We start from the raw sequence: 52,666 nt of genomic DNA, 5'->3' as shown, positions 1-52,666 counted from the left end.
CGCGGTGATCAAGGCGGGCGCGGCCACCGAGGTCGAGCTCAAGGAGCGCAAGCACCGCATCGAGGACGCGGTCCGCAACGCCAAGGCCGCCGTCGAGGAGGGCATCGTCGCCGGTGGTGGCGTGGCCCTGCTGCAGGCCGGGGCCGGGCTGTTCGAGGGCCTCGGGCTCGAGGGCGACGAGGCCACCGGTGCCAACATCGTCAAGGTGGCGCTGGAGGCCCCGCTCAAGCAGATCGCGGTCAACGCCGGCCTCGAGGGCGGCGTCGTGGTGGAGAAGGTCCGCGGCCTGAACGCCGGCGAGGGCCTCGACGCCGCGACCGGGGAGTACAAGGACCTGATCAAGGCCGGCATCATCGACCCGGCCAAGGTCACCCGCTCCGCGCTGCAGAACGCCGCCTCGATCGCGGCGCTGTTCCTGACCACCGAGGCGGTCATCGCCGACAAGCCGGAGAAGGAGAAGGCTCCGGCCGGCGACCCGTCCGGCGGCATGGGCGGCATGGACTTCTGAGTCCGACCACCTGGCAGTCGCACGTCCTGCAGGGGCGGCACCCGCACCGGGTGCCGCCCCTGCGGCGTTCCCGGGCCGGTCAGCCGTACCGTGCGGCGGTGGCCGCGGCGCGCTCGGCCGTGGCGGCCCTCAGTTCGGGCGGGCCCAGCACCTCGGCGTCGGGTCCCAACGCCCAGACCATGGCGAGCGCGTGGTCGAGCCCGCCGAAGTCGAGCTCGATCCGCAGCCACCCCGGCCCGTCCGGGCGCTCGGCGCGCACCTGGAGGGCGCGGTCGACCAACCTCGCGCGCACGGCCTCGCGCACCCGCACGTCGGCGACGAGGCCCGGGAACCCCGCGGAGAAGCGGGCGCGCCGCTCCTCCCACACCCGCTCCAGGTCGACACCGGTGGGACGCTCGGCGGGCTCGGGCAGCTCCTGCACCTCGCGCATGCGGGAGACGCGGTAGGTGCGGTCGGCGCCGTCGCGGGTGGCCAGCAGGTACCACTTGCCCTGCGCGCTGACGAGGCCGATCGGGTCGACCGTGCGCCACCGCGGCTCGGCGTCGCCGGCCGCGTACCGGATGCGCACCTTGTGCCCGGCGAAGACGGCCCGCCGCAGGTCGTCCAGCACCGCGCAGTCCTCGCCGCCCGCGGTGCGGCGCGGGATCATGCCGTCGGGCCGCACCAGGATCCGGCCGGCCGCCTCGGTGGTGGCGTCGCGCTGGGGCTCGGGCAGCGCCGCCACGACCTTGCGCATCGCGGACGCGAGGGCGGGCGCCATCCCCGGGGCCGACGCCGTGGTGCGCGAGCCGGCGACGACGAGGGCGAGCGCCTCCTCCGAGGTGAGGCCCGTGAGGTCGGTGCGGTAGCCGGGCAGGAGCGCGAAACCCCCGTGCCGCCCGCGCTCGGCGTAGACCGGGACGCCCGCAGCGGAGAGCGCTTCGATGTCGCGCAGCACGGTTCGCGGGGAGACCTCCAGCTCGCCGGCGAGCTCCTTCGCGGACATCCGCCCGCGGTGCTGCAGCAGCAGCACGAGCGACAGGAGGCGGTCGGCGCGCACGGTCGGAGGATGCCAGAAATACATGACAGTTGGTGTCGTGTATCGGCGGCAGGCTTGTCCGCATGACGACGACAACGCAGACCACCGACCCCCGCCCGCTCTACGACGGCGCCCTGGCCTGGGCGCTCGGGCTGGTGCGCGGGGTCCGCACCGACCAGCTCACCCTGCCCACCCCGTGCTCGGAGTTCGACGTCCGGGCGCTGCTCGCCCACCTCGTCGCCACCCCGCAGCGCGCGGCGGCGGTCGGGCGGGGTGAGGACCCGTTCTCGGTGCCGTCGAGCGCGCCGCAGCCGCCCGGCGACGACTGGGCAGGCGCCTACGCGGAGGCGGTCGACGTCGTGCGGGCCGTGTGGCGCGACCCGGAGCTGCTCGACCGCCCGGTCCGCGCGCCGTTCGGGCAGGTGCCGGGCCGCGCCGCGCTGATGGCGTACACGTCCGAGACGCTCGTGCACGGCTGGGACCTCGCCGTGGCGACGGGCCGGCCCGCCGAGGCCGATCCCGCGATCGTCGAACCGGTGCTGGCGGCCATGCAGCGGTTCCTGCCCGCGGAGCCGCGCGGTGGGCGCGTGCCGTTCGAGGCGCCGGTGCCACCGCGCGACGGCGCGGGGCCGACCGAGCGGCTCGCCAACTGGTGCGGTCGCGCCACGCCGTGATCGTGGCCACGGCCGTCCGACGGCGCGGCCCTTGACGGGGTTCGGGCGCCCGATGGAGGGTGGGAAACCGATTACCCGATCAGCGGAAAGCGCATGCTGAGCCGAGGAGGCCCATGTCGGACCGCACCGAGCGGTACCGCGTCGCGATCGTGGGCGCGGGGAGCATCGCCGGGCACCGGCACGTGCCCGCCCTCCGCGCCCACGGCGACCGCACCGAGCTGGTGGCGGTCGTCGACGTCGACGGCGACCGCGCCGCGGCGTTCGCGGCCGAGCACGGGGTCGCACACCACCACACCGACGTCGGCGCGATGCTCGCCGAGCACCGGCCGGACCTGGTGGTCGTCTGCACGCCGCCGGCGGCGCACCGCGCCGGGGTGGCGGCCTGCCTCGAGGCGGGCGCGTGGGTGTGGTGCGAGAAACCGCCGGTGCTGTCGCTCGCCGAGTACGACGAGCTCACCGCGCTGGAGCGCGACGGCGGGCCCTATGTCGGCTACGTGTTCCAGCACCGCTTCGGGTCGGCGGCGCAGGCACTGCGGCGGCAGATCGCCGACGGCGCGCTCGGGCGCCCGCTCGTCGGCGTCTGCCACACGCTCTGGTACCGCGACCACGCCTACTTCGAGGTGCCGTGGCGCGGGAAGTGGGACACCGAGGGCGGCGGGCCGACGATGGGCCACGGCATCCACCAGATGGACCTCATGCTGTCGCTGCTGGGCGACTGGGAGGAGGTCCGCGCCATGATGGGCACGCTGGACCGCGCGGTGGAGACCGAGGACGTCTCGCTCGCCGCCGTGCGGTTCGCCTCCGGCGCACTCGTCTCGGTCGTCAACAGCGTGCTGTCGCCGCGCGAGGAGAGCTACCTGCGCCTCGACTTCACCGACGCCACCGTGGAGGTCTCCCACCTCTACGGCTACGGCAACTCCGACTGGCGCTGGACGCCCCGCGCCGGCGTGGCCGACCCGGGCTGGCGGCCCACCGACGACGTGCGCAGTTCCCACACCGCCCAGCTCGCGCACCACCTGCGCGCCATGGACCGGCGCGAGCGGCCCCCGGCGAGCGGCGCCGACGGGCGGCGCAGCATGGAGCTGATCACCGGCCTGTACCAGTCGGCGATCACCGGCCGCCCGGTGCTGCGCTCCGAGCTGGTGCCCGGCAACCCGTTCTACGACCGGCTCGACGGCGGCGGCCGGTACGCACCCGAGACCGCGGAGGTGGCTCGATGAGCGCGCTGACCGTCACCCACGAGCACGGCCTGCGGATCGGCGTGGCGGTCGGGGCCGTCGAGATCGCCGCGTACGTCTACGGGGAGGACATCCCCGCCTTCGAGTCGCCGAAGCCGTACCTGCACCCGATGCGCACGCTGTCGGGGGCGCTCGTGTCGGCCTACCGGCCGCACGACCACCGCTGGCACAAGGGCCTGCAGATGACGTGGTCGCACGTGTCGGGCCAGAACTTCTGGGGCGGGCGGACCTACGTGTCAGGGCAGGGCTACGTGCCCAGGGACAACGTCGGCGCGATGCGGCACGACGCGTTCGACGTCATCGACCTGACCGGCGACGAGCTGACGCTCGCCGAACGGCTCACGTGGGTGACCGCCGCGGGCGAGGAGTGGGTGTCCGAGCACCGCAGGCTGCGCTTCCACGACGTCGACCCCGCCCGCGGCACCTGGACGCTCGACTTCGCCACCCGGCTGACCAACATCCGCGGCGAGGACCTGCACCTGGGCAGCCCCACCACCGCCGGCCGGTTCAACGCGGGCTACACCGGCTTGTTCTGGCGCGGCCCGCGCGGGTTCACCGGCGGCGAGATCATCACCTCCGACGGGGGCGGCCCGGAGGCGATGGGCACGTCCGCCTCACCGTGGCTGGCCTACACCGGCGAGAACGACGAGGTCGACGGCGGCGCCACCGTGCTGGTGTTCGCGGGCTCCACCAGCCGGGGCAAGATCACCTGGTTCGTGCGCAACGACCCGTTCCCGGCGATCAACCCCTCGCCCGCGTTCCACGAGGAGATCACGCTGGCCGATGGCGAGGAGCTGGAGCTCGCGCACCGGGTCGTCGTCGCCGACCGGATCTGGGCGCGGGAGGAGATCGAGCGCTTCGCCGCGGAGCGCGCGCCGTGACCCCCCAGCTGCCGGGCGCCGTGGGCCTCACGGCGCTGCGCGTCTACGAGTGGGAGGCGCCCAACGGGCTTGCCGGCGGCTCGCCGCACGTGCACCTGTGCTGCACCGAGGGCTACGTCGTGGTCGGCGGGGTCGGGCGCGTGCAGACCATCACGGCCGCGGGCTTCGCCGAGACGCCGCTGCGGCCCGGCGACGTCGTGTGGTTCACCCCCGGCACGATCCACCGCGCGGTGAACGGCGGCGACCTGCGGCTGCTCGCGATCATGCAGAACAGCGGGCTGCCCGAGGCCGGGGACGCGGTCCTGACGCTGCCCCCGGAGCACCTCGCCGACCCGGACGCCTACGCGCGGGCCGTCCGCATCACCGGCCCGGGCGGGCCGTCGCCGCAGCGGGCGCTGGCGCGCCGGGACCTCGCGCTCGCCGGGTTCGCGCGGCTGCGCGAACGCGCGGAGGCGGGCGACGGCGCCGCCCTGGAGGAGTTCTACGCCGCCGCGGCCGCGCTCGTGCGGCCCCGGCTCGCCGGCTGGCGCGAGCGCTGGGAGCGGGGCGCGGCCGCGGCGAGCCGGCGCACCGGTGAGCAGATCGACGCGCTGGCCGCGGGCGACCACGGCCACCTCCGGCAGGCCGCGGTGGCGCGCATGGAGCAGCCCCCGCAGACCACGCTCGGCATGTGCGGCTACCTGTCCCCGTACGACCCGGCCCACCTGCGCCGACCTCACCAATCGTGAGTGCGCTTCACCCCGCCGGCGCCTGTTGACGTGCACCCGGGGGGTGTGAAGTCGCCCCGAGGGGCCGGGCCGCGCGGGCCTTCGGCACTTCGGACGACAGCCGCGGTGATCGTGCCGGCGCACGCGCCGCGCCCATGCGGGGGAATGCGCATTCCTGCAGGGCACGGGCGGGGTAGGCTCGTCCGACGCGAACCGGTCGGCGGCGCGCGGACCCGAGCGTGGCGTCCGGTGCCTCCACCCGCGTGGCCACGGAGGGAGGCCTGAGATGAGCGAGCGCGGCGAACGGACCCCCGGCGCGTCGGTCACCCTGCTCGACGTCGCCAAGGCGGCGGGGGTCTCCCTGGCCACCGCGTCGAGGGCGCTGAACGGCAGCACCCGGCGGGTGCGCCCCGACCTGCAGGAACGCGTGCTCGCCGCGGCCGAGGCCCTGCACTACTCCGCCAACGCGCAGGCGCAGGCGATGGCGAGGGGCCGCACGAACATCGTGGGGCTGGTGCTCTCCGACGTCGCCGACCCCTACTTCTCCTCGATCGCGGCGGGCGCGATCCGGGCCGCCGAGGAGGAGCACCTCGTGGTCACGATGGCGTGCACGTTCGGGCGCGAGGAGCGCGAGCTCGACTACCTGGCCGCGCTGCGCGGGCAGCGCGCCCGCGCCGTGATCATCGTCGGGAGCAGGGTGCAGAACCGCGAGCTGCTCGACCGGCTGGCGGCCGAGGTGCGCGCCTTCGAGCAGGCCGGTGGGCGGATCGCGTTCGTGAGCCAGCGCAAGATCCCGGCCGACACGGTCGTGGTGGAGAACCGGGGCGGCGCGCGGGCGCTCGCCGAGGCGCTGTGCGGGCTCGGCCACCGGCGGTTCGCCGTGCTGGCGGGCCGGGCCGACCTGCTGACCGCCCGCGACCGCACCGCGGGGTTCCGCGAGGGCGTCACCCGCGCCGGTGGGCGGATCGACCCCGGCGACGTCGTGTACGGCGGGTTCACCCGCGACGGCGGCTACGAGGCGATGAACGAGCTGCTCGACCGCGGCACGGAGGCCACCTGCGTCTTCGCGGTCAACGACGTGATGGCCGTCGGCGCGATGGCCGCCCTGCGCCACCGCGGGGTCGCGCTGCCGTCGGAGATGGCCGTCGCCGGGTTCGACGACATCGCCACGCTCCGCGACGTCACGCCCGCCCTCACCACGGTGCGCCTGCCGCTCGAGGAGCTCGGCACGGCCGCGGTGGAGATGGTGCTGGCGGAACCGGCCGACCAGCCACGGGTGCGGCGGGTGCGCGGCGAGGTCGTGCTGCGGGAGAGCACCCCACCGCTTCAGGCGCCGCGCGCGTAGCGTCCCGGGGTGGTGCCCACGAGCTTCGTGAAGTGCCGGTGCAGGTGCGCCTGGTCGTGGAACCCGACGTGCGCGGCGACCTGCGCCGGCGGCTCGCCGTCGAGCAGCCTGCGCCGGGCTGCTTCCACGCGCCTGCCGATGAGGTAGCGGTGCGGCGGGAGGCCGAAGGCCTTGGTGAAGGAGCGCACCAGGTGGGCGGGGTGGGCGTGCAGCCGCTCGGCCGCCTCGCGCAGGGCGATCCCGGGCACCACGTGCGCGTCGAGCAGGTCGCGCAGGTCGGCGGCGAGCCGGTCGGGCGGCGGGGGCGGCGCGGGGGCCCGCAGGTGGCGGCGGATGCGGTCGCCGATCAGGGCGAGCCTGCTCTCGGCCTCCAGTGCGGCCCCGGGTGACTCCAGGACCCGGTGCAGCTGGTGCACGCGCGTGCGCAGCAGCGGGTCGACGAGCGCGGGCGCGTCGACGGCCGCCCCGATGAGCGCGGTGTCGAGCACCTCGGTGTCGAGGTAGAGGACCCGCTTGCGGAACCCGTGCGGCGTCGCGGAGCGCCCGGTGTGGGAGACGTGCGGCGGCAGCAGGGTGACGCCGGGGCGCAGGGCGCCGTGCTCGTGCCGGTCGAGGTCGTAGCGGATCGCGCCCTCGTCGACGACGAGCAGCGTCCAGGTGTCGTGGGTGTGCTCCGGGTACGCGTGGTCGGTGAACCACGCGTGGAAGACCTCGACGATGCCGGGCACCCGCGGTGCCCACGCCCGCACGGCAGGCACGTCAAGAACGTACAAGACCGGCACCGCCCGTGGCGGGCACGCTCGACCCGTGCGTTTCGACACCAAGATCGCCGTGTTGCTGCGCGACGACCTGGAGGTCTGGCAGCGCCTGAACGTCACCGCGTTCCTCGCGAGCGGGATCGCGGCGAACCCCGAACTGCTCGGCGAGCCGTACACCGACGCGGACGGCACGCTGTACACGCCGATGTTCCGCCAGCCGGTGCTCGTGTTCGCGGGTGACTCCGACGTGATGGCCGCGGCCCACCAGCGCGCCGTGCGCCGGGGGCTGCCGACCGCCGTCTACACCGAGGAGATGTTCACGACCACCCACGACGAGGCGAACCGCGCGGTCGTCCAAGCGGTCGCCCGCGACGACCTCAAGCTGGTCGGGCTGGCCGTGCACGGGCCGCGCAACGCGGTCGACAAGGTGGTCAAGGGCGCGAAGCTGCACCCCTGACCGGCGAGTCGCGCCCTCAGCGCCCGCGAGTCGCGGGCTGGGTGCGGGCGAGTCGCGCCCTGGACCCCGGCGAGTCGTGAGCTCGTGCGGGTGAGTCGGGGTCCGGGCGCGGGTCGGAGGCCGGGCGCCCGTCGACGGTCACGGCTCGTCGGTCTCCGGGGCCAGCGCCCAGACCGCGGCGTAGAGCACGATCCCCATGCCGAAGCCGAGCACGGTGACGGTCACCAGGCCGATGCGGATGATCGCGGCGTCCACGCCGAGGCTCTCGGCGAGCCCGCCGCAGACCCCGGCGATCATGCGGTCGTTGCGGCTGCGGCGCAGCCGGAACTTCGGCTTGGCGGGTTCGGGGGCCGGCCCGGCCTGCGGCGGCACGTCGTACGTCGGGGCCGCGCCGATGACCGGGTCGCCGTCGACGGTGATGCGGGTGGTCGATTCGGTGCTCGAGTCCATGCCTCGAGCCTGCCGCCCGCACGCGGCCGTGACCTCGGGGTCGGCCCCCGTTCCGACCCGGATCCGGCCCCTTAAGGAGCGCCGCCGCCGGGTCAGGGGAGCTGCCGGCGGGCTCCCGCGCCCCGATAGCGTCTGCGGCGTGGCTGCCTCCATCACCCTGGTCGCCCGGCTCGCCGCGTCGGCGGCAGACGCCCGGCGCGGCGTCGTCCGGCTGCACCCCGAGGTCATCGACGCGCTGGGGCTGCGCTCGTGGGACGCGGTGACCTTGACCGGGGCCCGCGTGACCACCGCGATCGTCGCGCCCGGGACCGGGCCGGCCGGCCAGGCGACGCTGGACGACGTCACCCTGTCCAACGCGGGCCTCACCGACGGCTCGCCCGTCGTGGTGGCCCCGGCGACCGTGCAACCGGCGCGGCGCGTCACGCTCACCGGGTCGCGGCTCGCCCGGGCGGCGCTCACCCCGGAGACGATCCGGCTGGCGCTCGTGGGCAAGGTCGTGACCGCGGGCGACGCGGTGTCGCTGCTCCCCCAGGACGTCGTGCCCGCGCCCGGCTCGAACGCCTCCGCGGCCCGGCAGCGCGTCTCCGGCGCGCTGGGCAGCGCGTGGACCACGGAGCTGCTCACCGTCGCCTCCGTCGACCCCGCGGGCGCGGTGGCGGTGAAGCCGAGCACGGTGGTGGGCTGGGAGGGCGGCCCGGACACCGGCGCGACGCTCACCGGGGCCCCCGCGCCGGCGACGAGCAGCGCCACCGCGCCCGCGCCCCCGCCCGCAGCGACCTCCGGTGAGCCGACCGAGCCCGCCCCGCCGCCGATCGAGGAGCTGGTCGGCAACACCGGGGCCGCGCGCAAGCTCGTGGAGTGGCTGGAGCTCACGTTCGACCGGCCCGACCTGCTCACCCGCCTCGGCGGGTCGCCCCGCCTCGGCGTCCTCCTCATCGGCCCGGAGGGGGTCGGCAAGCTGACGCTCGCACGCAGCGCGGCCGCCGCCGTCGGCGCGAACACGGTCGAGCTGTCCGGGCCCGGGATCGCGGCGCTGGAGGCGGGGACCGCGTCGCAGCGGCTGCACGAGATCATCGGCAAGGCGCGCACGGGCGGCCGGACCGTCCTCGTCGTCACCGACGTCGAGGCGCTGCTGCCCGCCAGTTCGCCGCCGCCGCTCGCCACCGTCGCGCTCGACGCGCTGCGGGCCGCCGTGGCCACGCCGGGGCTCGCGCTGGTCGCGACGACCTCGGCCCCGGAGTCGGTCGACCCGCGGCTGCGCGCCCCCGACCTCGTCGACCGCGAGCTGGGGCTCGCCCTGCCCGACCTGCGCACCCGCGTCGAGCTGCTGCGCCGCCTGCTGGACGGCGTCCCGCTCGCCGACGACGTCGACCTCAAGGCCGTGGCCGAGCGGGCGCCCGGTTTCGTGGCCGCCGACCTCGCGGCCGTGCGCCGGGAGGCGGCCGTGCAGGCCGCGCTGCGCCACCCGGGGGAGGGCGAGCCGCGGATCTGCCAGGAGGACCTGCTCGACGCGGTCGGCTCGGTCCGGCCGATCTCGATGTCCTCGTCGGACACGCTGCAGACCGGCGGCATCACGCTCGACCAGGTCGGCGACATGGCCGAGGTGAAGCAGGCGCTGACCGAGTCGGTGCTGTGGCCGCTGCAGTACCCCGACTCGTTCGCCCGGCTCGGGGTCGCGGCGCCGCGCGGGGTGCTCGTCTACGGCCCGCCCGGCTGCGGCAAGACGTTCCTGCTGCGCGCGCTCGCCGGCACCGGCCAGCTGAACGTGTTCGCGGTGAAGGGCGCCGAGCTGCTCGACAAGTACGTCGGCGAGTCCGAGCGCGCGGTGCGCGAGCTGTTCCGCAAGGCCGCCGACGCCGCGCCGGCGCTCGTCTTCCTCGACGAGGTGGACGCGCTCGCGCCCCGGCGCGGCCAGTCGTCGGACTCCGGGGTCGCCGACCGGGTCGTCGCCGCCCTGCTCACCGAGCTCGACGGGGCCGAGCCGCGCCGGGACGTGGTCGTCGTCGGCGCCACCAACCGGCCGGAGCTGATCGACCCGGCCCTGCTGCGCCCGGGACGGTTGGAGCGGCTCGTGTACGTTCCGCCGCCGGACGCGGCCGCGCGGGCCGAGATCCTGCGGGCGGCGAGCCGCCACACCCCGCTCGCGCCGGACGTCGACCTCGACGCGCTCGGCGCCGAGCTCGAGGGCTACTCGGCCGCCGACTGTGCCGCGGTGCTGCGCGAGGCGGCGCTCACCGCGATGCGGGAGTCCCTCGACGCGGCCGAGGTGACGAGCGCGCACATCGCCGCCGCCCGGGCCGCGGTGCCGCCGTCGCTCGACCCGGTGCAGCTCGCCGAGCTGCAGGCCTACGCCGAGCGCCGGCTGACCTGAGCCTTCGGATCAGCGGCCGTAGTCGGCCGTGACGATCACGATGATGCCCGGCGAGGCGTTGCGGATGCCCTCGAAGCGGGGGTTGGCCCGCATCCCGAACCGCTCGGCCAGCGCCTTCGCCGAGGCCTCCTCGTTGGTGCCGGGGCGGTAGTACACCGTGGAGGTCGGGATGATGCCGTGCGGGTAGTTGCCGACCTCGTCGATCGGCCACCCCGCGCGGCGGAAGTCCTCGGCGGCCCGGCTGGCCAGGCCTGCGATCGTGCTGTTGTTGTAGACGCGCAGCGGCAGGCGCGCGACGCTCACACCACCGCCGCCGCCACCACCGCGGGCCCCGGCGTCGCTGCCGGTGTTGGCTCCGCTGCCGCCACCACCACCGCCACTCGGCGCGGGCGCCGCCTGAGGCGCGCCGCCGCCACCCGGGGCGGGGGCGGGCGCCTGCCGCGGGGCGGCCTGGGCCTCCCCGGGACCCGGAGCGGGGGCCGGGGCCCCACCGGGGGCCGGGGCGGGAGCCGGGGCCGGAGCACCTGGAGCCGGAGCCGGCTCACCCGCGGGTGCGCCGGGCGCGGGGGCCGGGGCGCCGGGAGCCGGGGCGGCCTGCGGCGCGGGCGCACCGGGGGCCCCTTCGGCGGGGGCGCCCGGAGCGGGCGCCGCCTCGCCGGGCGGGACGGCCCCGGGCACCGGCTCACCGGGAACGGGCTCGCCCGGCACCGGTTCGGCGAACGTCGGCAGCGCGGCCGCGTCGGTGGGCAGCGGCTCGGTGGGCAGCTGCTCGGTGGGCGGCGGCTCGGCCGGCGGGGCGGCCGCGGGCTCCGAGGTCACGTTCGAGGCGTCGGCCGACGGGGACACCGTCGCGGTCGGGTCGCCGTTGGTCGCCATGCTCGCCAGGCCGATGATCGCGGCGACGACGGCGACGCCGATCAGCCCGAGTCCACCGAGCCGCAACGGCGAGGGACCGCCACCCGCACCTGGCGTGGTCACGAGCGGACCTCGACTGCGGTCGCGGGCTCGATCACGCTGGCCTCCGTGTGCTGGGGGGTTCCGGTCGGTGACGAGTCGCCGCGGCGACCCGGTCGGCGATCATGCTGCCGTCACCACGGCTCGATTCCCAGGCGGCGCGCCGCGCGGGTGCGCTGCCGGCTGGCGCGCAGCCTCCGGAGCCGCTTGACGAGCAGCGGGTCGGCGGCCATCGCCTCTGGCTTGTCGATGAGGGCGTTGAGCACCTGGTAGTAGCGCGTGGCCGACATGTCGAACAGCTCGCGGATCGCCTGTTCCTTGGCGCCCGCGTACTTCCACCACTGAGCCTCGAACGCGAGGATCTCGCGCTCCCTGCGGTCCAGCGCGCCCGCCGCGCCGCCGGCGGGAGCGCGCCCGCTGGATTCGGTGGCCGACTCCATCACGCTCCTCGTGGGGCTCGCTCCGGGCGAAATGACATACCTGTCATTCGCGTCGGCCATTGAACCACGGGGACCCGACGGGAACGGGGGAGGCACGCGCTGCCCGATCGGGAGACCGGGGGACCACGTAGGGTCACGCCGTGGCCGTCCGTCCCATCCGCATCATCGGCGATCCGGTCCTGCACCGGCCGACCCGTCCCGTCGAGACGTTCGACGACGAGCTGAAGCGCCTGGTCGAGGACATGTTCGACACGATGGCCGCCGCAGAGGGCGTCGGGCTCGCGGCGAACCAGATCGGGGTCGACCTGCGCCTGTTCGTCTACGACTGCCCCGACGAGGTGACGCGCACCCGCGTGCGGGGTGTCGTGGTCAACCCGGTGCTCGAGACGTCCGAGCGCCCCGAGACCATGCCCGACCCCGAGGAGGACGAGGAGGGGTGCCTCTCGGTACCCGCCGAGCACTTCCCGACCGGCCGGGCCGAGTGGGCGCGGGTCACCGGGGTGGACGCAGACGGCAAGCCGGTGGAGGTGGAGGGGCGCGGTTTCCTCGCGCGCTGCCTGCAGCACGAGACCGACCACCTCGACGGCCTGCTCTACATCGACCGCCTCGTGGGCCGCCACAAGCGGGCCGCGAAGAAGATGCTCAAGCGCAACGGGTGGGGCGTCCCCGGGTTGTCCTGGGATCCCGCCGCCCAGGCCGCCGAGGACGTCTGACGAACTACCCTCCGCCCCCATGCGGTTCTACGCCGAGCACCCGGGCCGGGCCGGCCTGCAGCTCCTGGCCGACCTGCTGGCCGTCGGGTGGATCTGGCTGACCGTGGTGGTCGCGCGCGCGGTCCACGACTTCGTGCTGTCCCTGCAGGGTCCCGCCCGCACCCTCGCCGGGGCGGGCGAGTCGATCCGCGGGGCGTTCGACGACGCGGCGCGCACCGCGGCCAACGTGCCGTTCATCGGCGACGAGCTCGAGCGGGCGCTGGGCACCGGGGCCGGGGCGGGCGACTCGCTGGTGGCCGCCGGGCAGGAGCAGATGGAGGCGATCGCCCGGATCGCGTTCGGCACGACCGTCGCGACGGTGCTGCTCGGCCTCATCCCGGTGCTGCTGGCCTGGCTGCCGCTGCGGGTGCGCTACGCGCGGCTGGCCCACTCCGCGGTCGCGGCGCGCGCCGTCGACTCCGACCTGCTCGCCCTGCGCGCCCTCACCCGCAGGCCGGTGCGCAGCCTGCTGCGGGTCGCGCCCGACCCGGCGATGTCGTGGCGGCGCGACGAGCGCCCCGTGGTGCACGCGCTCGCGGCGCTGGAGCTGCGCAGCCTCGGGCTGCGCGCCCCGAGCACGCCGCCGGACTGAGGGGTCGCCCCGCTAGCCGCCCGTCCCAGGCGCGGAGCTTCTCCGGGTTGCGGACGGCCCAGATGCGGGCGATCCGGCCGTCGGCCACCGCGAACGCCCACACCGCGACCGGGACGCCGCCCAGCCGGCCGAGCAGGCCGGGCTGGCCGTTGACGGTGGTCTCCACGAGCTCCAGCTCCGGCGCCCGGCTCGCCCACTCGACGCAGGCGTGCGCGATGCGCTCGCCGCCCTCGAGCGGGTCCGGCAACGCGCTGGCGCGGCCGCCGCCGTCGGCGACCGCGACGGCGCCCGGGTCGAGGATCGTGATCAGCGCGTGGAGGTCCTTGGCCTCCCAGGCCCGCTTGAAGGCCCGGACGAGGCCCGCCGTCGCCGCGGCGGGCGCCGGCGGCGGCTGGGCGGCACCGATCCGGCGGCGGGCCGACACGGCGAGCTGGCGGCACGCGGCGGGGGTGCGCCCCACGATCTCGGCCACCTCGGAGAACGGGTAGCCGAACACGTCGTGGAGGATGAACGCCACGCGTTCCGCCGGGGTCATCGACTCCAGCACGACCAGGAACGCCATGCTGATCGACTCGTCGAGGGTGATCCGGTCGGCCGGGTCGGCGCCGGTGGGGCCGGGCACCGGCTCGGGGAGCCATTCGCCCACGTAACGCTCGCGGCGGGCCCGCGCCGAACGCAGCACGTCGAGACAGATGCGGCCGGTGACCGTCGTCAGCCACCCGGCGGGCGAGGCGATCTCCCGCTGCTGTTCGGGCGGCATGGCGTACCAGCGGGCGTACGCCTCCTGGACCGCGTCCTCCGCCTCGGCCACGGAGCCGAGGAGGCGGTAGGCGAGGTCGGTCAGCCTGCGGCGCTCGCCCATCAGCGCGCCTGGTTCGATCATGCCGGCTCCCTCGGTCGCACCTGCCTCACCGGTACGACGAGGCGGGCGCCGCGGTTGTGAGGTTGCCGCACCACGCCCCGTGGCGTCAGCCCGCCACCGTGATCGTCTTGTCATCGGACAGGACCGGGCGGCCCTCGCCGTCGGACGGGTCGTCCTCGGTGATGCGCACCGCGTACTCGCCGGGCTCGAGCGTCACGGTGAAGGCGAACGGGGCGAACCGCTGGCCCTCCGCCGTGCCGGCGACGCCGCGCTGGACGACCTCGGCGCCGCGCAGCACCTCCCACAGCACCGTGGCCTCGAACACCGCCGCCTCGCCGCGCACCTCGACCTGTCGACCGACCCGGGCACCGTCGGCGGGCGAGTCGATCTGCACGAGGGAGCGCAGCGCGTAGGGGTCGCCGCGGCGGACCGGAGCGGAGACGTCGACGCCCCACAGGTCGCGGACCGGCGCGCCGTCGACGAGGATCCGGAGGGGGTCGGTCGCTTGCAGCGCGCCCTGCACCGTGAAGACGAGCTGTTGCACCGTGAGCTCGGCGAGCCGCTCGCCCATCCGGGCCGCTCCGGCGCCGGTGAGGTCGACGACGATCGCGCCGCCCTCCCGGCGGACCGGTTCCCGCAGCGCGGTGCCGGGCGGCCAGTACGTGCGGTAGTCGGGGTCGACGCCGGTGGGGCCGGCGAGCATCTCGCGGACCGCAGCGCTCGCCGGGTCGTCGGTGACGACGGAGTGGAATTCGCGCTGGAGCCGGGGGCCCGCCGGGGTCTCGGCCACGTAGTAGACGGGCACGGCGACCCGCGCCCCGGTCGGCGGCCGGGTCGGTGGCACGGACGGTGGCACGGACGGCTGGGGCGCCGGCTGCGTGGTCGGCACCTCCGTCGGGGATCCGGTCGCGGGCGCCCCGGCGGGGGGTGGGACCGGCTTCGGGCCGCCGCAGGCGACGACCACCAGCGCGAGAACGACGAGTGCCCGCCCCTGCCGGGCCATCCGGACCACCTCCGGCGCCAGGTTGCCGCCTGCCGGGCGCGGCGGCCGTCCGGCACGCCGCACCCGGCCGGGTGCCTCAGGAGTCGATGGCCGGTGAGGAGGCCTGCGCCCAGTAGCGGCGGGGGATGCGACCGGCGAGCCGGGCGGCGTGGCCCGCCTCGACGGCGAGCTTCATCGCGTGGGCCATCCGTTCCGGATCGCCGGCACGGGTGACGGCGGTGGCGAGCAGCACCGCATCGCAGCCCAGCTCCATCGCCTGCGCCGCCTCGGAGGCGGTGCCGATGCCCGCGTCCAGCACGACCGGCACGCCCGCCTGCTCGACGATCATCTCGATGTTGTGCGGGTTGCGGATGCCCAGCCCGGTGCCGATCGGCGAGCCGAGCGGCATGACGGCCGCGCACCCGACGCCTTCGAGCTTGCGGGCGAGCACCGGGTCGTCGTTGGTGTAGGGCAGCACGGTGAAGCCGTCGTCGACCAGCTGTTCCGCGGCGTCGAGCAGCTCGATCGGGTCGGGCAGCAGCGTGCGCTCGTCGGCGACCACCTCGAGCTTGACGAGGTCGGTCTCCAGCGCCTCGCGGGCGAGCCGGGCGGTGAGCACCGCCTCGGCCGCGGTGCGGCAGCCCGCGGTGTTGGGCAGGACCTCGATGCCCAGGCGGCGGAGCAGGTCGAGCACGCCGGTGCCGGTGGTGGCGTCGATCCGGCGCATGGCCACGGTGGTGAGCGCGGTGCCGGACGCGATCAGCGCCCGCTCGAGTACCTCGAGGTTGGAGGCGCCGCCGGTGCCCATGATGAGCCGGGAGGCGATCTTGCGGTCGCCGATCACCAGCGGCTCCGGGGCGAGGGTCGCGCCTGGGCGCAGGTCTTCGGTCATCGTCATCCTCCTTGCACCGCCGTGAGCACCTCCACGCGCGCGCCCGGGGCGAGCGCCGTGGCGGCCCAGTCGGCCCGGGGCACGACCTCGCCGTCGACGGCGACCGCGATGCCGGTCTCCGGGGCACCGAGCGCGTCCAGCGCGTCGCGCACGCACGCGCCGTCGGCGAGCTCGCGCTCCTCACCGTTGATCCACACCTGCACGTGCTACCTCCTGGCCAACCGGGTGGGGTGGAAGCCTGCTGAGCCGGCGGGCCCGGCCAGGGCGGCCCGGGACGGGTCCGCGGCCCGCACGGGTTCGGGGACGGCCTCGCCGCGCAGGAGCGCCAGCACGGCGTCGGCGGTGACGGGGGCGAGCAGCATCCCGTTGCGGTGGTGGCCGGTGGCCACGAGCAGGCCGTCGGGGCCGCGGGCGCCGATCAGGGGCAGGTTGTCCGGGCTGCCCGGGCGCAGCCCCGCTGCGCTTTCGACCAGCGCGTACTCGGCGATGCCCGGGAGGATCCGCTCGGCGTCGCGCAGCAGGTCGCGCACGCCGCCGATGGTGACCTCGGTGTCGAAGCCCAGCTCGGTCTGGGTGGCACCGACGACCAGCCCGCCCCCGTCGCGGGGGACGAGGTAGACCGGCCTGCCGTCGACGAGGGCGCGCACCGTCCGCTTCGGCGGCGGGAACGCGCCGGGCCGGTGGGCGATGCGCAGGATCTCGCCCTTGACCGGGCGGACCAGGCCTTCCAGCGCCGGGTGCAGGGCGGCCGAGTGCGCGCCCGCGGCGACCAGGACGGTGCCGGCCTCGAGGTCGCCGTCGTCGGTGCGGACGCCGGTGACCCGGGTGCCGTCGTCGAGGACGGCGCGGACCGCGCGCTGGATGATCTCGACGCCCGCCCGTTCGGCCGCGGCCCGCAGGGCGGCGAGCAGCTGCCGGTTGTCCACGGCGAGGTCGCCGGGCACCAGCAGGCCGCCGCGCACGTCGGGGCCGAGCGCGGGCTCGAGGCGGCGCATCTCGCGGCCGGAGAGCCGTTCGACCTCGCGGCCGAGGCGGGCCAGGAAGTCGGCGAGCGCCTCCAGCTCGGCGCGGTCGCCGGTGCCGGTGGCGGCGACGAGCGTGCCGTCGGTGCGGAGCCCGGCCGGCTGCCCCGCGGCGGCCCCCAGCTCCTCGGCGAAGGAGGGCCAGCGCCGGACCGCGTGCTCGCCGAGCTCCAGCAGCGCCTCCTCGCCCGGCCACGCCTCGGTGACCGGGGCGAGCATGCCGCCGGCCACCCACGACGCCCCGGAGGCGGGCGCCGGGTCGAGCACCGTGACCCGCAGGCCGGCCTCGGCCGCGCGCCACGCGCAGGACAGGCCGATCACGCCCGCCCCGACCACCGTCAACGAGTTCGACATCATCTCCGCTCCCTGCGCCGGCATGACCCGGATCAGGTTCGACGGTCGGGATCTGGTCCGATCCCCTCTCAGCCCGCCGTACGGGCTCCCGTGCGTCACCTGCAATTCACCCTACGCCCTCCCGGGGGCGGACACACCGGCCGCAGCAGCGTGCGCGCTGGTCACGACACCCCGCAAGCACGCCGCGGTTGCGCCCCCGCCGATCCGGCAGGGCAAGCCCGCCCCGCCGGGGCGGAGCGGAGGCCGAACAACCCGCCGGAGCGGAGCGGAGGCCGAACAACGCAGTAGCGTCGGGGTGTGCCTGGTTTCGACGGCGCTACCGCGCGCAAGCGACTCGACGACGCCCGCCTCTACCTCTGCACCGACGCCCGCCGCCGCACCGGCGACCTCGCGGAGTTCGCCGACGCCGCCCTGGCCGGCGGGGTCGACATCATCCAGCTGCGCGACAAGGGCCCGGACGGCCCGCTGGAGGCCCGCCACGAGCTGGCGGCGCTGGAGGTGCTCGCCGAGGCGTGCGCGCGCCACGGCGCGCTGCTGGCGGTGAACGACCGCGCGGACGTGGCGCTCGCGGCGGGCGCGGACGTGCTGCACCTCGGCCAGGACGACCTGCCCGTTCGGTGGGCCCGGCGGGTGGTGGGCGAGGAGGTCGTGATCGGGCGGTCGTCACACAGCCCGGAGGAGACGGCGGCGGCCGCGGAGGAGCCCGGGGTGGACTACTTCTGCGTGGGCCCGTGCTGGCCGACGCCGACGAAGCCGGGCCGGCCCGCCCCCGGCCTGGACCTGGTGCGCAGGGTCGCGGGGCGGAAGCCGTCGCGGCCGTGGTTCGCGATCGGGGGCATCGACCACGCCCGGCTCGACGAGGTGCTCGCCGCGGGCGCGGACCGGATCGTGGTGGTGCGCGCGATCACCGAGGCGGAGGACCCGCGGGCGGCCGCGGCGGCGCTGGCGGCGAAGCTGCGCCGCTGACGCCGCTATCGGGAGCGCAGCGCCCTTCGGGCCGCCCACCGGGCCCGGTACCAGCGGACCCACCAGACCAGGCCCGCGCTGTCGCCGCGCACGCGGCGCCGGGCGGCGGGGTGGGCCGTCGGGTCGACCGGGTCGGCGACGTGCGCCGACCGGTGCCGGGCGCGTCGCCCCAGCGCTGCCTCCACCACCGCACTCGCCTTCACCCGACCAGGTTGCCGGCGTCGGGCGCCCGTGTCGTCGCTGCGAGCGGGCATCCCCGATACCGGCTGGCCGGGATGCCCGCATGCCCGCGGCCGGGCGGGCGGCGTTCGCAAGCCGTAAGGATCTTGCGGCCCCGGCGCGGATAGCGTCCAGGCGTGCCGGCCACCGTGAGCAGGAGAACGCGCGTCGCCGGCGACCTCGCGGCGGTGTCCGGGGCGGCGCTGGGCGTGGTGGCCGCCGCGCTGGTCGGGCGCGCGCTGCTCGCCGACGGGGTGAACATCTTCCTGCCGTTCCCGCCGCTGCTCGCGGAGTGGTTGCCGCACGTCGGGCCGGGGACGCCGGCGGCGGTGGCGGTCGCGGTGCTGGTGGTGGCGCGCGGGCCGGAGCTCTCCGCCCGGCTGGCCTGGGGGCCGCTGCTCGCCGCCGGGTACGCCGCCGCGGTCACGTGGACGGTCGCGCTGGCGCTGGTGGACGGCTGGCGGCGCGGGGTGGTCGAGCGGCTCAGCAGCAGCCAGGAGTACCTGCACGACGTGCCGCGGGTGACGGACGTCGCCGCGATGCTGCGCACGTTCGCCGACCACATCCTCACCGACCGGCCGGGCTTCTGGACCACCCATGTCGGCGCGCACCCGCCGGGGGCGCTGCTCACGTTCGTGTGGCTGGACCGGCTCGGGCTCGGCGGGGGCGGGCCGGCCGGGGTGGTCGTGATGCTGGTCGGGGCGTCCGCGCCGATCGCGGTGGCGGTCGCGGTGCGGGCGCTCGGGGCCGAGGACGTGGCCCGCCGCGCGCTGCCCTTCGGCGTGCTCCTGCCGGGCGCGGTCTGGGTGGGGGTGTCGGCGGACGGGATGTTCGCGGCCGTGCTCGCGTGGGGGGTCGCGCTGCTCGCGGTCGCCTGCGCCCGGCCGCGGGCCGACGTCGTCGCCGTCCTGGCCGGGGTGCTGCTCGGCTGGTGCCTGTACCTGTCCTACGGCCTGGTGCTGGGCGCCCTGCCCGCGCTCGCGGTCCTCGTGGCGACGCGCGGGGTGCGGGCGGGCGCGCTCGCAGCCGTCGGGGCGCTCGCCGTGGTCGCCGCGTTCACCGCGAGCGGGTTCTGGTGGTTCACCGGGTTCGAGCGGGTCCAGGTGATCTACGCGGCGAGCATCGCGGCGACCCGGCCGTACGCCTACTTCGTGTGGGCGAACCTGGCCGCGGTGCTGTTCGCGCTGGGCCCGGCGGTCGTGGCCGGGCTGCGGCGGGCCCGCGGGCTCCCCGCCCGGGCCGCCCTCCTCACCGCGGCGGGCGTCGCGGCGATCCTGCTCGCCGACCTGTCCGGGATGAGCAAGGGCGAGGTCGAGCGGATCTGGCTGCCGTTCGCGGTCTGGCTCGTGATCCCGTGTGCGTTGCTGCCGCGGCCCCGGTACTGGCTGGCGGCGCAGGCCGTCCTGGCGCTGGCCGTCAACCACCTGCTGCTGACCGTGTGGTGACCGCCCACCGCACCAGGTAGACGAGCGCGGACACCGCGGCCATCGCGGCCACCAACCCCAGCCACCGGCCCAGGTAGGGCTGCTGGTCGAGCCCGGTGGCGGCCAGGTGGGTCGCCTCCCCCTGCCGCACGATCCCGGGCAGGAAGACGCAGAACGTGAGCCCGGCGCCGAGCAGCGGCACCCGCACGTGGTTGACGAGCGGCACCGGCGCCCGCGGCAGCCGGGTGAGCGCCCGGTCGACCAGGGCGCAGAGCGGGAACAGCACGAGGTCGTGCACCACGGCGGCGCCGACGAACCAGGCGAGCACCCGCGGCAGGGCCGGGTCGCCGAGCAGGAACGACGCGGCGTACGCGGCGAGGGCGAGGCAGGCCGTGCACCCGACCAGGTGGGCGGGGCGGGCGCCGTAGCGGTCGGTGAAGCGGCGCATCAGGCCTCCCGGAACTCGATCGAGCGCACCCACTTCGTGCAGCGGACGCCGGGCAGCGCCGGCACGACGATCCGCGCGGGGAAGCCGTGGTCGAGGCTCAGTTCGGCGCCGTTGACCCGCAGCGCGAGCAGCGCGTCCGGGTCGAGCACCTGCCCGGACGTCAGCGTGCTGCGGGCGAACGGGCCGTCCTCGAGCGAGGCGACGAACGCCGAGGCGGGCCGCGGCACGCCGGCGAGCGCGGCGAGGTCGCGCAGCCGCACGCCGGTCCACGTCTGCACCGTCGACCAGCCCTCGACGCACGCGATCGGCAGCCGCGCGGTGTGCTGGGGCAGGGCGGCGAGCTCGGCCATGGTGAACGTGCGCGGGGTCGCGCCCGAGAGCGCGAGCCGCCATTCGGCGGTCGGGGCGACGCCCGCGGCGGCCGCGGTGCGGTTGACCGGGAACGCGTTCGGGCCGCCGTCCCCCGTGGTCCGCCCGCGCGGCAGCAGCAGGGCGCTCGCGCGGGCCGGGCCGTCGAGCACCTGCCCGACCGACAGGGCCACGAGCAGGGCGGACCCTCCGCCGACGAGGGCGAGCGCGCCGCGGCGGCTCATCGTGGGCGGCGCCGGGTCGGGCGCCACGAGGCCGGTCTCGTCGACCGGTTCGGGCACCGTCGCCGCGAGCGGCGTGGCGAGCTCGCTGCGCAGCGAGCGGGACCGCAGCGCGCGCAGCATCGTGCCCAACTTCAGCGCCACGTGCGCGGCGAAGGCGGCGGCGAAGACCCACGCGCCGAGGTAGTGGCCGGTGTAGAAGCTGAACCCGAACACGTAGTCGTACTGGATGTTGAGCAGCCCGGTGGCGATCTCGAACAGGGTGCTGCCGACGAGCAGGAGCAGCGTCGCCCGCTCCAGCGCGTGCGCGGGCGAGCGCACGGGCGGCCAGGCGAACAGCTTCGGGATCACCGACCACAGCTTGGCCAGCACCACCGGCACCAGCGCGATCCCGAGCCCGACGTGCACGCCCTGCGTCAGCCGGAACAGCCACGACGGGCTGGATGGCCAGTCGAAGGGCGGCAGCTGCAGCAGGCCGACCTCGCCGGGCAGCCCCTGCCCCGGCCCGTAGGCGACGCGGTCGAGCAGGCCGGTGACGAGGAGGATCGGCATCCCGACGAGCAGCGCGGCGGCGAACACCGAGGTCAGCCACGGTCCGCGCAGGGGACTTCGGAAGCGAACGCTGGGCACGGGCCGACGCTAGGTCGGCTCGGCCGCCGCGGGGCCCGGATCGCCGGATCGGTGAGCGTCTCGTAAGGGTCGCCCGCCCGTGCGCCTGCATAGGCTCGTCCCATGACGGCGCGCGTGCTGGTGGTGGACGACGATGCGACGGTGCGCGACGTGGTGGGGCGCTACCTCGACGAGGCGGGCTACCAGGTCGACCTGGCCGCGGACGGCCCCACCGGGCTGCGCGCCGCCCGCGAGCGCAACCCGGACGCGGTGGTGCTCGACCTGATGCTGCCCGGCATGACCGGCCTGGACATCTGCCGGGCGCTGCGCGCGGAGGACGAGCGCCTGCCGATCGTCATGCTCACCGCCCTCGGCGAGGAGGACGACCGGGTGCTCGGCCTCGAGCTCGGCGCCGACGACTACGTCACGAAGCCGTTCAGCGCCCGCGAGCTGGTGCTGCGGATCGGGTCCGTGCTGCGCCGCTCCCGGCCGCCGGAGCCGGCGGCCGAGGTGCTGGTGGACGGGGGCCTGCGGGTGGACCCGGTCGCCCGCCGCGCCCACCTGGACGGGCGCGAGCTGGCGTTGACGACCCGGGAGTTCGACCTGCTCGCCTACCTGATGGCCCACCCCGGCCGGGCGTACACGCGCGCGGAGCTCTTGGCCGAGGTGTGGGGCTGGGAGTTCGGCGACCAGTCCACCGTCACCGTGCACGTGCGGCGGCTGCGGGAGAAGATCGAGGCCGACCCGACGCGCCCCCGGCGGATCGCGACGATCTGGGGCACCGGTTACCGCTACGACCCGACCGACGCGGATCCCGCCGACGGATGAACGTCCTCGTCGAGCTGGCCAGGGCCGCGCCGATCGCCCTGCTGTCCGCGCTGCCCGCCGCCCTGGTGGGCGGGCTCGTGGTGCACCGGATGCGGCGCCGGTCGATGACCGCCACGATGACCGCGCTCGTGCTGGTGCCGCTGTTGGCCGCCCTGATCGGGGTGGTGGCGACCAGCGGGTTCATGTACACGCCGCAGCTGGTGGGGACGGTGGCGGTGGTCGCCGTGGTGGCGGCGGTGACCGTCCCCGCGGGGATGCTCCTCGGGCGCAGCGTCGCCCGCGAGACGCTCTGGCTGCGGGAGGCCCGCGAGGCCGAGCGGCAGGCCGAGGCCGCCCGGCGGGAGCTGGTGGCGGGCATCGGCCACGACCTGCGCTCGCCGCTGGCCGGCATCCGCGGCATGACCGAGGCGCTGCTCGACGGGGTCGTTCGCCGGCCGGCCGAGGTGGAGGAGTACCTGCAGCGGATCCGCCGGGAGACGGTGCGGATGGCCGCGATGGTCGAGGATCTGTTCCAGCTGTCGCGGGCCACGTCGGCGGCGCTGCGCCTGCCGGCGGAACGGCTCGCGCTCGGCGAGATCGCCTCGGACGCGGTGGCCGCGGAGGCCGCGGCGGCGTCGGCGGCGGGCGTCACCGTGACGGCGGACCACCCGGCCTGCTGGCCGACCGTGCTGGGCAGCGACACCGACCTCGTGCGCGTGCTGCGCAACCTGCTGACCAACGCGATCCGGCACACGCCCGCAGGGGCGACCGTGCGGATCTCGGCGGGCACCCGGGGTTCGGAGGCCTGGCTCGCCGTGCAGGACGCGTGCGGCGGCATCCCGGAGGCCGACCTCGCCCGCGTCTTCGACCCCGGCTACCGCGGCACCGCCGCCCGCACGCCGGGCGAGGACTCCGGGGCCGGGCTGGGGCTCGCCATCGCGAAGGCGCTGGTGGAGGCGCAGCAGGGTGTGATCTCGGTGCGCAACGAGGGCCCCGGCTGCCGGTTCGAGATCACCCTCCCTGCCGCCGAGGTCCCGGCCCGGTAGTGCTGCGTGTGCGCGGGTCGCGGGCCCGGCGTCGGCGAGCCGCGGGCTCGATGCGCGCGAGTCGCGGGCTCGGCGTCGGCGAGTCGCGGTCTGGGTGCGCGCGAGTCGCGGTCTGCATGTCGGCGAGTCGCAGTCTGCGTGTCGGCGAGTCGCGTTCTCGATGCGGGCGAGTCGCGGGCTCGGTGCCGGCGAGTCGCACGGTGAGTGCGGGTGAGTCGCGGGGTGGGTGCGGGTGAGTCGCGTCGGGCGCACCGTCTCGCGCGGTGGCCGTCAGCGACCCCACCCCGAGGGGGTCGTCGTGACCCACCAGCGGATGGGCGGCGAGCAGGCGGATCCGCCGCGGGTGCGGATGCGGCGAGACCCACGACGAGCCCGCCGACCCGGCCGAGCACGCCGTTGCGGTGCACGACGCGGGCAGCCCTCACGCCCCGGCCGCGCGCAGTTCGGAGAAGCACCGCGGCCCCGCGTGAGCAGCCGTCACGACGAGCCCCGCCTCCGCAGCGACCTCCCGCAACGCGGCCGCACCCACCACCGCCCACGGCAGCGGCGGCCCCACGCCGTCCGGCGTGTGCACCCGCGCCGTGCCCGCCCACCGGGCCGCGGGGTCGGGGTCGGTCTCGACCAGCACGGTGCCGCCGGGCCGCAGCAGGCGCGCGGCCCGGCGCAGCAGCCGCAGCGGGTCGCCGCCGATGCCGATGTTGCCGTCGGCGAGCAGGACGTGCCGCCAGCCGCCGGGGAGCTCGCCGAACAGGTCCCGGTGCAGCACGGGGGCGCCCCGGGCGCGGCAGGAGGCGACGGCGGCGGGCGAGGTGTCCACGCCCAGTGCGGGGATCCCGCGGCGCCGCAACGCGGCCACCAGCCGCCCCGGCCCGCAGCCGAGGTCCAGCGCGGGCCCGGTGCAGCGGTCGAGCAGCCAGGCGTCATCCCCCGCGGCGTCGGCGTGCCACCGCCCCACCGCGAGCACGACCTCCGCGCCGTCGCTGCGCAGCATCCGGGCCGGGGTGCCGCGCAGCGCGGCGTCGAACGCGGCGGTCACGGCGCCGCCGCGAACGTCGGGACGCGGGCGAGCGCGGCGGCGAACCGGCCGCCCGGCGCCGCCGCGGCCACCTGGAGGGCGTCGGCGGCGGTGTCGACGTCGGTCAGCTCCGCGAGCAGGCCGACCCGCAGCCCGCCGTCCCGCAGGGCGCGCAGGGTGCGCTCCCCCGTGTCGGCGCGCGAGGTCGGCACCGGGGCGACGAGCCGGGCCGCGCGCGGGTCGCGCAACCCCAGGGCCCACCAGCCGCCGTCCGCGGCGAGCCCGAGCACGGCGTCCGTGCGGGGCGCACGGAGCCGGTCGAGGCACGCCGCGAGCAGCGCCGCGTCGGCCTGCGGGGTGTCCATGCCCAGCTGCAGCGTCGGGCGCCCGGGCAGCACCGCCGCGGTGTCGGCGTGTGCGGCGGCGATCCGCTCGCCGAGGGCGTCGCCGCGCTGCGGCAGCACCCGGGCACCGCGCAGCGCGGCCGTGAGCTCCCCGCCGCGCGCCGCCCCGGCGAGCCGGCCGGTGAACGCGACGACGAGGTCGGCGCCGGGCACCCCCGCGGCCGCGTCGATGGTGTCGAGCAGCGCGGCGGCTGCCAGGTCGGCGGCCTGCTCCGGCGTGGCGGGCGGGCACAGCCGGGTCTTCACCCGGCCCGGCTCCGGCGCCTTGGCCAGGACGATCACCGCGGCCCGGCTCACCGCAACCCCTGCGCCGCGAGCAGCCGGCTCATGTCCCTGGCCGCGCGTACCGTGCCACGGACCGAGCCGGACACCTTCGACCGGCCGCCCGCGCGCGGCCGGTAGGCGACGTCGACCTCGTGCAGCCGCCACCCCGCCGCGCCGGCGCGCAGCAGCAGCTCGAGGGGGTAGCCGAAGCCGCGGTCCGCGACGCCGAGCGCGAGCAGGTCCCGCCTGCGGCCCACCCGGATCGGCGCGATGTCGTGCACCGGGACGCCGCGGGCCCGCAGCAGGGCCGCGATCACCGCGTTGCCCGCGCGCGCGTGCCACGGCCACGCCCCCGGCGCGGGCACCCGCCTGCCGACGGCGAGGTCGGCGCGGCCGGACTCCACGGCCTCGGCCATCGGCGCGAGCGCCGCCGGGTCGAGCGAGCCGTCCCCGTCGAGGACGGCGACGACCTCGTCGCGCGCCGCCAGCAGCCCGGCGTGCACGGCGGCCCCGTAGCCGCGGCGGGGCTCGTGCACGACCCGCGCGCCGTGCGCCGCAGCGACGGCGGCGGTGTCGTCGGTCGAACCGTTGTCGACGACGAGCACCGGCCGGCCCGCCGGCAGCTCGGCCAGCACCGCGGGCAGGGCGGCCGCCTCGTCGAGGCAGGGAAGCACGATCTCCACGCCAGCGATCATCGACCCGAAAAGGCCGGTCAGACCCCTGATCGGCCCTTACCGAACGGTGACGGCCTGCTCCCGCAGCGGGTCGGTGGCGAACGCGGCGACGCCCTCGGCGAACGACACCGCAGCCGTGAACCCGAGCCGCTCCCGCGCCTTGGCCGGGTCGGCGACCACGTGCCGCACGTCGCCCGGCCGGGCCCCGCCGACGACCTCCGGCGCCGGCCCGCCCATCCGCGCCGCCAGCTCGTGGGCCAGCCCGCCGACGGTGCGCGGCTCACCGGAGCAGACGTTCACCGCCTCGAAGCCGTCCGCGTCGGCGGTCAGGGCGAGCGCGTTGGCCGCGGCGACGTCGGTGACGTGCACGAAGTCGCGGCGCTGCCGCCCGTCCTCCAGCACGCGCGGCGGCTCGCCCCGTTCGAGGGCGGAGCGGAAGATCGACGCGACGCCCGCGTACGGGGTGTCGCGCGGCATCCGCGGGCCGTAGACGTTGTGGTAGCGCAGCGACCACACCTGCCCGCCGCACTGGCGCGCCCACGCGCTCGCGAGGTGCTCCTGGGCGAGCTTCGTGGCGGCGTAGGTGCTGCGCGGGTCCGGCGGCGCGTCCTCGCCGACCAGGCCCGGCGTGAGCTCCCGCCCGCACCGCGGGCAACGGGGCTCGTAGCGCCCGGCGGCGAGGTCGGCCGCGGCGCGCGGCAGCGGCCGGACGACCCCGTGCTCGGCGCAGTCGTAGCGCCCCTCGCCGTAGACGACCATCGAGCCGGCGAGCACCAGCCGCCGCACGCCCGCCTCGTACATGGCGGCGAGCAGGACCGCGGTGCCCAGGTCGTTGTGGGCGGCGTAGGCGGGGGCGTCCGACGGGTCGACCCCGTGCCCGACCATCGCCGCCTGGTGGCACACCGCGTCCACCCCGGGCAGCAGCCGAGCCAGGAGGTCGGCGTCGCGCACGTCGCCGACCACGTGCTCGTGGGCCGGCTCCCAGCCGCCCGCCCCGTGTGCCTGCGGGAGCAGCGCGTCGAGCAGCAGCACGTCGTGGCCTTCCGCGGCGAGCCGGTCGGCGACGTGCGATCCGACGAACCCGGCCCCACCGGTGATCAACACTCGCATCGACCGAGGCTAGGCACAGAGGCGCCGCGGTGGCGCCGCCCGTTCGCAACTCGTCACATCTGGAACTTCAGGAAAGCCACATTCATGAACGTGGGCTTCGTGAATGTGGCTTTCCTGAAGTTCAGCCGTCCTCGCCCGGCAACGGGAGCAGGTTCGGCGTCGGTTCGGGGGTGGCCGGGGCGCTGGTGGGGTCCTGCGTCGGCTCGGCGCCGGGACGGGGCACGTCCACCGGGCCCGGGAGCGGGCTGGGCGGCGCCTCGGCCGACGGCTCCGGCTCGGCGGTGCGCTCCGCGCTCGGCGCGGGCCGCTCGGACGTGGGCTCCGGCTCCGTCGTGGGCTCGACCGCCGCCGGCGCACCGGGCCCGTCCGCGCCGGGCGTGAGCACCCGGCCGACCGAGGTTCCCGGAGTCCCGGTGGTGAGCGACGACCCCTTCGCCCACTCGAGGCCGGTGACGACGAGGAGACCGACCACGAACACCAGCACCGTCGCGCCCGCCCACATCCAGAACCGGTTCGGCCTGCGCAGGACCGGCTCGGTCCGCAGCACGGTGGTCTCCTGCTCGACCGGGCCGCGCTGGGCGGGCACCTCGAGCCGGACGGTCGGCTGGTCGGACAGATCGGTCCGCCGCCCGGCGGTGACGCGGACGCGGGCGAGGATGGTGTCGCGGGTCCGGTCGAGGGAGCGCTGGTAGAGCGTGGTGGCGACGGTGCTCGCGACCGAGCCGAGCGCGGCGCCCGCGACCGTGCCGGTCGCGCCGAAGTACGAGCCGAGCAGGGCGCTCGTCACCGCCGCCCCGGCCCCGGCGAGGACCTTGTTGACGGTGAGGTCCGGCGCCTTCGCGGACGCGGCCACCTCGGTTTCCCGGGTCGCACGCCCAGCGGCGGTGCTGGATCGGGGCGCAGTGGGCTGGGGCATGGCTCCTGGGACGGGTCGGGGCGGGACTGCGGGCATCGGTTCCAACGGGGATACCCACCGGAACCGATTCGAACGATCACCCTTCGTGACCGCCTTCACGTCACGCGACGGAAGTCAGCGGGCTCCGGTGGACGCCCGGAAGACGACCTCGGCCGGGACCAGCTTGTCCTCCTGCGGCGCCCCGCGGCCCTCGAGGAGGTCGATGAGCATCCGCGCGCACTCGCGGCCCAGGGTCCGCGGGCGCATGTCGATCGCCGTGATCGACGGCTCCGTCACGTCCAGCCGCGGGCCGTCGGCGCAGCAGGCGAGCAGCACGTCGACGCCGGGGTGCCGCCCGCGATCGCGCACCACGCCGAGCGCGGCGATGGCCGCGACCTCCGACGACACCACCAGCAGGTCGGTGTCGGGTTCGGCGGCGAACAGCGCGGCGGCCAGCCTGGTGTGCGCGACCGGGTCCGTGTCGCCGAACCGGCTCTCCCGCGTGGTGCCCGGCAGCCCCCGCTCGGCGCACCACTCCTCGAACGTCCGCCGCAGCAGCACCCCCCAGCCGCTGTTCGGCCCCGGCGCGATGAGCGCGGGCCGGGTGGCGCCGTGGCCGTGCGCGTGGTCGAGGATGGCGCGCAGGGCGGTGGCGTGGTCTGCCGACACCACCGGTGAGCTCGGCATCCCCGGCGGGTACAGCTCGCCGGCGACGATCGGCAGCGCGGAGCCGATGAGCGCGTGCGCGCGCAGGTCGTCGGCGATCGGGTCGGCGATGATCACGCCGTCGACGCGCGGGAGGGCCTGCCGCGGGACCTCCGGGTTGCTGGAGAGCAGGGTGAGGTCGTAGTCCTCCGGCTGGGTCACATCGAGCACGCCGGTGGTGAACTCCCGGAAGTAGGGCGAGGCGAACCGGTCGCCCGAGCTCAGGTAGTGCAGCCCGATCGCCCGCATCCGGCCGGTGCGCAGGCTGCGCGCCACCGCATTCGGCCGATATCCGAGCCGTTGCGCGGCCTCGACCACGGATTGACGGGTGGCCGCGGTCATCCGCCCGGTTCCGGCCAGCGCCTCGGATGCGGTGCTGCGCGACACCTTCGCGGCCTTCGCGACGTCCTGCAACGTCACCGGATTTCGTCGCACCTCGCGACCGTACCACCCGCATCCGAGGGTCGGCCGATTTGTTTCTCCGGTGTTGCGGCGAGGTCGCACCGGGGGCGGCCCGGATTGCCCGATGGGTCGGGCACGTAACAAGGTCGGGACGCCGTTGACGGAACGATTCGGCACTGCCTAGCGTCCCGCCGCGAGCGAGGTGCGCACTCTGGACCACGGCTCCCCGATGGCACGCGCAATTGCGGAGGGACGAAACAGAATGGCCGAGGATGCGGAGCGATCCGCGGCGGATCGAGAGCGCGACAACCACCACCAGAACGGTCAGGCAGCGGCGCATTCCCATCACCACCACGATTTCGGAGAAGGCTTCTGGGAACAGCCGCCGCGGCTCGGGAAAGGACTGGAGGGGCACGGCGCGGTCGACGACTTCAACGTCGGTCGCAAACCGGGCCCCATCTTCGTCAACCGCAAGGGCGAAGGCGGTTTCGCGGGTATCCAGACGTTCGCCAAGCTGCCGGTCTGCCTGACGCCGGAGGACCTCGTCGCGGGCGAGATGGACGTCGCGATCTGCGGCGTCCCGTGGGACGCGACGGCGGGTGGGCGCAGCGGCACCAACCACGGCCCGCTCGCGATCAGGGCCTGCGACTACAAGGGCGGGTACGGCCGCTCCCACTACTCGCTCGACGTGCGGGTGGACGCGTTCGCCGAGCTGAAGGTCTGCGACTACGGCGACTCGCCGATCCGGACCGGCAACACGGTCACGACGTTCGAGGAGATCCGCAAGTTCATCGGGACGATCGTCGACTCCGGCGTGATCCCGATCATCCTCGGCGGGGACCACGCGACCACCTGGCCGTCGGCCACGGCGGTGGCCGACCACCACGGCTACGGCAAGGTCGGGATCGTCCACTTCGACGCGCACGCCGACACCGCCCCGGATCTGCCGGGGACGCTCGCGAGCCACGGCACCCCGATGCGCAAGCTGATCGAGAGCGGCGCCGTGCCGGGCCGCAACTTCGTGCAGGTCGGGCTGCGCGGCTACTGGCCGGACGAGGAGATCCTCGACTGGATGGCCGAGCAGGGCATGCGCACCCACTTCATGGCCGAGATCAACCGGGACGGCTTCGACACCGTGCTCGAACGGGCCGTGGACGAGGCCCTCGACCAGGCCGACCACCTCTACATCTCCCTCGACATCGACGTGGCGGACCCGGCGTACGCGCCGGGCACCGGCACCCCGGAACCGGGCGGCCTCACGAGCACCGACGTGCTCACCGCCGTCCGCAGGCTGTGCGCCGAGGTCGGGATCGTCGCGATGGACGTGGTCGAGGTCAGCCCGCCCTACGACGACCGCGGGGAGATCACCGCGCTGCTGGCCAACCGCGCGGTGCGGGAGGCCCTCACCGGCATCGCCATGCGTCGCAAGGGGCTGACCGAGCGCGACTACCTGCACCCGGCATCGCTCGACCCCGGGCACCCGCGGGCCCTGCGCGCGCTGGAGGAGACCGGATGAGCGTCGTGTCACCCACCCGCCGCCCGCGCGCCGCCCTCGCCGGCGCGATCGCCGCGGTGCTGCTGCTCAGCGGCTGCGGTGGGGCCGCCGCCGGACCCGCCACCGCGTCGCCCGCCCCCACCGACGGGGTGCTGCGCCTCGGGCTGCTGGGCGACATCGGCCAGCCGCCGGACCCGGACGTCTACTACTCGGGCAACGGGCTCGCGCTGACCACCAACATGTACGAGGGGCTCGTCCGCTACCAGCCCGGGGTCGAGACCCCCACCATCGTCGAGAGCCTGGCGACGAGCTGGGAGGTCTCGCCCGACAACACCGTCTTCACGTTCCACCTGCGCGAAGGCGTGCTCTTCCACGACGGCACCCCGTTCACCTCGGAGGCGGTCGCGGCCTCGTTCGAGCGGCGGCTCGCGGTCGGGGCGGGGCCCGCCTACATGGTCGAGGACGTCGCCGCCGTGGAGACCCCGGACGAGTTGACCGCCGTGATCCGGCTCAACCGACCGAACTCGGCGTTCCTGCACTACCTCGCCTCGCCGTACGGGCCGAGGATGATCAGCCCGACGGTGCTGCGCGAGCAGGCCGGGCAGGACCACGCCCAGACCTACCTCAGCACCAACTCGGCCGGCACCGGCCCGTACCGGCTCACGGTGGCCCGGGTGGGTGAGCGGTACGAGATGCAGGCCTTCGACCGCTACTGGGGCGGCCCGCCGACGTTCACCACGATCGACCTGCCGGTCTTCACCGACACCTCGGCGATGCAGCTGGCGCTGAGCAACGGCGACCTGGCCGCGATCATCGGAGCGGTCCCGTCCGCGTCGCAGGCCAGCTACGTCGAGGACGAGGTGCTGGAGGCGTACTCGCTGCCGACCTTCCAGGTGGGCGTGCTCTACATGAACCCGAACCGCCCGTTCATGGCCACCGCGGAGGCGCGCAGGGCGATGTTCCAGGCCGTGGACTGGCGGCAGGTCATCGACCAGGTGGTGGCACACAAGGCCGAGCTCGCCACGGGCACCTATTCCCGCGGCGCCATCCCGGACGGCTCGGACGCCCGCGAGATCGTGCACGATCCGGCGCCGCTCGCCGCGTACGCGCAGACCCTCCCGCCGAACGCGCGGGGCGTGATCGTCGGGCACAGCGCGGCCAACCCGGACGACGCGCAGATCGCCAACATCATCGCTGCGCAGCTGCAGTCCCTCGGCCTGCAGGCCACGGTGACCGCCTACCAGACCTCCCAGGTCTTCGGCTCCTTCGCCGCCGACCCGGCGAACGCCCCCGACCTCTACGTAGCCTCGGGGACGTGGCCGGACGCCAACGACCCCTACATGTACGGCCACGTCTTCTGGGACCAGGACGGCGGGCTCAACCACCTGCAGTGCTACGACCCGGAGGCGACCGCGCTGCTGGCCGAGGCCGTGGCGACCGGGGACACGGCGGCCTACGTCCGCGCGGGGCAGGAGATCACCGAGGCCGCGTGCACGCCCGCCTGGGCCTACGTGAACGACTTCGTGGTGGCCCAACCCTGGCTGGGCCGGGTGGCGGAGACGCACAGCATCGCTGAGCCGTACACCCTCGACTTCCACGACCTCACGATCGAACGGATCGAGCAGTAGGGCGGCGGTGTCGGATCGCACGCCCACCGGCCCGCGCACCCGCCTGAGCGACCTCGATCGGAGGTTCTGGTGGCTGTGGTTCGCGGTCCTGGTGACCTGGACGGGCCGGTTCGTCGTCCCCTTCATGTCGCTGTTCCTCACCGGCGAGGCTGGCCTGTCCGGCTCGGCCGCGGGGCTCGTCGTGGCCGGCTACGGCGGTGGCGTGGTGCTGTCGGCGTTCGCCGGTGGGCTGTGCGCCGACCTGCTCGGCCGCAAGCGGACGCTCGTGGCGAGCCTCGTGCTGTCGGCGGCGACGCTCACGGTCGTCCCGGCGTTCGACGACCCGGTGGTGATCGCGGCCCTGCTCTGCGTCTTCGGGCTGGTCAACGGCGCGGCGCAGCCCGCGATCGCCACCTTGATCGTCGACATCGCGCCGCGGCAGCACCTGCGGGCGGCCTTCGCCTACAAGTACTGGGCGGTGAACCTCGGCTACGCCGCCGGTCCGCTGTTCGCGGGGTTGCTCGCCGACCACGCCTTCCGCTACCTGTTCTTCGGCCAGGCGGGAGTGCTGCTCGTGGCCGCGGGAATCGTGGTCGCACGCGTTCCGGAAACGCTGCCGACCACCGGTCCGACGGCTTCCGGAAAGAACGACGAGCAGGCCGCGGTCGGGATTTCCGACGTGCTCCGCGACCGGGTTTTCGTCGCGTTCGTGCTCGCGATGTTCGGCTACTCGGTGGTCTACGTGCAGTCGACCGTCGCACTGCCGCTGGCGATGGTCGACGACGGGTTCAGCACCCAGGACTACGGCTACCTGCTGACGCTCAACGGGGTGCTGCTCTGCCTGCTGCAGCTGCCGTCGGCCCGGGTGCTGGGCCGGTGGCGGCGCGAGGCCGTGCTGGTCGGGGCGCTCTGCGTCACCGCGGTCGGGGTGGGCCTGCAGGCGGTCGCGACGAGCTGGCCGGTCTACGCGCTCGCGGTCACGGTGTGGACGTTGGGCGAGATGGGCGGCCACCCGTCGGCGCAGTCGATCGCCTCCGACCTGTCCTCACCGCGGGCCCGCGGCCGGTACCAGGGCGTGTACGCGCTGGCCTTCAGCGCGGCCACGATGGTGGCGCCCGTGGTCGGCGGCACCGTGCTGGACCGCTTCGGCGCCCCCGCGCTGTGGGTCTCCTGCGCCGCGCTGTGCCTCTCGATCGCCTGCTGCCTCGCGCTCACCGCGCGCGTGCGCGAGCGGCGGATCCACGAGCTCGTCCGCGCCGACGGCGCGCGACGCGAACGCCCGCACCCGGACGCGGTTAAACCGTGATGACGTCTCTGAAAACGCGGACCGCATTAGCGCCGTCCGCCAATACCATTCGATTTCGCTGCCCGCAGTCGCAGCCCGGTGAGGTGGAGCAGATGCCCACGGAGCAGATCGCGAGAACCGTTTCCGACACCCCGGTGGCCACCGTCGAGGATCTGCACGTGTCGCTCCGCAGGCACGGCGTGCGTTCGGAGGTCGTCCGCGGCGTCGACCTGGACGTGCGGCCCGGCGAGATCCTCGGGCTGGTCGGCGAGTCCGGCTCGGGGAAGAGCGTGCTGAGCCTCGCCCTGCTCGGCCTGCTCCCCGCGTCGGCGGACCCGTGCGTGAGCGGGCGGGTGGAGGTCGGCGGCGTGGACATGCTCCGCGCGGGCGAGCCCGCCCGGCGCCAGGTCCGGCGGCTGGAGCTCGGCGCCGTGTTCCAGGACCCGATGTCCTCGCTGAACCCCACCATGCGGATCGGCGACCAGGTGCGGGAGGCGGCGGGCAGCACCGAGGAGACCGTCCGGCTCCTGCGCGCGGTCGGGGTGCCGGAACCACAGCGGCGGTTGCGGGCCTACCCGCACGAGCTGTCCGGCGGCCTGCGCCAGCGGGTCATGATCGCCATGGCGATCGCGGGCGGGCCGAAGCTCGTGATCGCCGACGAACCCACCACGGCCCTCGACGTCACCGTGCAGGCGCAGGTCCTCTCCGTGCTGCGCGCGCTGCGCGACGACATCGGCTGCAGCGTCCTGATGATCACCCACGACCTGGGCGTCGCGGGCCAGGTCGCCGACCGCATCGCGGTCGTGTACGCGGGCCGGCTCGCGGAGCTGGGCACCGCCGAGGACGTCCTCGCCCGGCCGCGGCACCCGTACACGGCGGGCCTGCTCGCCTCGCGCCTGGACCTGTCGACCGAGCGCGGGGCCCGGCTGCGGACGCTCGCCCAGGACACCGCCACCCCCGAGGAGCGCAGCACCGGCTGCGCCTTCCGCAGCCGGTGCCCCGTCGCCGTCGAGCGCTGCGCGGACGACAGCCCACCCCTGGCGGTGGTCGAACGGGCCGACGGCCCGGTGCCCCACCGCGCGGCGTGCCACGTCGCGGGCCCGGCGGCCGCGGCCCTCCCGGCGCCCGCGGAGCCCGACGCCGAGCCGGAGGGCGCGGCCGGCACGGGCGGCGCGGGGCTCGCGCTCACCGAGGTGTGGTGCGAGTTCGGGGTGCGCGACGAGCGCGGACGCAAGGCCACGCTGTCCGCCCTGCGCGGGGTCACGCTCGACGTCCGCGCGGGGGAGTCGCTCGCGCTGGTCGGCGAGAGCGGGTCGGGCAAGTCGACGCTGCTGCGCGTGGTCGCCGGCCTGCAGCGGTCCTACACCGGCCGCGTCGACGGGCCCCCGCGGGAGCGGGTGCAGATGGTGTTCCAGGACGCCGGCGCGTCGCTCACGCCGTGGATGCGGGTCGAGGAGCTGCTCGCCGAGCGGCTGGCGGGCCAGAGGCTCACCGCCGCCGAACGGCGCAGGCGGGTGCAGGACGCCCTGGACGCCGTCGGGCTGCCCGCGGCCGCCGCGACGGCCCGGCCGGGTGAGCTGTCGGGCGGCCAGCGGCAGCGGGTCGCGTTCGCGCGGGCCACCATCGTGCCGCCCGACATCCTGCTCTGCGACGAGCCGACGAGCGCCCTCGACGCCTCGCTGGCGGCGGGTGTGCTGAACCTGATCGGGCAGCTGCGGCGCCGGCTCGGGATGACCATCCTGTTCGTCACCCACGACCTGGCCGTCGCCCGCGTCGTCGCCGACCGGATCGCCGTGATGTATCTCGGCCGGATCGTCGAGATCGGGCCCGCCGACGAGGTCATCGCCGCGCCGCAGCACCCGTACACGCGGGCCCTCGTCGCGGCCGTCCCGGGGGCGGGCCGGGAGCTGCCGCAGATCACCGGGGAGCCGGCGAGCCCGCTGTCCCCGCCCACCGGCTGCGCGTACCACCCCCGCTGCCCGGACGCCGTGCCCGAGTGCACCACCACCGTGACCGGCATCCAGCTCGTCCCCACCGGCAGCGACGCGCACAGCGTCGCCTGCGTGCACCGGGGAGCAGCCTGATGACCGCCACCGCCGAGGTCACCACCGGCCCGGAGAGCCGACCGGACCGCGTCGGCCACGAGCGCGTCGGCCGGCTGCGACCCCGCCTCCCGTTCGGCGGTCGCACCGCCGACCTCGCCGTGCTCGCCCTGGTCGCGGCGGTGACGCTCGTCGCCCTCCTGGCGCCGGTGCTGGCCCCGTACGACCCGGTGCAGCCGGTCGGGCGGCTGCACGTGCCCGTCGGCGACCCGCAGCACCCGCTCGGCACCGACGGCATCGGCCGCGACCTGCTCTCCCGCACGCTGCTGGGCCTGCGCACGAGCTGGCTCACGGCGCTGGTCGTCGTCGCGATCGGCCTCGTGGTCGGCGGGCTGGTGGGGCTCGCCGCCGGCGCCGCGGGCGGGTTCGTCGACGCGCTGCTGATGCGCACCACGGACCTGTTCCTCGCCCTGCCCTCCACCCTGGTCGCGGTGGCGGTGGCCGCCGCGCTGGGGCCGGGGCTGCTCAACACGGTCATCGCGATCTCGATCGTCTGGTGGCCGTTCTACGCGCGCATCGTCCGCGGGGAGGTGCGCAGCCTGGTCTCCCGCCCGCACGTCGAGGCGGCACGGATGGCGGGCGTGGGCCCGGTGCGCCTGGTGCGCAGGCACCTGCTGCCCGGGGTGGTCCCCTCCGCCGTGATCACGGCGAGCCTCGACGTCGGCAACGTCGTGCTGGTGATGGCGAGCCTGTCGTTCCTCGGGCTCGGCCAGCCCGCCCCGGCGCCCGAGCTCGGCGCCGACACCGCGCGCAGCCTCCCGGAGCTGCTCGCGCACTGGTGGATCCCGGCCATCCCCGGCATCGCGGTGCTGGTGCTGAGCCTCGTGGCCAACCTCGGCGGCGACGCCGTGCGCAACCTGCTGTCCGGACGGAGGTAGCCGCCGTGATCCGGGTCCGTTTCCTCGCCGGCCGGCTCGCCGCCCTGGTGGCGCTGGTCGGCGTGCTCACGATCGTGCTGTTCGCGCTGCAGGAGATCTCGGGCGCCGACCCGGTCGCGGCCACGCTCGGCCCCAACGCGTCCCCCGAGGCGGTCGCCGCCGAACGCGCCCGGCTCGGCCTGGACGCGCCCGCGTTCGAGCGGTACCTGCACTACGTCGGCGGGCTGCTCATCGGGGACATGGGCACCTCGTTCCGCACGCGGCGTCCGGTCTCGAACGACATCGCGACGTACCTGCCCGCCACCGTGGAGCTGGTGTCGCTCGCGTTCGTGGTCGCGCTCGTGCTGGCGGTCGCGTTCGCCGTGCTGAGCGTGCTGCGCGTGCGCGGCGCCGGGGTCGTCCGCGCGGCGCTGTTCCTCGGCTCGACCGCGCCGACGTTCCTGCTGGGGATCTTCGGCCTGGTCGTCTTCTACCAGCAGCTCGGCTGGCTGCCGGGCAGCGGGCGCACGAGCGCGTCCGAGCCTGCGGGCCCGACCGGCCTGCTCGTGCTCGACGGGCTGCTCACGGGCGACGTCGGGTTGAGCGTCGACGCGCTCGAGCACCTGCTGCTGCCCGCCGTCGTCCTGGCCGTCTCACCCGCGCTCGCGATCGGGCGGGTGCTGCGCTCCAGCCTGCTGACCACGCTCGAGACCGACCACGTGCGCACGGCGCGGGCGAAGGGGCTGACCGAGCGCGCGATCGTCACCCGGCACGTCCTGCGGAACTCGGTGAACGCGGCGCTGTCGATGACGGGCCTGCAGCTCGGGTTCATGTTCGCGGGCGTGCTCGTCGTCGAGAACGTGTTCAGCTGGCCGGGGCTGGGCAGCTACCTGAGCGCGAGCATCCCGGTGGCGGACTTCCCCGCCGTCGCCGGCGTCACGTTCGTGCTCGGAGTGGTCTACATCGTCGCCAACACCGCGGTCGACGTCCTGCAGACCGCGGCGGACCCCCGGATCGCGCTGTGACGGGGGTGGTCAGCCGTCGCGGGGCTCGTCGGGCGGCACGGCCGGGTGGCGCAGCCCGCCGTGCCCCGGGGGCAGCGCCGACCGCAGCACCGGCCAGGAGAGCGCGACGCACAGCGCCACGAGCGGCCAGGTGAGCACCGTGCGGGCCACGCCGAGCGCCACCACCGCGTCGGCCACGTAGAGGGGGATGAACACCGCGAGCCGCACCAGGTACTGCCCGACCCACACCCAGCTGGCGCGCTGGTAGCCGCGCAGGAGGTCGGGGTCCCGGCGCCAGCGCGTGCGCTGCCCGAGCACGGTGCCCACGACCAACCCGAGCAGCGGCCAGCGCACCACGATGGAGACGGCCCAGGCGAGCGCGCTCGCGGCGTTGCTCGCGATCTGCACCAGGAAGAAGTCGACGGCGCGGCCGGTGTAGAGCGCGATCAGGGCCGCCACGGCCACCCCGAGCAGGCCGAGCAGCACCGCGCGCGGCCGGTCGCCGCGGACGAGCCGGACCACCGCGACCACGGCGCCGACGAGCACGGCCGCCCCGCCCGCCCAGGCGACGGACGACGCCCAGCCCGCGGCGTCGGCGACCGTGTAGGCCACCACGAACGCGACGACCGGCACGGTGGCGTCGACGGCGCCACCACGTCCGCCGAGGACCTCGGCGAGACCCGGTTCGACCGCGTCCTTCCGGCTCCCCATGAGCTAAGGGTGCCCTATCTCCACGATTGGATCACCTCTACTGGCGCATACCGCCGGTACTGGGCGATATTGGAGGATGCGCTGCCCGTCGGCGAGGTGACGGGGATGTGAACGAAGGGAGGCGATGGCCGATGAGACCCATCAGCAGCTTCCTCGCGCTGGGGGACAGCTTCACGGAGGGCTTGGACGACTGGCGCCCCGACGGTACTCCCCGCGGCTGGGCCGACCGGGTTGCGGAGCACCTGAGTGCCACCCGCCCCGGGTTCCGCTACGCCAACCTCGCCGTACGCGGAAAACTCCTCGACGAGATAGTCGAGGAGCAGGTCCCGGTGGCCGAGCGATTGCGTCCCGACCTGATCACGTTCTGCGCAGGCGGGAACGACATCCTGCGGTTCTCCTGCGACACCGACGACCTGGCCCGCCGCTTCGACGCCGCACTGGAGCGCGTCACCGCGACCGGGGCGCACGTGCTGGTGTTCACCGGCTTCGACCTCGGCCGGATGCACCCGATCCTGCGCAGGCTGCGCGGTCGCGTGGCCTGCTACAACGAGTTGATGCGCGCCAGCGCGGAGCGCCACGGCAGCACCGTGGTGGACCTGTGGGGCATGGCGCCGCTCGCCGACCCGCGCGCCTGGGGCCGCGACCGGCTGCACCTCACCTCCGAGGGGCACCGCCGGGTCGCGCTCCGCGTGCTGGAGGCGCTCGGTGAGCCCGTCACCGAGGACTGGCGCACCCCGCTGCCCGAGATGGAGCCCACACCCTGGCGGGACTGGGTCCGGGAGGACCTGCGCTGGATGCGCGAGCACGTCGTGCCGTTCCTCCGCAGGCGACTGCTGGGCGACCCGCGCAACAACGGGTACCGCCCCAAGCGGCCCGAGCTGCAGCCGCTCGAGTCTCCCTTCGGCAAGACCACCGTCGCCGGCTGAGCCGGGCGGCGACGTTCAGGAAAGCCACATTCATGAAGCCCAGCTTCATGAATGTGGCTTTCCTGACGTGTGGCCTCAGGAGCGGGGCAGGCCGATCCCGTCGGCCACCCGGTCGACGTGGAAGTCGCCGTCGCCGAAGGCGAGCGCGCTGCTCATCGCGTGCCCCAGGTAGTGGTGCAGGTGGTGCTCGGCCGTGAAGCCGATGGCCCCGTGCACCTGGTGCCCGAGCGCGCACACCCGCTGGTAGGCGTCGCTCACCCAGGCCTTGGCCACGGCCACGGTGAGCGCGACCTGGTCGGGGTCCTGGCCGGGTGCGGTGAGCCGCCAGATCGCCTCGAACGCGATGAACCGCGCGGTGAGCACGTCGATGGCCATGTCGGCGCAGTGGTGCTGCACCGCCTGGAAACCGCCGATCGGGCGGCCGAACTGCTCGCGCTGCCCGGCGTACTCCACGGTCATGTCCAGCACGCGCTGGGCGCCGCCGACCATCTCGGCGCACGTCGCCGCCGCCCCGAACGCGGACGCGGTCGCCGCGACGGCCGGGCCGTCGGCGAGCACCCGCTCGGGCGGCACCACCACGCCGGAGAAGCGGACGTCGTCCTGCTCGGCCGGGCCGACGACGTCGAGCGGCTCGGTCGTGACCCCGGGCGCCGAGCGGTCGACGAGGTAGGCGTTCCGACCGGCGACGACCAGCAGGTCGTCCACGGCGTGGGCGTACGGCACGAACCGCGCGGTGCCGTCGAGGACGTGCCCGTCGCCGGACGGGCCAGCGGTGACGTCCGCCCCGTCGGCGTAGGCGATCGTCCGGCCCTCGACGATCCCGGGCAGCCAGCGCTCGCGCTGCTCGGCGGTGCCGTGCCGCTCGATCGTGGCGGCGCAGACCAGGGTGTGCAGGAACGGGCTCGGCGCCTGCGCCACGCCCATCTCCTCCAGCAGCAGGCACCCCTCGAGGAACCCCTCGCCCACGCCGCCGTACGCCTCCGGGATGGCGAGCCCGGTCCAACCGAGCTCGACCACCTCCTTCCACAGGTCCGCGGAGAACCCGCCGCCCACCGTCGTGCGGTCGGCGAGCACCTCGCGGGCGGTGGACCGGATGAGCTCCTGGTCCTCGGTCAGGGTCAGGTCCATGCGGTGTCCCGGGTCAGTTGGCGGGCGGGATCTTGTCCGAGCGCACCCAGACGCCCGGCTGTTCCTCCCAGAACAGCTGGACGAGCACGCCGCCCGCGTGCTTGGGGTGGATGAAGGTGTGTTTCCACGCCGCCCCGTCCTTGACGCCCTCCTCGTCGTCGAACGTGGGGATGTCGTGGGCGCGGCAGGCGGCCAGCGCCGCCTCCCAGTCGGCGACCTCGAACGTCACGTGGTGGGCGGCGGGCCCGTTGCGGGCGAGGAACTTGTCGACGAACGAGTCCTCGCCGCGGCCGGTGATGACCTCCCAGCAGATGGTGGAGCCGGGGATGTTGAGCACGAGGTCGGCCATGTCCGGGATCTCGTCGTCGGCGGTGCGCCACACCTCGACGAAGCCCGCGAGGTCGGCGTACCAGCGCGACAGCGCGTCGCGGTCGTGGAAGGCCTGGCAGATGTGGTCGATGCCGCGGATGCCGAGCGTCGGGCCGTCGGCGTCGACCGGCTTCACCGCCTTCGCGTCGTCGTCGCCGAGCATGGCGAGGTTGCCGGGGCCGCGCAGCCGCCACAGCACGCCGGGGCCGTGCTCGGGCGGGGACAGCGAGGCCTCCACCCAGCGGCCCGGCACCGAGTCGGTGATCTTCAGGCCGCGCTTGTCGAGCTCGGCCACCGCGGCGTCGAGGTCCGGGACCTCGGCGCCGACGTGGTGCAGCCCGGGCCGGCCGCCCTTCTCGTCGAGCCAGGTCTGCAGCGCGCCGCCCTCACCGGACGGCGTGAGCACCACCCAGGACTGGCCGGCGGCGCCGGGGACGGCGAGCCGCACGCCCCGCACGCCCGCGGCGGGGTTGTCCCACTCGTGCGTGCGCCGGAACCCGAACAACCCCTCCAGGAGCGCGAGCTGCTTGTCCAGGTCGGGCGTCGCCACGGCGACGTGGTCGATCCGGTAGATCTTCAGCATTCGTGCTCCTCCTAGCTGGGGTGGGGCTCGATCCAGTCGTAGCCGGCCGTGACCAGCTCCTTGACCAGCCGCAGGTTGTAGCGGTTCATGGCGGCGATCCGCTCCGCGAGCGCGGCCACCTTGTCGTCGAACTCGGCGGCCGGGAAGACGTCGTTGACCAGGCCGAGCTGCAGTGCGCGCTGCGCGTCGACGCGGACGCCGGTGAAGAGCAGCTCCTTGGCCCGGGCCATGCCGATGCGGGCGGGCAGCCGCTTGAGGCCGCCCCAGCCGGGGGCGCTGCCGCCGACCTCGGGCTGGTCGGGGTCCTCCTTGCCCTCCATGAACTTCGGCTGGTACGGCGGCCGCGCGGACAGGGTGATCTCGACGAGCCCCATCTTCGCGTTGTCCGCGCAGACGATGAAGTCCGCCCCGAGCGCGAGCTCGAGCCCGCCACCGACGGCGTACCCGTGCACCGCGGCGAAGATCGGGATGGAGAGCCGCTCCATCATCGCGAACGTCTTCTCGCCGAGTCGGCCCTGCTCGACCCGGTCGGCCTTGGTGAGCGACGCCGACCAGTCCAGGTCCATGCCGGCGCAGAAGCCCTTCTCGCCCGCACCGCGCAGCACCGCGACGTGCACGTCGGGGTCGTCGTCGATGTCGGTGAAGACCTTCCGCAGGCCGTGCATCATGTCCGGCGTCAGCGCGTTGAGCTTGTCCGGCCGGTCGAGGGTGATCCAGCAGACGCGGTCCTTGACCGCGACGTCGAGTCCTTCGGTCATGTGATCCTCCTAGGAACGAGGGAGGCCGAGGCCCCTCGTGGCGATGACGTTGCGCTGGATCTCCGACGCGCCGCCGAGGAACGTCGCGGCCACGGAGTCCCAGCGCATGTGGGTGAAGTCGGCGCCGAGCGGGGCGCCCCGGCGCTGCCACAGCAGCCCGTGCCGGCCGAACACCTGCGCGCCCGTGCGGGCGAGCCGCTGGTGCAGCTCGGCGGAGAAGAGCTGGTTCACCGATGCCTCGTACCCGGGCACCGGGTTGCTCACGCTGTAGCGGGCGATGTTGTAGAGCACGCGCATCTCGACGTAGCGCCGCGCGATCTCCTGGCGGGCGCCCCGCTCCCAGCCGTCGCGCAGCTGCGCGCGCCCCTCCGGCGTGCCGATGTGCTCGACGAGGCGGGCGATGGCCTGCTCGTACTTGATCGTGGCGCCGATCCCGGCGCGCTCGAAGCTGAGCGCGTCCATCGCCACGTACCAGCCCCGGTTCTCCTCGCCCACCCGGTTGGCGACGGGCACCCGCGCGCCCTCGAAGAAGATCTCCGAGAACGGGGTGTCGCCGCGGATGTCGCGGATCGGCCGGATGGTGACGCCGGGGGTCTTCGCGTCGACGAGCAGGAACGTGATGCCGCGGTGCTTGGGCGACGCGTCCGGGTCGGTGCGGACCAGCACGAACAGCCAGTCTGCGTGGTGGCCGAGCGAGGTCCACACCTTCTGCCCGTCCACGACGTAGTGGTCGCCGTCGCGCACGGCACGCGTGCGCAGGCCGGCGAGGTCGGAGCCCGCGCCGGGCTCGGAGAAGCCCTGCGCCCACGTCCGCTCGCCGCGGGCGATCGGGGGCAGGTGCTCGGCCCGCTGGGCGTCGGTGCCGTGCGCGAGCAGGGTCGGGCCGAGCAGGAACGCGCCGATGCCGTTCACGGTCGGCACCCGGGCCCGCATCATCTCCTCGTGGAGGATGAACTCCTCCATCGCCGTGAGGCCCGCCCCGCCGTACTCCACCGGCCAGTGCGGGGCGATCCACCCGCGTTCGGCGAGCGCGGCCGCCCACGCCCGGGCGCCCTCCCGGCGCTGCGGGTCCGGGCTGTTCCGGTCGATCGGCCAGTTGTAGCCGCGGACGTCCTCCGGCTCGAGGCTCTGTTCGGCGTCCGGGTCCGGCGTGTACCCGGGTGGGAACCGGTCGCGGATGAACGCGCGGACCTCCTCGCGGAACGCCGCCTGCTCGGGGGTGTCCTCCCAGTTCATGCGGTCCTTCCCGGCGTCGCCTCCGCTGCCGCGGACGCCTGGTTGGCCCGCGTGCTCGGCGCCGCCTGTTCGCGGTCCCACGTCTCGGGGGTGAGGCCCTGGTCGCCCCGCGCACGCAGCTCGTGCTTGGCCACCTTGTCGGTGGGGGTGCGGGGCAGCTCGCCGACGAACTCGATGTAGCGGGGCACCATGAACGACGGCAGCTTCGCGGCGCAGTACGCGGCGAGCTCGGGCGCGGTGAGGTCGCTGCCCGGCGCCCGCACCACCGCGAGCTTGACGTCTTCCTCGCCCAGCTCGGACGGCACGCCGAACGCCGCCGACTCCACGACGTCGGGGTGCAGGTTGACCTCGCACTCGATGTCGAACGCGGAGATGTTCTCGCCCCGCCTGCGGATGGCGTCGGCGATCCGGTCGAGGAAGTAGAAGTAGCCGTCGTCGTCGCGCCACGCGCGGTCCCCGGTGTGGAACCACATGTTGCGGAACGCCCGCGCGGTGGCCTCCGGCATCCCGTAGTAGCCGGTGGTGATCACGAACGGCTGCTTGGGCCGCACCACGAGCTCGCCCGGCTCGCCCGCGGGGACCTCCCGGTCGTCCTCGTCGACGACGGCGACCTCGAACCGCTCGGAGTGGGCCTGCCCCATCGAGCCCACCCGCCACTGCCCGTACGGGCTGCCGGTGGCGATGCCGACCTCGGTGCTCGTGTAGGTCTCGGCCGATCGGACGCCGAAGCGCTCGAGCAGGGGCGCGTCCAGCGCGGACTTGCCCATGTAGAACGTCTCGAGCGGGTGGTCGCGGTCCCGCGGCCCGGGAGGCGCGCTGAGCAGGATCGGGATCATCGCGAACACGCTCATCGTGACCTGCGCGTCGAAGTGGCGGACGTCGTCCCAGAACCGGGAGGCGCTGAACCGCTCGACGATGCCGATCGGACTGCCCGACAGCAGCGCGGAGAACACCCCGTCCCACAGCCCGGCGGCGTGGAACAGCGGCAGCGGGCAGTAGGTGGTCTTGCCCCACCGGTCGAGGAAGTCGAGCGAGTCCCAGGCGCAGGCCATGGCGAGCGCGTGCGGCACCATCGCGCCCTTCGAGCGCCCGGTGGTGCCGGACGTGTACATGATCGCCTGCAGGTCGGAGAACCGCGCGGTGTCGGGCACCCGGTCGGCACCGTGCGCGAGCAGGCGCGACATCGGGATCGCCCCGTCGGCGAGCGCGTCGAGCGACGGCTCCTGCCCGCGCACGATCACCCGGATCGGGTCGGGCAGCGTCTGCAGCACGGGCGGGAGGCGGTCGACGTACTCGGCGTCGATCAGCACCGCCGAGACGTCGGCGCTGTCGAGCACGTGCCGCAGCAGCTCCCCGCGGTAGGCCGTGTTCACCGGGACGGCCACGGCGCCGAGCCGCGCCAGACCGATGATCACCGGGACGAACTCGGGGCAGTTCGGGAGCATCACCGCGACGTGGTCGCCGCGCCCGACGCCCTCCGCGGCGAACCCGTTCGCGTACCGGTCCGCGGCGGTGTCGACCTCCGCGAAGGACAGCTCGCCGTCGCGGAACTTGAGGAACGCCGCGTCGCCGTGGGTGCGGGCCCGTGACCTCAGCACGTCGCCGACGACGAGGCCCTCCAGCCAGTCCTGGCTCACAAAACCTCCCTCGACCAGACGAAACGGCTGCCACCCCGGCGAGGCGGCAGCCGTTCGCGAACCCCTACGGCCCCGCCCCCGTCAGGAGGCCTCCGCCGCCGGGGTGGTGGGCTCGACGATCAGCGGGTACACGCCGTTCTCGTCGTGCACCTCGCGGCCGGTCACCGGCGGGTTGAACACGCAGGCGGTGCGCATCCGCGTCCGCGGGCGCAGCTGGTGGTGCTCGTGCCCGTCGAGCACGTACACCGAACCCGGCCCGAGCTGGTAGGTGACGTCGTTGTCCTTGTCGTAGAGCTCGCCCTCACCCTCGATGACCCAGACGGCCTCGATGTGGTTGGCGTACCAGAAGTCGTTGACCGACCCGGCGTCGAGGACGGTCTCGTGCAGCGAGAACCCGACGCCGTCGCGGGCGAGCACGATGCGCTTGCTGCGCCAGTGCTCGGTCTGGACGTCGCGATCGGTCCCGGTGATCTCGTCGAAAGTACGGACGATCAAGAAGACATCCCTTCGGTGACGGCGCGGACGGACTCTGCGACGATCGCCAGCCCCTCTTCGAGCTCGGCGTCGGTGATGGTGAGCGGCGGCATGAGCTTCATGACCTCGTCGGTGGGGCCCGCGGTCTCGATGATCAGGCCGCGCTCGAACGCCGCCGCGCACGCCTTGGCGGCGAGCTCGGGCTGGGAGAACGACAGGCCGCGGGCGAGGCCGCGCCCCTTCGGGGTGAGCTCGATGCCGTCGGAGGCGGCGGCGAGCTCGGTGAGGGCCGCTTCCACCCGCTCGCCCTTGGCGATCGTGGAGCGCTCGAGGGCGTCGTCGCTCCAGAACTCGCGCAGCGCGGCGGTGGCGGTGACGAACGCGGGGTTGTGCCCGCGGAACGTGCCGTTGTGTTCGCCGGGGCCCCACTGGTCGAGCTCGGGTTTGATCAGCGTGAGCGCCATCGGCAGGCCGTAGCCGCTGATCGACTTCGACAGGCAGACGATGTCGGGGCGGATCCCGGCGGCCTCGAACGAGAAGAACGGCCCGGTGCGCCCGACGCCCATCTGCACGTCATCGACGATGAGGATCATCTCGTGGCGACGGCAGAGGTCCTCGAGCCCCTGCAGCCACTCGATGCGGGCCGGGTTGAGGCCGCCCTCGCCCTGCACCGTCTCCACGATGACGCCGGCGGGCTCGTTCAGGCCGCTGCCCGCGTCCTCGAGCAGCCGCTCGAACATCAGGAAGTCCGGCACCGTGCCGTCGAAGTAGTTGTCGAACGGCATCGGGGTGGCGTGCACCAGCGGGACGCCCGCCCCGCCGCGTTTCATCGAGTTCCCGGTGACCGACAGCGCGCCGAGCGTCATGCCGTGGAACCCGTTCGTGAAGTTGATCATCGACTCGCGGCCGGTGATCTTGCGGGCCAGTTTCAGGGCGGCCTCGACGGTGTTGGCACCGGTCGGGCCGGGGAACTGCACCTTGTAGTCGAGCCCGCGCGGTTTGAGCACGAGGTCCTCGAACGTGCGCAGGAACTCACCCTTGGCCTTGGTGTACATGTCCAAGCCGTGGGTGATGCCGTCCCGCGCCAGGTACTCCATGAGCGGTTTTTTCAGCGCCGGCGGGTTGTGTCCATAATTGAGCGCGCCGGCTCCGGCGAAGAAGTCGAGATAGCTTCGGCCGTCAATATCCGTCACCCGAGATCCGCTGGCGGTGTCGAATACCACCGGCCAGCTGCGGCAGTAGCTGCGAACCTCGGACTCAAGGTCGTCGAAAACGGTCGTTTCCACGGGCTCTCCCTGTGAAACGGTCGTGGTGATCGTCGGGTCAGCGGTCGACCGGGCCGATCCGGAACAAGAACTCCGGGGCGTGGCCGTCACCGAGCAGGTCCGCGCCGAACAGCTCGCTGCGCTGCAGCTGCGCCCCGCGCCGCTCGGCGAACCCGCCGAACAGGGCGGCGGACGCCGTGTTGTCCGGCGTCACGGTGGCCTCGAGGTGATCGACGTCGGGAACCTGGTCGAACAGCGTGTCGAGCATCGCCGAAGCCACGCCCCGGCCCCGCACCGCAGCGTCCACCCCCACCTGCCAGACGACGAGCGTCGACGGCTCGTCGGGGCGGCGGAAGCCCGTGACGAACCCGACCACGTCGTCGTCGCGCCGGGCCACCACCGACGTGGCAGCGAAATCGCGGCACCACAACAGGTAGGCGTAGCGGGAGTTCACATCGAGCACCCCGGTGGCCTCCGCCAGGCGCCAGCACGCGACCCCGTCGGAGACCTGCGGACGCGTGATCGTGATGTCTTCACCAAGTTTTGGACGTGCGCGGACGGGGGAGTTGGCGGGTGCGGCCATGTCCCAAGAACTTAACAGGCCAGAAACTGCGCCGCCGATCTCGACTCTTCCGCACCGGTCAAGTATGTGACCGCTATCACAAACACGTTTGACGATCAGAGATTTGGGGAAGGGCGTCGTTCCGCCAGGTCAGCCCCCGATTTTCGGCGCTCTACACGCTGTCGATCCACACTGTTTCAGGCGCACATCACGAAATAGCAACGACGATCACACCCGGCTACGGTGGACCCGTGCCACCCACCAGCTCCCCCCGCTCCGTCGTCGTCACGGGAGGCGGCCGCGGCGTCGGGCGGGCGGTCGTCGAACGGCTCCTGCGCGACGGGGCGCACGTGGTCGCGATCGAGCTCGACGCCGCCGCGCTCGACTGGCTCGCCGACCACCCCCGCGCCATCGGCGTCCCCGGCAGCGCCGCCGACGAGGCCGTCACCGAGGAGGCCGCCGACCAGGCAGAACGCGCCGCGCCGCTGACCGGCTGGGTCAACAACGCCGCCGTCTTCCGCGACGCGTCGGTGCACACCGCGCCGGCCCGCGAGGTCCTCGACCTCGTGCAGACCAACCTGGCCCCCGCCGTCGTCGGCGCCACCACCGCGGTACGCCGCTTCCTCGCGGCGGGCACCGGCGGCGCGATCGTCAACGTCTCGTCGCACCAGGCCCAGCGCGCGGTGCCCGGGTGCACGCCGTACGTCACCGCGAAGGCGGCGATCGAGGGCCTCACCCGCGCGCTGGCCGTCGAGTACGGGCCGCACGGCGTGCGCGTGAACGCCGTGGCGCTTGGCTCGATCGCCACCGAGCGGTACGCGGCGTACCTCGACGGTCTCGGCCCGGACGGCGCCGCGCACGTCGAGGAGGAGATGCGCCGGATCCACCCGCTCGGGCGGGTGGGCACCGCGGCGGAGGTCGCGGCGGTGATCGCCCACCTGCTGTCGGACGACGCGGCGTTCGTCACCGGCGCCACGGTGCCGGTGGACGGCGGCCGGTCGGTGCTCGCCCGCGACCCGGAGGCGTACGAGACCTGAGCCGTTCGGCCGCTGACGGGCCCCCGGCGCCGGTGGTGCACTGGCCCGTCCATCGGCGCGAGGAGGGGTCGCCATGGCCAAGTACGTGATGTTCTTCAGCTACAAGCCGGAGGTCTGGAACCAGCTGTTGATGAAGCCGTGGGACCGCCCCGCCGCGGTCCGGGACATGCCCTCGACGCTCGGTGGTGCCATGGAGTCGCTGTACCACATGTCCGGCGACCGCGACGGCTTCGTCGTCATCGATGTCCCGGACAGCGAGACTGCTGCCGCCGCGGCCATCGCGGTGACCAGCACCGGCGCGTTCGCGCACTTCGAGACGCGCCGGGTCATCTCGGCCGAGGAGATGCCCGAGATCCTGGAGAGGGCCGCGAGCGCGCGGGAGTCGTACCGGCCGCCTGGGCAGTGACGAGGAGGGCTTCGGCGGGCGGCGCCGTCTTCCCGCCGCCCCCGGCTTCGTGGGAGGGTCTGGCCCCGGAACACCGATGATCCGGGGGGTGACACGGTGAGCACGACGACCACGCGCGAGCACGTCCTCGCCGAGGCCGATCGGCTCGCGCGCACGTTCGCCGAGCGCGCGGCCGCCCACGACCGGGAGGCCTCGTTCCCGCACGACAACTACGCCGACCTCGCCGAGGCGGGCATCCTGCGGATGTCCGTGCCCGAGGAGCTCGGCGGGCTGGGCGGTGGCCTGCCGGAGGTCGTCGGGGTGCTGGAGCGGATCGCGTCCGGCGACGGCTCGACCGCGCTGTCGCTGGCCATGCACATCTCGCCGCTCGGGCAGTGGGCGAGCGTGTGGCGGCGCACCGGGGACGAGCGGCTCGCCGGCCTGCTGCGGCGCGCGGCGGAGGGCAGGCTCGTGTGGGCCGCGCTCACCGCGGAGCGCGGCATGGCCAACCGCATGACCGATGCCACCACGATCGCCCGGCGCACCGACGGCGGCTACGTGCTGACCGGGCGGAAGATCTTCGCGACGAACTCGGCGATCGCCACCGATTTCTCCACGACCGCCCGCTTCGAGGACGCCGAGGGCGGGCCGCGGCTGCTGCTGTGCGCGGTGTCGATGGACTCGCCCGGCATCCGGGTGCACCCCACGTGGGACACCCTCGGCATGCGCTCCACGCGCAGCGACGACCTCGAGCTCGACGGGGTGTTCGTCCCCGAGTCGGCGGTGGTCCACTCGCTGCCGGTGGGCCACCTCGACCGCCGCGTGATGGAGACGGTGTGGGCGTGGGCGATGCCCGCGTTCGCGAGCGTCTACACCGGCATCGCGAACGGCGCGCTGCGCTGGACCGCCGACCGGCTGGTCGGGGCGGGCCAGGCCACCGACCCGGTCGTGCAGGACGCCGTCGGCCACTGCCGCATGCTGCTGGAGTCGTCGCGGGCCGTGATCCACCGGCACGTCGAGGAGGTCGTCTCCCGCTCCCTGCACGCCCTCGACGTGCAGGAGGCGATGGCCCGCTGCATCACGGTCAAGCACCTGGCGGCGCACAACGCCACCGAGATCCTCCAGCGGCTGGCCGAGGTCAACGGCGGTGCCGCGTTCGGCCGTGCCCTGCCGTTCGAGCGGATGTGGCGCGACGTGCAGGCCGGGCCGATCATGCCGATGGGCAGCATCGCGGCCCGCCGGTTCGTCGGGGCCACCGAGCTGGGCGTCGAGGTGGCGCCGGTGGCACCCTGACCCCGACCGCAGCGGGGGCGCGTGGAGCGGCTCGGCGAGGGGCTCCACGTCGAGATCACCGGCGTGGGCCCGCGCGTCGTCCTCACGACGGGGCTACGGGCGCTCGCCGCGGCCCGAGGCGGAGTACTCGAGCGTCGACGACCTGGCGGCCGTCCTGCGCGCGAGCTCCGACGGCCGCGCCGCGCTGGTCGGCTGCTCGTTCGGGTCGCTGGTCACGCTGCACCGCACGCTCGAACACCCCGAGCTGGTCTCGAAGCTCGTGCTGGTCGGGCCGATCGTCACCGGCCCTCCGCCGAGCGAGCACTTCCTCACCCGCGGACGCCGAGCAGATCGACTACCGGCGCGGCGTCGACCCGTGGGTCGTGGCGGAGGCCGACACCGCCGCGCGCGAACGGTTGCGGGCGCTGCCCACCGCCGACCCGCGGAACCTGCACCCGCCGATCCACCTGGCACGCCTCCCGGGGCCCGCGCTGTCCCGGCTCGGCGAGATCGCCGGTGCCCACCCTGATCGTGGTCGGCGAGCTGGCCATCCCCGACGTGCACGCCGCGAGCGGTGCCCTCGAGGCCGGGATCCCGGGCGCGCGGCGGATCGTGCCGCCCGGCCGCGGGCACCCGCCCCACCTCGCGGTGCCGGACGCGTTCGACCGCACCGTGCACGAGTTGCTCAGGGAGGGCTGATGTGGACCCGAAGACCGACCTCCACCGCTACCTGCGGGCGGGGCGCGACGCGCTGCTGTCGAAGCTCGACGGGCACGAACCTCCTCGGGCTGGTCAAGCACCTCTCCGCGATGGAGCTCGCGTACTTCAGGGAGGTGTTCGACCGGCCCTTCGAGGTGCCGGGGCCGTGGTACGGCGAGGACGCCGAGCCCAACGCGGACATGTACGCGACCGCCGACGAGTCGCGCGAGCACATCCTCGACCTCTACCGCAGCTCCTGCGCGCTGTCGGACGAGACCATCGAGGAGCTGCCGCTGGAGGCGGTCGGCCACGTGCCGTGGTGGGGCACGCCGCGCGTCACCCTGCACCGGGTGCTCACGCACATGATCGCCGAGACCCACCGCCACGCCGGGCACGCCGACATCGTGCGGGAGCTCATCGACGGCACGGCGGGCATGCGCGGGCCCGGCGACAACGTGGTGGACCGCGACGAGGCCTGGTGGGCGAGGTACCGCGAGCGGCTCGAACGGCTCGCCGGCGGCTGAGGCCTACTTCCGGCCGAACTCGGCCCTCACGTCCGCCTTCCACGCGTCGTACTCGGTGCTGTCCTCGGCGAGGCCCATCTCCGCCACGCAGTCGGCGCACCGGCCGACCACCCAGAGGAGCGAGACCTTGGAGCAGCGCGTGCACGCGCGCGGCTCCGCCATCACGGTTTCCTCGGTTGCGACGGTCACGCCGCCGATCCTGCCACGGGCCGCAGGCCCGATCACGCGTCAACCCCGGTGGTCCCCGCGGATCGACTGGGCGAAGCGGAAGAACCCGTGCGGGTCGTAAGCCCGCTTCACCTCGACCAGGCGGGCGTGGTTCTCCGCGTAGTAGGCCTCCCTCCAGCCGGTGAGCGCCGGGTCGATGAAGTTCTGGTAGGCCTCGCCGCCGGAGTACCGCTCGAGCACTGCGAAACCGCGGTCGGCCCACGCCTGCGCGGCGTGGCGGTCGGCCTCGTCGGGCCGGTCCCGGTCCAGCCCGACCCAGAACGCGAGGTAGTACTCGGCGTCCCGGTGGACGTACGCGGTCGCCGTCCGCGGGACCCGGTTCGCCTGCCCGCCGAGGGCGAAGAAGCTCAGCAGCCGGACCTGCCCCGGCCGCGGGTCGCGCTCGAACGCCGCGAGCACCTCGCCGATGCCCGACTCCGGGATCGCCCGCTCCACGAGGACGCCGCGGTCGACCGCGAAGTGCCGGCGCGGGATCACCGCCTCCGGGTTCTGGCCCGTCCAGTGCCGTTGGGCCGCCGTGGTGCCCGCGACCCCGTACGCGGCGAGCATCGCGTCGCGGTAGGTCGACTGGTGGGCGGTGCGCTCCTGCGGTGCGCGCCCGACGTCGGCCACAAGCGCGTCGAGCCGGCGGTCGAGCGAAGCCGGGTCCGCGACTCAGCCACCGGTGACGTCGACCGTCCCGGGTTCACCGCCGGAGGCCGTGACGGTCAGCCCCGTCCCGAGTTCGTCCGGGCCGTCGACGACCCAGCGCTGCCAGGCGGCGATCACGTCGGCCGCGGCATCCCCCGGCCACCGCAGGTGGAACGCGACCAGCCGGGGCACGCGCCGGACCCGCATCTCGTACTCGGTGATCACCCCGAAGTTCCCACCGCCCGCGCCGCGCAGCGCCCAGAACAGCTCGGGCTCGGCCGACTCCGAGCACCGCACCACCCGGCCGTCGGCCAGCACGACCTCCGCCGCCAGCACGTGGTCGGACGCCATCCCGTGCTTGCGGGTGAGCCACCCGAACCCGCCGCCGCTCACGAACCCGCCGAGCGACACGGTGGGACACATCCCGCCGGGCACCACCACCCCGTCGTCCCACAGGGCGAGCAGGGCGTCGACCTGGCGGGCGCCGGCGCCCACGACCGCGGTGACCGCGTCGCCGGTGCGCTCGGTGCGCACCCGGGACATCCGCGAGACGTCGACGACGAGGCCCTCGGTGGTCGAGTAGCCGCCGAGGCTGTGCCCGCCGCTGCGGGGCACGGCCGGGACGTCGGCGTCCTGACAGAACGCCAGGCACGCCACGACGTCGGCCGGTGTCTCGCAGTACGCGACCGCACCCGGCCGCACGTGGTCGAACTGCGCCCAGTAGCCCACCCTCGCCCGCTCGTAGCGCGGGTCGGACGGCGTCACCAGCTCGCCGCGGAGGTGACGGCCGAGCCGGTCCCAGCGGGTCGCCCGCGCGGGCATCACGTCAACGCTCATGCCGGCGATGCCACCAGCCGGGCCGGGGGCGTGTCGTGAACGGATCGGTCACGAGGGCGGCCGCGCCCACAGCCCCCGCGGCCTGCGGTGGTGGGTGCCGCGGAACGGCCGGTTCACCGCCTCCTTCACGAACCACCACCCCTCCGCCTCCGTCTCCGCCCACCCGTGCGCGGACTTCCCCTCGTCCACCACCACCGTCCACCGGTAGCGGCCCGACCGC

Annotated in this window: 56 protein-coding genes, 1 pseudogene and 1 riboswitch; of the genes and pseudogenes, 26 read left to right on the top strand and 31 right to left on the bottom strand. The window is 74.9% G+C overall.

Going from position 1 to position 52,666, the window contains the following annotated elements; all coding sequences use genetic code 11:
- A partial coding sequence (locus VKZ81_RS09340; protein ID WP_324241060.1) for a TCP-1/cpn60 chaperonin family protein occupies nt 1-508 on the top strand: 508 nt, incomplete at its 5' end.
- Nucleotides 509-587: 79 nt separating this feature from the next.
- Here the strand turns inward: VKZ81_RS09340 and VKZ81_RS09335 are convergent.
- Entirely contained in the window at nt 588-1,547 is a 960-nt protein-coding gene (locus VKZ81_RS09335; protein ID WP_324241059.1) for a helix-turn-helix transcriptional regulator, read from the bottom strand.
- 62 nt (nt 1,548-1,609) lie between these two features.
- Between VKZ81_RS09335 and VKZ81_RS09330 the strand changes: the two genes are divergently transcribed.
- The 5 genes from VKZ81_RS09330 to VKZ81_RS09310 all read left to right on the top strand — a co-directional run bounded on the left by VKZ81_RS09330 (nt 1,610) and on the right by VKZ81_RS09310 (nt 6,371).
- Nucleotides 1,610-2,200, top strand: a complete 591-nt coding sequence (locus VKZ81_RS09330) for a TIGR03086 family metal-binding protein (RefSeq protein WP_324241058.1) — start codon at nt 1,610-1,612, stop codon at nt 2,198-2,200.
- A gap of 113 nt (nt 2,201-2,313) precedes the next feature.
- Nucleotides 2,314-3,420, top strand: coding sequence for a Gfo/Idh/MocA family protein (locus VKZ81_RS09325; protein WP_324241057.1), 1,107 nt, complete (start codon nt 2,314-2,316; stop codon nt 3,418-3,420).
- On the top strand, nt 3,417-4,319 hold the full coding sequence (locus VKZ81_RS09320; RefSeq protein ID WP_324241056.1) for a DUF6807 domain-containing protein: 903 nt from the start codon (nt 3,417-3,419) through the stop codon (nt 4,317-4,319). The genes VKZ81_RS09325 and VKZ81_RS09320 overlap by 4 nt, the downstream gene beginning before the upstream one ends.
- The gene (locus tag VKZ81_RS09315; RefSeq protein ID WP_324241055.1) at nt 4,316-5,047 is read left to right on the top strand and encodes a cupin domain-containing protein; all 732 of its coding nucleotides are present in this window, start codon (nt 4,316-4,318) and stop codon (nt 5,045-5,047) included. The genes VKZ81_RS09320 and VKZ81_RS09315 overlap by 4 nt, the downstream gene beginning before the upstream one ends.
- A gap of 265 nt (nt 5,048-5,312) precedes the next feature.
- Complete coding sequence (locus tag VKZ81_RS09310) at nt 5,313-6,371, top strand: LacI family DNA-binding transcriptional regulator (protein ID WP_324241054.1); 1,059 nt, start codon at nt 5,313-5,315, stop codon at nt 6,369-6,371.
- Here VKZ81_RS09310 and VKZ81_RS09305 read toward each other — a convergent pair.
- Nucleotides 6,353-7,129: a helix-turn-helix transcriptional regulator gene (locus VKZ81_RS09305; protein ID WP_324241053.1), complete on the bottom strand. Its 777-nt coding sequence runs from the start codon at nt 7,127-7,129 to the stop codon at nt 6,353-6,355. The two genes, VKZ81_RS09310 and VKZ81_RS09305, sit on opposite strands and share 19 nt — an antisense overlap.
- A gap of 49 nt (nt 7,130-7,178) precedes the next feature.
- On the opposite strand from VKZ81_RS09305, the gene VKZ81_RS09300 reads away from it, so the two are divergent.
- On the top strand, nt 7,179-7,586 hold the full coding sequence (locus tag VKZ81_RS09300) for a DUF2000 domain-containing protein (protein WP_324241052.1): 408 nt from the start codon (nt 7,179-7,181) through the stop codon (nt 7,584-7,586).
- A 138-nt stretch (nt 7,587-7,724) separates the two neighbouring features.
- Here the strand turns inward: VKZ81_RS09300 and VKZ81_RS09295 are convergent, their stop codons facing one another.
- On the bottom strand, nt 7,725-8,036 hold the full coding sequence (locus VKZ81_RS09295) for a PspC domain-containing protein (RefSeq protein ID WP_414709351.1): 312 nt from the start codon (nt 8,034-8,036) through the stop codon (nt 7,725-7,727).
- 139 nt (nt 8,037-8,175) lie between these two features.
- Here VKZ81_RS09295 and VKZ81_RS09290 point away from each other — a divergent pair, with 139 nt between their 5' ends.
- A complete protein-coding gene (locus tag VKZ81_RS09290) occupies nt 8,176-10,407 on the top strand; it encodes an AAA family ATPase (RefSeq protein WP_324241051.1) in 2,232 nt (743 codons plus the stop codon).
- Nucleotides 10,408-10,416: 9 nt separating this feature from the next.
- On the opposite strand, the gene VKZ81_RS35100 is transcribed toward VKZ81_RS09290, so the two are convergent.
- Nucleotides 10,417-11,385 (bottom strand): LytR C-terminal domain-containing protein, encoded by a 969-nt coding sequence (locus VKZ81_RS35100; protein WP_414709350.1) that lies wholly within the window; start codon nt 11,383-11,385, stop codon nt 10,417-10,419.
- Between the two features lie 110 nt (nt 11,386-11,495).
- On the bottom strand, nt 11,496-11,801 hold the full coding sequence (napA, locus tag VKZ81_RS09280) for a nucleoid-associated protein NapA (RefSeq protein ID WP_324241050.1): 306 nt from the start codon (nt 11,799-11,801) through the stop codon (nt 11,496-11,498).
- A gap of 140 nt (nt 11,802-11,941) precedes the next feature.
- Here napA and VKZ81_RS09275 point away from each other — a divergent pair, with 140 nt between their 5' ends.
- Nucleotides 11,942-12,514: a peptide deformylase gene (locus tag VKZ81_RS09275; protein ID WP_324241049.1), complete on the top strand. Its 573-nt coding sequence runs from the start codon at nt 11,942-11,944 to the stop codon at nt 12,512-12,514.
- Between the two features lie 482 nt (nt 12,515-12,996).
- Here VKZ81_RS09275 and sigJ read toward each other — a convergent pair whose 3' ends face one another.
- The 5 genes from sigJ to thiO all read right to left on the bottom strand — a co-directional run bounded on the left by sigJ (nt 12,997) and on the right by thiO (nt 17,260).
- Nucleotides 12,997-14,028 (bottom strand): RNA polymerase sigma factor SigJ, encoded by a 1,032-nt coding sequence (sigJ, locus tag VKZ81_RS09270; protein WP_324241048.1) that lies wholly within the window; start codon nt 14,026-14,028, stop codon nt 12,997-12,999.
- An 85-nt stretch (nt 14,029-14,113) separates the two neighbouring features.
- On the bottom strand, nt 14,114-15,010 hold the full coding sequence (locus VKZ81_RS09265) for a GerMN domain-containing protein (RefSeq protein WP_324241047.1): 897 nt from the start codon (nt 15,008-15,010) through the stop codon (nt 14,114-14,116).
- Nucleotides 15,011-15,086: 76 nt separating this feature from the next.
- Nucleotides 15,087-15,881, bottom strand: a complete 795-nt coding sequence (locus tag VKZ81_RS09260; protein ID WP_324241046.1) for a thiazole synthase — start codon at nt 15,879-15,881, stop codon at nt 15,087-15,089.
- A gap of 2 nt (nt 15,882-15,883) precedes the next feature.
- Nucleotides 15,884-16,084: a sulfur carrier protein ThiS gene (thiS, locus tag VKZ81_RS09255; protein ID WP_324241045.1), complete on the bottom strand. Its 201-nt coding sequence runs from the start codon at nt 16,082-16,084 to the stop codon at nt 15,884-15,886.
- 3 nt (nt 16,085-16,087) lie between these two features.
- Nucleotides 16,088-17,260: a glycine oxidase ThiO gene (thiO, locus tag VKZ81_RS09250; RefSeq protein ID WP_324241061.1), complete on the bottom strand. Its 1,173-nt coding sequence runs from the start codon at nt 17,258-17,260 to the stop codon at nt 16,088-16,090.
- A riboswitch (TPP riboswitch) is annotated at nt 17,250-17,359 on the bottom strand. (Overlaps the previous gene by 11 nt.)
- A 195-nt stretch (nt 17,360-17,554) precedes the next feature.
- On the opposite strand from thiO, the gene thiE reads away from it, so the two are divergent.
- Nucleotides 17,555-18,223, top strand: a complete 669-nt coding sequence (thiE, locus tag VKZ81_RS09245) for a thiamine phosphate synthase (RefSeq protein WP_324241044.1) — start codon at nt 17,555-17,557, stop codon at nt 18,221-18,223.
- Between the two features lie 5 nt (nt 18,224-18,228).
- Here thiE and VKZ81_RS09240 read toward each other — a convergent pair whose 3' ends face one another.
- Nucleotides 18,229-18,426: a hypothetical protein gene (locus VKZ81_RS09240; protein ID WP_324241043.1), complete on the bottom strand. Its 198-nt coding sequence runs from the start codon at nt 18,424-18,426 to the stop codon at nt 18,229-18,231.
- 153 nt (nt 18,427-18,579) lie between these two features.
- Between VKZ81_RS09240 and VKZ81_RS09235 the strand changes: the two genes are divergently transcribed.
- Nucleotides 18,580-19,887: a hypothetical protein gene (locus VKZ81_RS09235; RefSeq protein ID WP_324241042.1), complete on the top strand. Its 1,308-nt coding sequence runs from the start codon at nt 18,580-18,582 to the stop codon at nt 19,885-19,887.
- On the opposite strand, the gene VKZ81_RS09230 is transcribed toward VKZ81_RS09235, so the two are convergent.
- Nucleotides 19,859-20,314: a hypothetical protein gene (locus VKZ81_RS09230; RefSeq protein WP_324241041.1), complete on the bottom strand. Its 456-nt coding sequence runs from the start codon at nt 20,312-20,314 to the stop codon at nt 19,859-19,861. The two genes, VKZ81_RS09235 and VKZ81_RS09230, sit on opposite strands and share 29 nt — an antisense overlap.
- The gene (locus VKZ81_RS09225; protein WP_324241040.1) at nt 20,314-21,534 is read right to left on the bottom strand and encodes a molybdopterin-dependent oxidoreductase; all 1,221 of its coding nucleotides are present in this window, start codon (nt 21,532-21,534) and stop codon (nt 20,314-20,316) included. The genes VKZ81_RS09230 and VKZ81_RS09225 overlap by 1 nt, the downstream gene beginning before the upstream one ends.
- Nucleotides 21,535-21,636: 102 nt before the next feature.
- On the opposite strand from VKZ81_RS09225, the gene VKZ81_RS09220 reads away from it, so the two are divergent.
- The gene (locus VKZ81_RS09220) at nt 21,637-22,341 is read left to right on the top strand and encodes a response regulator transcription factor (protein WP_324241039.1); all 705 of its coding nucleotides are present in this window, start codon (nt 21,637-21,639) and stop codon (nt 22,339-22,341) included.
- A complete protein-coding gene (locus VKZ81_RS09215) occupies nt 22,338-23,366 on the top strand; it encodes a sensor histidine kinase (RefSeq protein ID WP_324241038.1) in 1,029 nt (342 codons plus the stop codon). Before VKZ81_RS09220 ends, VKZ81_RS09215 begins: the two co-directional genes overlap by 4 nt.
- Before the next feature lie 421 nt (nt 23,367-23,787).
- Here VKZ81_RS09215 and VKZ81_RS09210 read toward each other — a convergent pair whose 3' ends face one another.
- From VKZ81_RS09210 to VKZ81_RS09185, 6 genes are all read right to left on the bottom strand, one after another.
- A complete protein-coding gene (locus VKZ81_RS09210; RefSeq protein WP_324241037.1) occupies nt 23,788-24,402 on the bottom strand; it encodes a class I SAM-dependent methyltransferase in 615 nt (204 codons plus the stop codon).
- The gene (locus VKZ81_RS09205; RefSeq protein WP_324241036.1) at nt 24,399-25,082 is read right to left on the bottom strand and encodes a TIGR04282 family arsenosugar biosynthesis glycosyltransferase; all 684 of its coding nucleotides are present in this window, start codon (nt 25,080-25,082) and stop codon (nt 24,399-24,401) included. Before VKZ81_RS09205 ends, VKZ81_RS09210 begins: the two co-directional genes overlap by 4 nt.
- Entirely contained in the window at nt 25,079-25,732 is a 654-nt protein-coding gene (locus VKZ81_RS09200) for a glycosyltransferase family 2 protein (RefSeq protein ID WP_414709349.1), read from the bottom strand. Before VKZ81_RS09200 ends, VKZ81_RS09205 begins: the two co-directional genes overlap by 4 nt.
- Before the next feature lie 48 nt (nt 25,733-25,780).
- A complete protein-coding gene (locus VKZ81_RS09195) occupies nt 25,781-26,833 on the bottom strand; it encodes an NAD-dependent epimerase/dehydratase family protein (RefSeq protein ID WP_324241034.1) in 1,053 nt (350 codons plus the stop codon).
- 121 nt (nt 26,834-26,954) lie between these two features.
- Entirely contained in the window at nt 26,955-27,686 is a 732-nt protein-coding gene (locus VKZ81_RS09190; protein ID WP_324241033.1) for a hypothetical protein, read from the bottom strand.
- Between the two features lie 177 nt (nt 27,687-27,863).
- Nucleotides 27,864-28,853: a LacI family DNA-binding transcriptional regulator gene (locus tag VKZ81_RS09185; RefSeq protein WP_324241032.1), complete on the bottom strand. Its 990-nt coding sequence runs from the start codon at nt 28,851-28,853 to the stop codon at nt 27,864-27,866.
- Nucleotides 28,854-29,097: 244 nt separating this feature from the next.
- On the opposite strand from VKZ81_RS09185, the gene speB reads away from it, so the two are divergent.
- The 6 genes from speB (at nt 29,098) to VKZ81_RS09155 (ending at nt 37,206) form a co-directional block, all read left to right on the top strand.
- Nucleotides 29,098-30,351: an agmatinase gene (gene speB, locus VKZ81_RS09180; protein WP_324241031.1), complete on the top strand. Its 1,254-nt coding sequence runs from the start codon at nt 29,098-29,100 to the stop codon at nt 30,349-30,351.
- Nucleotides 30,348-31,958 carry an ABC transporter substrate-binding protein gene (locus tag VKZ81_RS09175; RefSeq protein ID WP_324241030.1) on the top strand — a complete coding sequence of 537 codons (1,611 nt, stop codon included), beginning with the start codon at nt 30,348-30,350 and terminating at the stop codon, nt 31,956-31,958. Before speB ends, VKZ81_RS09175 begins: the two co-directional genes overlap by 4 nt.
- 7 nt (nt 31,959-31,965) lie before the next feature.
- The gene (locus VKZ81_RS09170; RefSeq protein ID WP_324241029.1) at nt 31,966-33,243 is read left to right on the top strand and encodes an MDR family MFS transporter; all 1,278 of its coding nucleotides are present in this window, start codon (nt 31,966-31,968) and stop codon (nt 33,241-33,243) included.
- A 92-nt stretch (nt 33,244-33,335) separates the two neighbouring features.
- Nucleotides 33,336-35,306 carry an ABC transporter ATP-binding protein gene (locus tag VKZ81_RS09165; protein WP_324241028.1) on the top strand — a complete coding sequence of 657 codons (1,971 nt, stop codon included), beginning with the start codon at nt 33,336-33,338 and terminating at the stop codon, nt 35,304-35,306.
- Nucleotides 35,306-36,202 carry an ABC transporter permease gene (locus VKZ81_RS09160; RefSeq protein ID WP_324241027.1) on the top strand — a complete coding sequence of 299 codons (897 nt, stop codon included), beginning with the start codon at nt 35,306-35,308 and terminating at the stop codon, nt 36,200-36,202. The genes VKZ81_RS09165 and VKZ81_RS09160 overlap by 1 nt, the downstream gene beginning before the upstream one ends.
- 5 nt (nt 36,203-36,207) lie before the next feature.
- Complete coding sequence (locus VKZ81_RS09155) at nt 36,208-37,206, top strand: ABC transporter permease (RefSeq protein ID WP_324241026.1); 999 nt, start codon at nt 36,208-36,210, stop codon at nt 37,204-37,206.
- A 9-nt stretch (nt 37,207-37,215) separates the two neighbouring features.
- Here VKZ81_RS09155 and VKZ81_RS09150 read toward each other — a convergent pair whose 3' ends face one another.
- Nucleotides 37,216-37,896, bottom strand: coding sequence for a DUF3159 domain-containing protein (locus VKZ81_RS09150; RefSeq protein ID WP_324241025.1), 681 nt, complete (start codon nt 37,894-37,896; stop codon nt 37,216-37,218).
- A 131-nt stretch (nt 37,897-38,027) separates the two neighbouring features.
- On the opposite strand from VKZ81_RS09150, the gene VKZ81_RS09145 reads away from it, so the two are divergent.
- Nucleotides 38,028-38,822 (top strand): SGNH/GDSL hydrolase family protein, encoded by a 795-nt coding sequence (locus VKZ81_RS09145; RefSeq protein WP_324241024.1) that lies wholly within the window; start codon nt 38,028-38,030, stop codon nt 38,820-38,822.
- A gap of 75 nt (nt 38,823-38,897) precedes the next feature.
- Here the strand turns inward: VKZ81_RS09145 and VKZ81_RS09140 are convergent, their stop codons facing one another.
- From VKZ81_RS09140 to ectA, 8 genes are all read right to left on the bottom strand, one after another.
- Complete coding sequence (locus tag VKZ81_RS09140) at nt 38,898-39,950, bottom strand: acyl-CoA dehydrogenase family protein (RefSeq protein ID WP_324241023.1); 1,053 nt, start codon at nt 39,948-39,950, stop codon at nt 38,898-38,900.
- A gap of 13 nt (nt 39,951-39,963) precedes the next feature.
- Complete coding sequence (locus tag VKZ81_RS09135; RefSeq protein ID WP_324241022.1) at nt 39,964-40,902, bottom strand: VOC family protein; 939 nt, start codon at nt 40,900-40,902, stop codon at nt 39,964-39,966.
- Nucleotides 40,903-40,913: 11 nt separating this feature from the next.
- Entirely contained in the window at nt 40,914-41,660 is a 747-nt protein-coding gene (locus VKZ81_RS09130) for an enoyl-CoA hydratase/isomerase family protein (RefSeq protein WP_324241021.1), read from the bottom strand.
- A 9-nt stretch (nt 41,661-41,669) separates the two neighbouring features.
- The gene (locus tag VKZ81_RS09125) at nt 41,670-42,896 is read right to left on the bottom strand and encodes an acyl-CoA dehydrogenase family protein (RefSeq protein ID WP_324241020.1); all 1,227 of its coding nucleotides are present in this window, start codon (nt 42,894-42,896) and stop codon (nt 41,670-41,672) included.
- Nucleotides 42,893-44,533, bottom strand: a complete 1,641-nt coding sequence (locus VKZ81_RS09120) for an AMP-binding protein (RefSeq protein WP_324241019.1) — start codon at nt 44,531-44,533, stop codon at nt 42,893-42,895. Before VKZ81_RS09120 ends, VKZ81_RS09125 begins: the two co-directional genes overlap by 4 nt.
- Before the next feature lie 81 nt (nt 44,534-44,614).
- On the bottom strand, nt 44,615-45,028 hold the full coding sequence (locus tag VKZ81_RS09115; protein WP_324241018.1) for an ectoine synthase: 414 nt from the start codon (nt 45,026-45,028) through the stop codon (nt 44,615-44,617).
- Complete coding sequence (gene ectB / locus VKZ81_RS09110; protein ID WP_324241017.1) at nt 45,025-46,293, bottom strand: diaminobutyrate--2-oxoglutarate transaminase; 1,269 nt, start codon at nt 46,291-46,293, stop codon at nt 45,025-45,027. Before ectB ends, VKZ81_RS09115 begins: the two co-directional genes overlap by 4 nt.
- A gap of 37 nt (nt 46,294-46,330) precedes the next feature.
- Complete coding sequence (gene ectA / locus VKZ81_RS09105; protein WP_324241016.1) at nt 46,331-46,855, bottom strand: diaminobutyrate acetyltransferase; 525 nt, start codon at nt 46,853-46,855, stop codon at nt 46,331-46,333.
- Between the two features lie 230 nt (nt 46,856-47,085).
- Between ectA and VKZ81_RS09100 the strand changes: the two genes are divergently transcribed.
- The 6 genes and pseudogenes from VKZ81_RS09100 (at nt 47,086) to VKZ81_RS09075 (ending at nt 50,751) form a co-directional block, all read left to right on the top strand.
- Nucleotides 47,086-47,871 (top strand): SDR family NAD(P)-dependent oxidoreductase, encoded by a 786-nt coding sequence (locus VKZ81_RS09100; RefSeq protein ID WP_324241015.1) that lies wholly within the window; start codon nt 47,086-47,088, stop codon nt 47,869-47,871.
- A gap of 73 nt (nt 47,872-47,944) precedes the next feature.
- Nucleotides 47,945-48,277 (top strand): GYD domain-containing protein, encoded by a 333-nt coding sequence (locus tag VKZ81_RS09095; protein ID WP_324241014.1) that lies wholly within the window; start codon nt 47,945-47,947, stop codon nt 48,275-48,277.
- Between the two features lie 96 nt (nt 48,278-48,373).
- Complete coding sequence (locus VKZ81_RS09090) at nt 48,374-49,549, top strand: acyl-CoA dehydrogenase family protein (protein WP_324241013.1); 1,176 nt, start codon at nt 48,374-48,376, stop codon at nt 49,547-49,549.
- Nucleotides 49,550-49,691: 142 nt separating this feature from the next.
- Nucleotides 49,692-50,057, top strand: coding sequence for an alpha/beta fold hydrolase (locus VKZ81_RS35095; protein WP_414709352.1), 366 nt, complete (start codon nt 49,692-49,694; stop codon nt 50,055-50,057).
- Complete coding sequence (locus VKZ81_RS09080) at nt 50,045-50,227, top strand: alpha/beta fold hydrolase (protein ID WP_324241011.1); 183 nt, start codon at nt 50,045-50,047, stop codon at nt 50,225-50,227. Before VKZ81_RS35095 ends, VKZ81_RS09080 begins: the two co-directional genes overlap by 13 nt.
- A 1-nt stretch (nt 50,228) precedes the next feature.
- Nucleotides 50,229-50,751 (top strand): annotated as a pseudogene (locus VKZ81_RS09075) (DinB family protein).
- 3 nt (nt 50,752-50,754) lie between these two features.
- On the opposite strand, the gene VKZ81_RS09070 reads toward VKZ81_RS09075, so the two are convergent.
- The 3 genes from VKZ81_RS09070 to VKZ81_RS09060 are packed head-to-tail and all read right to left on the bottom strand — an operon-like array spanning nt 50,755 to nt 52,446.
- Nucleotides 50,755-50,940, bottom strand: a complete 186-nt coding sequence (locus tag VKZ81_RS09070) for a hypothetical protein (protein WP_324241009.1) — start codon at nt 50,938-50,940, stop codon at nt 50,755-50,757.
- 39 nt (nt 50,941-50,979) lie between these two features.
- Complete coding sequence (locus tag VKZ81_RS09065) at nt 50,980-51,591, bottom strand: FAD-binding oxidoreductase (protein WP_324241008.1); 612 nt, start codon at nt 51,589-51,591, stop codon at nt 50,980-50,982.
- A gap of 42 nt (nt 51,592-51,633) precedes the next feature.
- Nucleotides 51,634-52,446: an FAD-binding oxidoreductase gene (locus tag VKZ81_RS09060; protein ID WP_324241007.1), complete on the bottom strand. Its 813-nt coding sequence runs from the start codon at nt 52,444-52,446 to the stop codon at nt 51,634-51,636.
- Between the last annotated feature and the right edge of the window lie 220 nt (nt 52,447-52,666).

Origin of the sequence: Pseudonocardia sp. (genome assembly GCF_035305885.1) — a bacterium.
GTDB lineage: Bacteria > Actinomycetota > Actinomycetes > Mycobacteriales > Pseudonocardiaceae > Pseudonocardia.
Note: the sequence above shows the minus strand (reverse complement) of the source record. Positions and strands in the feature narration are given on the sequence as shown.

Coding starts and splice junctions, on each gene's coding strand:
- VKZ81_RS09330 (WP_324241058.1), top strand. CDS start 1,610: ATGACGACGACAACGCAGACCACCGACCCCCGCCCGCTCTACGACGGC.
- VKZ81_RS09325 (WP_324241057.1), top strand. CDS start 2,314: ATGTCGGACCGCACCGAGCGGTACCGCGTCGCGATCGTGGGCGCGGGG.
- VKZ81_RS09320 (WP_324241056.1), top strand. CDS start 3,417: ATGAGCGCGCTGACCGTCACCCACGAGCACGGCCTGCGGATCGGCGTG.
- VKZ81_RS09310 (WP_324241054.1), top strand. CDS start 5,313: ATGAGCGAGCGCGGCGAACGGACCCCCGGCGCGTCGGTCACCCTGCTC.
- VKZ81_RS09295 (WP_414709351.1), bottom strand. CDS start 8,036: ATGGACTCGAGCACCGAATCGACCACCCGCATCACCGTCGACGGCGAC.
- napA (WP_324241050.1), bottom strand. CDS start 11,801: ATGGAGTCGGCCACCGAATCCAGCGGGCGCGCTCCCGCCGGCGGCGCG.
- sigJ (WP_324241048.1), bottom strand. CDS start 14,028: ATGATCGAACCAGGCGCGCTGATGGGCGAGCGCCGCAGGCTGACCGAC.
- VKZ81_RS09265 (WP_324241047.1), bottom strand. CDS start 15,010: ATGGCCCGGCAGGGGCGGGCACTCGTCGTTCTCGCGCTGGTGGTCGTC.
- VKZ81_RS09260 (WP_324241046.1), bottom strand. CDS start 15,881: ATGACCGAAGACCTGCGCCCAGGCGCGACCCTCGCCCCGGAGCCGCTG.
- thiO (WP_324241061.1), bottom strand. CDS start 17,260: ATGATGTCGAACTCGTTGACGGTGGTCGGGGCGGGCGTGATCGGCCTG.
- VKZ81_RS09230 (WP_324241041.1), bottom strand. CDS start 20,314: ATGCGCCGCTTCACCGACCGCTACGGCGCCCGCCCCGCCCACCTGGTC.
- VKZ81_RS09220 (WP_324241039.1), top strand. CDS start 21,637: ATGACGGCGCGCGTGCTGGTGGTGGACGACGATGCGACGGTGCGCGAC.
- VKZ81_RS09215 (WP_324241038.1), top strand. CDS start 22,338: ATGAACGTCCTCGTCGAGCTGGCCAGGGCCGCGCCGATCGCCCTGCTG.
- VKZ81_RS09195 (WP_324241034.1), bottom strand. CDS start 26,833: ATGCGAGTGTTGATCACCGGTGGGGCCGGGTTCGTCGGATCGCACGTC.
- speB (WP_324241031.1), top strand. CDS start 29,098: ATGGCCGAGGATGCGGAGCGATCCGCGGCGGATCGAGAGCGCGACAAC.
- VKZ81_RS09175 (WP_324241030.1), top strand. CDS start 30,348: ATGAGCGTCGTGTCACCCACCCGCCGCCCGCGCGCCGCCCTCGCCGGC.
- VKZ81_RS09165 (WP_324241028.1), top strand. CDS start 33,336: ATGCCCACGGAGCAGATCGCGAGAACCGTTTCCGACACCCCGGTGGCC.
- VKZ81_RS09160 (WP_324241027.1), top strand. CDS start 35,306: ATGACCGCCACCGCCGAGGTCACCACCGGCCCGGAGAGCCGACCGGAC.
- VKZ81_RS09150 (WP_324241025.1), bottom strand. CDS start 37,896: ATGGGGAGCCGGAAGGACGCGGTCGAACCGGGTCTCGCCGAGGTCCTC.
- VKZ81_RS09145 (WP_324241024.1), top strand. CDS start 38,028: ATGAGACCCATCAGCAGCTTCCTCGCGCTGGGGGACAGCTTCACGGAG.
- VKZ81_RS09140 (WP_324241023.1), bottom strand. CDS start 39,950: ATGGACCTGACCCTGACCGAGGACCAGGAGCTCATCCGGTCCACCGCC.
- VKZ81_RS09135 (WP_324241022.1), bottom strand. CDS start 40,902: ATGCTGAAGATCTACCGGATCGACCACGTCGCCGTGGCGACGCCCGAC.
- VKZ81_RS09130 (WP_324241021.1), bottom strand. CDS start 41,660: ATGACCGAAGGACTCGACGTCGCGGTCAAGGACCGCGTCTGCTGGATC.
- VKZ81_RS09125 (WP_324241020.1), bottom strand. CDS start 42,896: ATGAACTGGGAGGACACCCCCGAGCAGGCGGCGTTCCGCGAGGAGGTC.
- ectA (WP_324241016.1), bottom strand. CDS start 46,855: ATGGCCGCACCCGCCAACTCCCCCGTCCGCGCACGTCCAAAACTTGGT.
- VKZ81_RS09095 (WP_324241014.1), top strand. CDS start 47,945: ATGGCCAAGTACGTGATGTTCTTCAGCTACAAGCCGGAGGTCTGGAAC.
- VKZ81_RS09060 (WP_324241007.1), bottom strand. CDS start 52,446: ATGAGCGTTGACGTGATGCCCGCGCGGGCGACCCGCTGGGACCGGCTC.